Raw genomic sequence first — 57,671 nt, forward strand, 5'->3', positions numbered from 1 at the left:
TGGATGAAGAAGCGCTGTCATGGTTCGTAGACTATGATATCGCCCGCGCGATGTTACAGGTTAAAGGCGTTGGTGCGGTTGCTCGTGTTGGTGGTGTCACGCGTCAAGTTGAAGTCGAGCTCGATCCTGAAAAACTGTTGGCGCTGAATGCAACTGCAACCGACATTACCCGTCAACTACGTTTGATTCAGCAAGATGCTTCTGGCGGTCAAACCAAAATCGGGGGTAGTGAACAATCCATCCGCACCATTGCGACAGTAAAAACAGCTGATGAAATTGGTGCAATGGATATTGCTCTCAGTGATGGTCGACATATTCGTCTGGATCAGGTTGCAACTGTTCGTGATGGTATGGCTGAACGGCGTTCCGCTGCACTGTTAAATGGACAACCTGTGATTGGCTTCGAAATCACACGAAGTAAGGGCGCTAGTGAAGTCGATGTAGAAAAAGGGGTCGTCGTCGCATTAGATAAACTCAAAGCGGCACATCCCGATATTAAAATCAACGAAGCCTTTAACTTTGTAAAGCCAGTCGAAGATAACTATAAAGGCTCGATGTCACTGTTATATGAAGGTGCAATATTAGCGATCTTGGTGGTGTGGTTGTTCTTACGTGACTGGCGTGCCACCATTATTGCTGCAACTGCTCTGCCATTATCGATTTTACCCGCCTTAATTGGTATGTATTTCTTTGGCTTTACCCTCAATACCGTTACGCTTTTAGCCATGTCATTGGTGGTGGGTATTCTGGTCGATGATGCCATTGTTGAGATTGAAAATATCATACGGCATTTACGCATGGGGAAAACGCCCTATGAGGCGGCCATGGAAGCAGCCGATGAAATTGGTCTGGCCGTAATTGCCACCACCTTCACATTGATTGCCGTATTCCTACCCACTGCGTTTATGAGTGGTATCGCAGGTAAGTTTTTCGTTCAGTTTGGTTGGACGGCGGCTCTTTCGATCTTTGCCTCACTGCTTGTTGCGCGTTTACTCACCCCAATGATGTCCGCCTATATTCTGAAACCATGGGTCGGTAAAGTTGAACAACAGGATGAATCAGCAACAGTACAAACAGCTACTGATCAAGGCACAAGCAGTCTAGCCAAAGACCGTGCTAAAGATGGCAAAGTTATGCGTGGCTATATGCGTTTGGTGACATGGTGTCTGAATCATCGCTGGATCACTTTAGCTGGTGCAATTGCCTTTTTTATCTGCTCAGTCATGCTGATTCCATTATTACCTACAGGCTTCGTTCCCCCACCCGATACAGGACAAACCCAAGTTCGTTTGGAGCTCACCCCGGGTTCACAGTTTGGAGATACACTTAAGACTGCCGAATATGCACGTACGCTGATTAAAGATCATCCTGAAATTAAAAGTATCTATACCACGATTGGTGGCGGTGCTGCGGGAACAGATCCTTTTGCAGGTGGTGCATCAAGTGAACCGCGTAAAGCAACACTCACGATTCAAACCACGGAACGTTCAGATCGTAGTGCCAGCCTACAAGACATTGAAGATCAACTGCGCCAACGTCTTGCCCCTCTTCCGGGTGCACGCATTCAAGTTGGCTTAGCGGGTAATAACAGTCAATACCAACTGGCTTTATCAGGTGATGATCCAGAAGCCTTAATGGCAACGGCACGTAGCCTAGAACGCGAATTACGCACCATTCCGAATGTAGGCAGTATCACCTCGAGTGCAGCCTTGATCCGTCCTGAGTTAGTGATTCGCCCTGATTTTGCCAAAGCCGCTGATTTAGGTGTGACCACTTACGATATTGCTGAGACTTTACGAATCGCGACCGCGGGTGATTTTGATCAAAACCTTGCGAAATTGAACTTATCTCAACGCCAAGTGCCTGTTGTAATTAAACTGCCACTGGCTGCCCGTCAAGATCAAGAACTCATGAAACGCTTGATGGTGAAAGGTAGTCGAGGTCCTGTGATGCTCGGTACCATTGCAGACGTCAACATCGAAAGTGGTCCATCACAAATTGACCGTTTCAACCGTTTACGTAACATTAACTTCAATATTGAATTGAATAATCAACCGTTGGGAGATATTGCTGCCAAAGTTGATCAACTACCGACGATGAAGAATTTACCACCTACGGTGAAGCGTACCAATATTGGTGATGCTGAAGTGATGCAGGAATTGTTCTCTAGTTTTGGTTTAGCAATGCTCACAGGTGTACTGTGTATCTACGTTGTGTTGGTGTTGTTATTTAAAGACTTTTTACAGCCAATTACCATTCTGGTGGCCTTACCTTTATCCCTCGGTGGTGCATTCGTGATGCTGCTTTTAGCAAAAAGTAGTTTCTCAATGCCAAGTTTGATTGGTCTGATTATGCTGATGGGGATTGCCAGTAAGAACTCGATTCTACTAGTCGATTACGCGATTATCGCAAGGAATGAAAAGCATTATTCACGATTCAATGCCCTACTCGATGCCTGCCATAAACGGGCACGTCCAATTATCATGACCACGCTAGCAATGGGTGCGGGGATGCTTCCAATTGCACTCGGGATTGGTACCGATCCGAGTTTCCGTGCACCAATGGCAATCTCAGTCATTGGTGGCTTGATTACCAGTACCTTCTTATCGTTATTGGTGATTCCTGTGGTATACACCTTTATCGATGATATTAATCGCAAGATCCATAGCTTTAGGAAGACACCACATCAACCTGTTGAGCCGACTCAATAAGCTTGCATAACTTGAATAAAAAGACGGTCAAATGACCGTCTTTTTATTTAATACATGATCAGTACCAGCATAAACAACAAAAAACTGAATCCAGCTAAATAATATAAATGGTGCAGATGCCGATTTAACCACGACAGATAAATGCTTGAACCGATCAATTGAACAATAGCGAGATTCCAGATCAACACCAACACCACCATCCAAAGACACAGCAATGCATTTTGAACAAAATTATATTGCGGATAAATCAAGATTACCAATACGCTATAGAACATCAAATTTTTCGGGTTCAACACACTGGAAAGTAATCCCGACAGAAACGCCTTCAGGTAAGCATGCTTTTGTGGTTGATCAAGGCATTGATCAGCAAGTTCATTGACCCGCTGTGCTGATTGAGCCAAACGAAAACATTGAATCGCCAAATAGGCAAAATAAACAACACCCAACCACTTCATGAAGATGAATAATTCTGTATTCACCTGACCAATGATAAATAGACTCAAATAGATGCTGATCAAGATGATGGCATTCCCCAGTGCGATGCCTGCACAAGTAAATCTCGCAGCCTTTTTCTGGCTCTGTATCAAGGTCTTTAAAATTAAAAAGAAATCTGCGCCTGGTGTCAGTAATCCAATAAAGTGGGTGATGGCGATGGTTAGAAAAAGCTCCATAGATGCTCTCCAAGTGAATCGGAGTCAGCTTAAAAAGCTATAAGGCTTAATTCTTGTATAAAATTGCGTGGGCTAAGATTTTTTATAATATTGCTTAGGTGTTATGCCTGTATGTTGCTTAAAAACACGATGAAAATGACTTTGATCGCTAAAATCGAGTTCATATGCCAATCTTGCTAAATCACGATCAGGTTCTCTTAAACGCTGCCGAGCTTGGTTAACCTTATAGTTCAACTGATAAGCATGTGGGGTTAATCCAAAGTAATGTTTAAATAATCGTATCAAAGCATAACGACTCATGTTCATCTTTTCGGAAAGCTCTTGCAGAGACAGATTCTCAATATTGTCTTCAAGGCATTCCAATAAGTCTGGAAGATACTGCTGAAAATAATGAGAGGAATGTATCTTTTCCCAATGAAAACTCGGTATTAGAATCTCTGTTAAGGTTTGAATTAAATACTGTTCTTTTTCGAGTACTGAAATCTGCTCGTTAAATAGTAGCTGATTCAAAGCTGTAAATGCGTCGTAAGCTTTTACATCATGAACAATAGTTGGTCTTAACTGAGGGAGATATATTGTTTGTCTATCAATCTCTAAAGCAATATCTTGGTGCAGTTCTTCAATCAAGGAGGTTAACCAAGCAGCATCCAAATGCATCATCTGGTAACTCCATGCCTGATCAGGTAAAGGATTACAAGAATGTTCTACGTGCGCAGGAATAACCACCAAAGTCCCTGCCTGAATGACTTGCTCTTGTGCAAAAGTACTTGAAAAGCGGCTCTGTCCAATATCAACAGCACCAATTGAAAAGGTCGGATGGCTGTGGGATTTATAGCAGATTCGACTTTGACATGCCCTACGCGTTTCAACATAAGGCATGTCTGGATCACTCCAGAATTCAACAGTTGAGTCCAAAAGAATTCAAACCTCAACCAAAAACTTTGCTCATTTATTTCTTCGCCAATGCTTTTTCAATATCAGCTTCCAAAGCCTCTGGCTTAGTCGTTGGCGCATAACGCTCTAAAACCTCACCATTACGCCCCACCAAGAACTTAGTAAAGTTCCATTTGATATTTCGGCTCCCCAAAAGACCTTTTGCCTCACGAGTCAAATAACGAAAAATCACATGTGCTTCAGGCCCTTTGACATCAACTTTAGCAAACATAGGAAAACTCACCCCATAATTACGCTGGCAGTATGCGCCAATTTCCTTATTTGTCCCTGGATCCTGTCCTCCAAATTGATTACACGGAAATCCTAAAACCTCTAAGCCTTGAGCATTATATTTTTCATAAAGTTTCTCAAGTCCCGCAAACTGCGGAGTAAAACCACACTTGCTTGCAGTATTTACAATCAGCATGACCTTGCCTTTATAATCAGCGAGCGCTTTTGTTTCTCCCTCTAACAATTCAGCTTCAAACTGATAAATGTTACTCATGGATACGTTTCCTCGTCGTTCTTTTCTTCTGTTTTAAGTTGTAATGATGCCGAATTCACACAATAACGCAGTCCTGTCGGCTGTGGACCATCCTCAAACACATGGCCCAAATGTGCATCGCAATCATGGCAGACAATTTCTGTTCTGACCATACCGTGTGATAAATCTTCATGTTCTTCGATTGCAACACTGTCAATAGGTCTAAAAAAGCTCGGCCAACCACAACCACTATCGTATTTTGTTTCTGAAGAAAACAATTCCGCACCGCAACAACGGCAAACATATGTGCCATGTTGTTTATTGTTCCAATATTGTCCAGTAAATGCGGGTTCTGTGCCCTTTTGACGAGTTATGCGGTATTCTTCAGGTGATAATTCTCTTTGCCATTCCCGGTCTGTTTTATTCACTTTTCCCATAACCTGCACCTTTTATTCTGATGTTAGAACTATCTTAATGATCAGGTTTTATATTTACGCCATTCAAAAAAAAAACTCTAGTCTCAGATCGTATAATTTGGTGAAATTTAAGCAATAAAATCACAAAAAGCAAAAAGAAAGCAAATTAAATCCACATAGTAAGCAATTTTTAACAATATTGTCTTTTGCGTAAGCAAATATGGTGTTATTCTAATTTCGCACGGTTGTATAGGACAAACAATGTCTCAGAAAAAAAGTGTGGTTTTCCAAAACTTATTACCAACCATCAGACAATATCAACAATCAGGTTTCACCCATGAAAAAATTGTTGAATTGCTGAGAGATCAACACGATCTAAATTTGGTAAGTGTTGAAACCTTTAAAAGTTATTTATACCGATATGCAAAAGTGAATCCAGCTATGTCAAAAAATACTGTTGTTCCCCAGTCTAATCAATCAAGCCGAGAAATTAAAAAATCATCTAAGCTTGAGCATGTTTGTTATGACATTCGTGGACCAGTATTACGCGCCGCCAACGAAATGGAGGAGCAAGGACATAAGATCATCAAACTGAATATCGGTAACCCTGCACCTTTTGGTTTTGAAGCACCACAAGAAATTATTAATGACGTTGCTTTAAACCTTCCAAATGCAATTGGTTATACTGATTCGAAAGGGATTTTCCCTGCTCGTAAAGCCATTTGCCAGTACTACCAGCAAAAAGGCATTTTTGATATGCATGTCAATGATGTGTATGTCGGTAATGGTGTTTCTGAACTGATCGTGATGGCGATGCAAGGCCTACTTGATGACGGCGATGAAATGCTGGTGCCTATGCCTGACTATCCATTATGGACAGCAGCAGTGAATCTTTCGGGTGGTACAGCAATTCACTATAAGTGTGATTCTGAAAACTACTGGTATCCTGACATTGCAGATATGGAAAGCAAAATCACACCGAATACACGCGGCATTGTGATTATCAATCCAAACAATCCGACAGGTTCTGTGTATCCTCGTCATGTATTAGAGCAAATTGTGGCTTTGGCGAAAAAACATGACCTGATTTTATTTGCTGATGAAATTTACGACAAAATCGTTTATGATGGCATTGAGCATGTAGCTGTTGCAGCATTAGCTGGCGATCAACTATGTATCTCTTTTAATGGCTTATCAAAAGCCTACCGTATTGCAGGCTATCGCGCGGGTTGGATGGCGATTACAGGCGATAAAGCGCGTGCAGCAGATTATATTGAAGGCTTGGACATGCTGGCTTCAATGCGCTTATGTGCCAACCACCAAGCGCAATATGCAATTCAAACAGCCTTAGGCGGTTATCAGTCGATTAATGACTTGATTCGACCAGGTGGTCGTTTATACGAACAACGTAATATTGCGTGGGAAATGCTGAATGAGATCCCAGGTGTGAGTTGTGTTAAACCTGATGGCGCAATGTATTGCTTCCCAAAACTCGACCCAACAATTTATCCAATTGAAGATGATGAAAAATTAATGTTGGATTTATTAAGAGCAGAGAAAGTTCTTTTGGTACAAGGCACAGGGTTTAATTGGCAAACACCAGATCACTTCCGTGTAGTGTTCTTACCTGCTGAAAATGAACTACGTGAAGCGATCAATCGCTTGAGTCGCTTCTTAGCCAAGATGCGTTAATAAAAAAAGCCCCCTTTAAATTTTGGGGGCTTTTTTTATTTAAGAATCAGAATCCTGTAACTCATCCCACTGCGCTTCATATTCTTTCGATTTTTTTAGGTTTTTAGTCAAACCATAACCACCTTTTTCATATAATCGAGCCAAATCCAGTAAGGCTTCGTCCTCACCCTGTGCCACTGCGAGCTCATAAAACTCTGCTGCTTTTTTATAATTCTTTGCAACACCTTTGGCCTCTTCATGGATATACGCAATATTAGAAGAACCCAAACCATTTCCTGCACCAGAAGCCAAACTAAATAAACGTAAAGCTTCTTTATAGTCTTGTTTTAATCCAGCCTTGCCTTCTAAATAAAAAATACCTAAGTTATTAATGGCAGAAGACTCTTCTTGTTTCGCAGCTAACTGATAATAATGCAGTGCTTTTTTGAGATCTTGTGGCACACCTCCCTCACCATCATTGTATAAATGACCGAGTTCAGCTTGTGCCATATCCAAACCAGCATCAGCTGACTTGGTCATCCACTCCACTCCTTTTTTGGTATTTACACTCACACCATCATCACCATAGAGATACAAATAACCTAAATAGTATTGTGCATAGAGCTGACCCTTTTGTGCCGCTTGGGTGTACCATTTCAAAGCAGTTGGATTATCTTCTTCTGTACCTTCGCCATAATCATACATATAGCCAACTGAAAAAATCGCATCTGCATTGCCTTTTGCTGCCGCTTTTTTAAACCATTCCAGTGCTTTACCAAAATCTTGATCAATCTCGTTTCCATAATAATAAGCATCACCTAAATTGTTCTGTGCCGTCGCATCCCCCGCTTTCGCTTGTTGTACGAGTTCTTGGCTAAAGGACACATCATCCGCATGACTGAAGGTAAATAAACTACTAGTCAATAATATTGAAAATACGATGTTTTTTAATTTCATTATTTCGCTCACATTGCTACATTTTTATTCGATTACATTCTAGCGGTAAAACACTTTGTGTAAATAGATATTTATATCTACTGAAAAATCAAAAACTAATTTTTAATATTTTATAAAAATAACAAAGCAAACACACGGTTTGCCAAAATATTAAGCATGTCATTTTCGGTTTGCATGCTAAACTATGCGTTGCTTTAAAAAAGGATAGTCCTTCTATGCGGTTTGTTCATCTCGGTATCCACACAGAATTTTCGATCACGGAATCGATTGTTCGCATACCTGATTTGGTCAAGGCTGCCGTAACAAACGAAATGCCCGCACTGGCATTGACTGACTTATCCAATCTACATGCTGCAGTCAAGTTTTATGAATCCTGTTTAAAAAAAGGGATTAAGCCTATTCTAGGCAGTGTCATTCGCTTAAATGATGCTGAACATCGTGCAACCTTATTGGCCATGAGCAGTACAGGTTGGCGCAATCTGACTGAAATCGTGTCGCGAGGTTTTATTGAAGGCCAGCAACTCAGTCTCCCTTGTGTACAAAAAGAATGGGTACTTGAGCAAGCTGAAGATTTGATTGTTTTACTGGGCCAACATAGTGATGTTGGTAAAATGCTCTGCTCTTCCAATCCACAAAAAGCAGAACCTTTATTAGAAGCATGGATTGAAAAGTTTGGAAATCGTGTCTATTTAGCTTTAACACGGACTGAACGTGTTGGGGAAGAGGATTTCATTCAGCAAGCAGTAAAACTTGCCGCTAAATATCAAATTGGTGTAGTCGCGCATAATGATGTGCACTTTGTTAAACAAGACGATTTTGAAGCGCATGAAGCTCGTGTTTGTATCGCCGACGGCTATGTTTTAGGTGATGATAAACGTCCTAAAAACTATAGTACTGAGCAGTATTTCAAAACTGGCGAGCAAATGTCTGAGCTATTCTCAGATATTCCAAGTGCGATTGAAAATACCTACCATATTGCAAGACGTTGTAATGTTGCATTGCAACTCGGCACTTATTTCTTACCTGACTTCCCGATTCCAGATGGCTATACCATCGACACCTATTTTGAACATTTGTCTCGTGAAGGTTTAGAGGAACGTTTAAATCATCTTTATCCAATTGCTGAACGTGATGAAGATTGGGCTGAGATTCGGAAGCCTTATGATGAACGAATCAAATACGAAGTTGATATCATTCTCAAGATGGGATTTCCTGGCTACTTCCTGATCGTCATGGACTTTATTCAATGGGCCAAAAATAATGGCGTACCTGTAGGTCCTGGTCGTGGTTCAGGTGCTGGTTCATTGGTTGCCTATAGTTTAAAAATTACCGACCTTGATCCATTACGATATGATTTGCTGTTTGAACGTTTCTTAAACCCAGAACGTGTTTCGATGCCCGATTTCGACGTCGATTTCTGTATTGCTGGCCGTGACCGTGTGATTGAATATGTGGCCCAAAACTATGGTCGCCAAGCAGTATCACAGATTGCGACCTTCGGTACCATGGCAGCAAAAGGTGCGATTCGAGATGTAGCACGTGTCCTTGGTAAGTCTTATGGTCTTGCTGACCGTATTTCAAAAATGATTCCAACAAAACCGCTGGGTGTCGATTTGGCCACAGCGATTGACATGGAGCCGCAGCTTAAAGATATCGTCACCAATCCATCCAACCCTGACAATGATGATGCTGCTGAAATCTGGGAAATGGCACTCAAACTTGAAGGTATTACCCGTAATACAGGTAAACATGCGGGTGGTGTCGTTATTGCGCCAGGTAAAATTACCGATTACTCCGCGGTACTGTGTGATGCAGATGGTACTAACCGTGTCGCACAATACGACAAAGATGACGTAGAAGCTGCAGGTCTGGTTAAGTTTGACTTCTTGGGCTTACGTAACCTGACCGTGATTGAAGATGCGGTTCAAAATATTAATAAAAGAATCAAGGCTGAAATACCACTTAATATTGCCGATGTCCCACTGGATGACAAAGATGCGTATCTGGTCTTTGCCAATGCAAATACCACAGCGGTATTCCAGTTTGAATCCGTCGGTATGAAAAAAATGCTCAAGGAAGCAAGACCAAGCAAATTTGAAGAAATTATTGCTTTCGTATCCTTATATCGACCAGGTCCTATGGATCTTATTCCTGACTTTATCCACCGTATGCATGGTGGTGAGTTTGAATATCTACATCCTTTATTGGAAGGTGTGTTAGAACCGACCTACGGGATTATGGTTTACCAAGAACAGGTAATGCAGGCTGCACAGTTCTGTGCAGGTTATACCCTTGGCGGTGCGGATTTACTCCGCCGTGCCATGGGTAAAAAGAAACCTGAAGAAATGGTCAAACAACGCCAGATCTTTATTGAAGGCGCGTCGAAAAAAGATATTGATGAAGCAACTGCCAACCATATTTTCGACTATATGGAAAAATTCGCAGGTTATGGTTTTAACAAATCACATGCCGCTGCATATGCCCTAGTTGCCTATCATACGGCTTGGTTAAAAGCACATTACCCTGCTGAGTTTATGGCGGCGGTTTTATCATCGGAAATGCAGAATACGGACAGTATCGTCTTCTTGATTGACGACTGCCGTAATAACAAGTTAGAAGTACTTCCACCTTCTGTGAACATGTCTTTATATCACTTCCATGCTAGCGATGAGCAAACCATTGTGTATGGTTTAGGCGCGATCAAAGGTGTAGGTGAACAGGCGATGCAATCGGTCATCGATTCACGAATTAATGAAGGCCCATATAAGGATCTATTTGATTTCTGTCATCGTATTGATCTGAAAAAAATCAATAAGCGTACCTTAGAAGCTTTGATTCGTGCAGGTGCGCTGGATTGTCTTGGTATTGAACGCTCAAGTTTAATGGCTCAATTACCTGAAGCAGTCCAAGCAGCTGATCAAGCTCGAAGTAATCGTGAAACGGGTATCATGGACTTGTTTGGTGAAGTTGAAGAAGTTCAGCGTAAACCAGCCAAGCCTGTAAAACCATGGGCTGATGAAGTTCGCCTTAAAGGTGAAAAAGACACACTTGGTTTGTATCTCACAGGTCACCCAATTGATGTTTATCGCCCTGAATTAAAATCATTCATTTCTGCCAAACTGAATGAACTCACCCCAACACGTCGTGGCGTAACTACGGTTTTTGCGGGTCTGGTGGTTGATATTGCCAACTTCCCGAACCGTATCATGATCACACTCGATGATGGTACAGCACGTGTTGAAATTAGCTGTAACCATGAGCGTTTTCAACGCTATAAAGATATTGTTCGTTTAGAACAGGTTGTAGTGATTGAGGGTGAAATTTACGAGCGTGAAGGCTTTGATCGCCCGATGGCACGATTAAGTAAAGCTTTTAATTTGAATGAAATTCGCCAAAAACGCGCGCAAAGCATTCAAATTCGCCTCCCTCAAGATTTGATAACCAAATCTTTGGCCAAGGATCTACAAGCGATCCTGTTACCTTATTGTAATATCGATATGTGTCAGCATATTGGTCTGCAAATCCTGCTTGAACAAAGCTTCGCAACTGCTGAATTACATTTAGGTGCACAATGGAAAGTTGTGCCATTAGATGAATTACTTGGAAAGTTACGCGATTATTTTGGCAAAGAAACCATTTTCATCGAATACCAAGTGAAATCGAAGGCTGCAAAAGCAGCTGAGGCACCTAAAGTTGCAACGGTAGCTCCTCCACCAGACAATATGTCAATGGATGAAGCACTGGATCTTTATCAAGCTGAAGTCTCTCAATACTCTTAATTTTGGATAATATATGAACCTGTTTGACTCAAACAACGTGTCCAAACATTTGGATCATGTGCGTATTGTTATGGTCAATACCACCCTACCAGCCAATATTGGTAGTGCATTACGCGCAATGAAAACCATGGGTTTATCAAAACTTGTACTCGTCGCACCAAAGACCTATCCACATCCGGATATTGATGCACTGGCAGCAGGTGCGCAAGATTTAATTGAACAAATTGAAATTGTTGAAACTTTGGAACAAGCCATTCAAGATTGTCATATGGTGTTTGGGACCAGTGCACGTAGTCGCACGATTCCATGGCCATTGCTAGATGTTCGACCTGCTGCAAAAGAAGCATTAGATGCTGCAACCAAACAACAAAATATTGCAATTGTGTTTGGGCGTGAAGATCGTGGACTCACCAATGAAGAATTAGCCCTAGCCAATTATCACTTAACCATTCCAGTAAACCCTGAATATGGCGTGCTCAATGTCGCGCAAGCGATTCAAGTGGTTTGCTATGAGTTAAGAATGGCTGCGCTTGAACAAAATACTCAAGTTCAAGACAAGCCAGATGACCACATGCAACTGAAGCAACAACAAAGCATGGAATGGGATGAACCATTGGTTACACAACAACAAATGGAACAGTTTTATCCTCATTTAGAAAAAATGTTGACTGAAATCGAGTTTTTAGATCCAAATAATCCCCGTTTACTCCCATTACGCTTGCGTCGTCTATTCGGAAGGATACAATTAGATCGTATGGAGTATCATTTATTACGTGGAATCTTTAGCCGCGTACAGGCTTTAGCCCAAGGTTCATGGAAAAAGACCAATACGGAGGATCATAATCATGATTAAACAGCTAAAAGAAGATATCAAAGCTGTATTTGCGCGTGATCCTGCGGCTCGCAATACATTAGAAGTCCTGACCACCTATCCAGGTATCCATGCACTGATTATGCATCGCATGGCACATGAGCTTTGGAAAAAAGAATACAAAGGTACCGCCCGCCTACTTTCTTCTTTTAGCCGCTTTGCCACTGGTATTGAGATTCATCCTGGTGCAAAAATCGGTAAGCGATTTTTTATCGATCACGGCATGGGTGTGGTGATTGGTGAAACAGCTGAGATTGGTGATGATGTAACGCTTTATCATAGCGTCACCTTAGGTGGAACCACATGGAATAAAGGCAAACGTCATCCAACACTTGAAGATGGTGTGGTTGTTGGTGCTGGTGCAAAAATCTTGGGCCCATTTACAGTACATAAAGGTGCCAAAGTCGGCTCAAATGCAGTTGTAACCAAAGAAGTACCTGCTGGTGTAACTGCTGTTGGTAACCCTGCCCGCTATATTTTCAAAGACAAAACTCAAATCGAACAAGACGAAGTTAGTCGTCGCGACTATGCTGAAAGTATTGGTTTCCAACCTTATGCAACGACGCAAGATCAGTCCGACCCAATCTTAGAAGGCATTCGTGTCTTATTGGATCGTATGCAGAAAAATGAAAAACAGATGAATGTACTCTGCAAGCGATTGTCTGAACTTGATCCAAGTTTCAAACCACAAAACTCAAAAACTCAACCATTAAGTAAAGAAGAACTCAAAATTATTGAAGAAGTTAGACGTGAGTGCGAAGCACAGAACAAAACTTCGGCAACCTAGTCAAATATATAAAAAATGTAACAAGCTTCTCATTGCAAGTTGGTTTTGCTTTTCCTAGACTGGTGAAACCAACGATCTACTTCTCATTTAACTAAAATTAATGGATGTAAAGCATGAATTTTAAGCCTTTGGCATTACTTGTACTTTCAACTTCTTTTTTGACGGCCTGTGGCGTTGCCCCTGTTAAAAAAGAGAAGGTTGCTGAACCCTTTGTGTTCAAGGAACCAGACCCAACTCCTCCATTCTATGCTTTAAATCCAACCAAGTATGATGCCCCACCAAGCTTTGAAGTTGCGATCAAAGATGCTGCGGCTCAGCCTGTCACGAAAATGGTCGTGTCATTACAAAATGATCCATCAAAATCAACAACCTTGGATATCAACAAGCTCATTATCCCAACCATTGACAACAAACAACGCAACATGAAATATGCGGTTCTTGCTGGTGAGAATGAAATTGATGTCACTGAAATCGATGACTTTTTACAATTAGTTGAAGGTAAAGCACGTCACTATCCACCTCGTTTCCCAGAACGTCAAGAACGTAAGGGCTATGAAGTCAAGTTAAAAGAAACCACGCAGAAACTAGATGCTTTAGCCGAAAAGCCAAATGCTTCTTTAGATATCTTGACTCGTGCGTTTAAAGCAAGCGTGATGGCACGTAACTTAGACTTAGGTACATCTTATACTTCAAAGTCATTAACTTATGCGCAACGTATTCTCGCGATGAGCCCGAATGACCCTGAAACCAACTTCTGGTTCGGTTTTGGCTTATCAGAAGGTGGTGGTCAACGTGAGGCTATTCCATATTTAGACAAAGCAATGAAAGGTGGCGTCCAAGAAGCTTATCTTTCTGCTGCCAACAACTATTTATGGTTAGAGCAAAAGAAAAATGCGCTTCAAACCTTGAAAAACTATAAAATCAACTATCCTGACGAAGCAGAAGTGACTGATCGTTTGATCAAAGAAGTTGAAGCCGGAAAACGCTGGAATGTGTGGCAAGTTCTGAACTAATTGAGCTTGTAGAATCGCATTACAAAAATAGACTGCTGTGTGCAGTCTATTTTTTTATCTATGATTGAAAAAACATTCGATTTTCGTATTATAGCTACAATCTTCCAGCGAAATTGCTGACATACCATGCTAGCATTTACACCGAATAAGCGTCTATTTTTTATCTCTCTCCTAAGCACCGTCGTGATGAGTGGCTGCCAAGTTGTCAGTATCAAACAACAAGCTCTCAATGTGACGATTGCCAACGAACGTAACAGCATTCTTACGCAAAAAAAACTCAGTGAAGCCAGCCTCAATGTCTTGTCGATGTCGGGCAAAGAAGCCAAAGTGTGTATGCAAACACCAAATGAGTGCATTGCAGATCTACACAAAATTCCGCAAATCCAGGATGAGCAACTTTTATCTACAGCGAGCGAACTCTATCTCTCAAAAGCGCTGAGTCTGTCCGACGCGTCCGAATGTAAAATCAGTAAACTGACAAAACACAAACCTGAGGAAGAACAGAAAGCCATACAAAAGACCTATGAGCAATGCTTAGATCAAGAGCTTGAAGCTTTAGATAAAAGCATCCGTTATAGCTATGCATATTTGTTCAAAACGACACGACAACCGCAAGAACGCATTTTTGATAACCGTCAGGTCCAGATTCGAGACTTTTACAACCAAGCTTTAACCAAATTGGTGAATGTGCATAGTTTAAGAAATCCTTCTAAAACCATTAGCCCTACCATTCAAATTGGCAAAAGCACCTATACGATAGACATTCAATCCTATCAACGCTTACAAAATATGAAGCTGGAGAAATTTATTTCCAGCTATAACATGAACTTTTCGGGCTTACGAGCCATTAACCGCCGTGATGGTTTCGGTTCAGATTTCGTGGCCGTGTTTCCTTCAACGGATGCAGCCCATGGCGAAAATAAATATATTCTTGATCCATTAAGTTATAGCTATCCAAATGGAATTAACCCTAATATTCATAAAGCACGTTATTTAGCCGCAACCATTATTGCGCAACCCAAGAATGCAGCCGCAACCATTAATGATGTTTTAAATAATCCAAACTTTGAAGTAAAGGTTTATGACCCTTATAGCGTAGAGAAAGTCAGTATTGCAGGTAAAGAATATTCGCTTGCAGCCAATTTCTCTGCACCTTATGGACTCTGGTTAGCTGAGAATAATTTAGGTGCAGCGGCTTATTTAACTTTAATTGATCGTGATCAGCATCTGACCATGCCACATCTCTATATGCTGGAACCCTATAATCCAAACAAGAAAGTGATTGTATTGGTGCATGGTCTTGCCAGCAGCCCTGAGGCATGGATTGCGGTCACCAATGATATTATGGGTGATGCGGTACTACGTGAACACTATCAAGTTTGGCAAGTGTTTTATTCAACCAACATGCCGATTCTGGAAAGCCGTTTTCAAATTTATGCCTTATTAAAACAAGCCTTTGGCTCACTCAACAATAAAGATGCTGCAGCACAAGATGCAGTTTTAATTGGGCATAGTATGGGAGGCATTATCAGTCGACTCTTGGTCAGTAATGCTGATATTTCTAAACAGGCACTCACCATGATGAGTAGCCGTCAACAAACGCGTTTACGCAAGCATCCTGTGATTGGTGAACGGCTTAAAATGGAACCGATTACTAATTTTGATCGTGCCATTTTCTTGGCTGCTCCACATAAAGGAACTGACTTTGCTGATCGCTGGTTTACACTAGCAGCACGTAAAATCATCAAACTCCCTGCAACCTTCTTGACCACTTTGGCAGATACACTCACCAGTGATGATATGGATTTAAAAGAATTCGTTAAAACCCTGACCAATGATGTAATTCAAAATGGGCCAAGTGATCTCAGTAAAAAATCCAAATTTATGGAATTAACCGCCTCTATTCCGCCTGAAAATGGACTGGTTTTTCACTCGATTATGGGCAACATTACCAAGAGTGATGATCCAAATGTCATTACAGACGGGATTGTTCCTTATAAGAGTGCACATTTAGATGGTGCTGTTTCCGAGAAGATTTTCACGGGCGGCCATTCAATTCAAGAGACCCCAGAAGCAGTTCTAGAATTACGTCGTATCTTGCGTGAACACCTTGTCGATCACGGTTTATATAAACCGAAGAACTAAACACAATAAAAAAGCCCCAAATAATTGGGGCTTTTTTTAAGCGATTACTTACACACCAGAACGAATCATATAATCAAAGGCAGACAGTGATGCTTTCGCGCCTTCACCTGTGGCAATGATGATTTGCTTGTACGGTACTGTCGTACAGTCACCTGCGGCAAAGACACCTTTGACATTGGTTTCGTTGCGATCATTAATCACAATCTCGCCACGGTTGCTGAGTTCAACTGCGCTGTTCTTTAAGAAATCCGTGTTTGGCAATAAACCAATTTGTACGAAGATCCCTGCAAGTTCAACTGTGTGTTCAACATCAGTAGCGCGATCTTTGTATTTCAATGCCGTTACCTGAGCACCATCACCAACCACTTCAGTACTTAAGGCATTCATGATCACAGTGGTATTTGGTAAGCTGTTTAATTTGTCTTGCAGTACTTGGTCTGCACGAAGTTTGGTATCAAACTCAACCAAAGTCACATGCTCAACAATCCCTGCAAGGTCAATCGCTGCTTCAACACCTGAGTTACCTCCACCAATCACCGCAACACGTTTGCCTTTGAATAATGGACCATCACAGTGTGGGCAGTACGCTACACCACGAGTACGGTATTCAGCTTCGCCCGGTACATTCATTTCTCTCCAACGTGCACCTGTAGACAGGATGATGGTTTTCGATTCAAGTTTGGCACCATTCTCCAGTTCAACCTCAACCAGACCATTGGCCGTTTGATCTGCACCAGTGATCTTGCTGACACGTTGCAAGTTCATGATGTCGACACCGTATTCACGGACATGGGCTTCCATGTCTTGAGCGAACTGAGGACCTACGGTTTTTTGAACAGTGGTAAAGTTCTCAATGTCCATGGTATCCATCACCTGACCACCAAAGCGTTCAGCCACGATACCCGTTTTGATGCCTTTACGTGCCGCATAGATCGCCGCTGTACTTCCAGCAGGACCGCCACCAATCACCAACACATCAAATGCATCTTTGGCATTGATTGCGGCTGCATCTTTCTCAGCTGAATTGCTATCCAATTTCGCTAAGATTTCTTCCAAAGTCATACGACCTTGACCAATATGCTGATTGTCTTGGAACACCATTGGCACCGCCAAGATTTTGCGTTCTTCAACTTCGTCTTGGAAGAAAGCACCATCAATCATGGTTGCTGTAGTATTTGGATTGTTAATCGCAATCAAGTTTAAAGCTTGAACCACATCTGGACAGTTATGGCAGCTAAGCGATACAAACACATCAAAGTTGGCAGTCAAGTTTAAGCCTTTGATCTGAGTGAGTACTTCATCAGACACTTTAGGCGCATAACCTGATACTTGTAATAATGCCAAGATCAAAGAAGTAAACTCATGTCCCATCGGTAAGCCAGCAAAGAACACACGTGGTTGTTCACCAGCTTTGGCCACACCGAAACTAGGACGGCGAGCGTTTGAACCGTCAAAACGCGCCGTAACTTGATCAGAAAGTTCCGCAATTTCAGTCACGAGTTCTTTAATTTTTTCTGCTTTGTCGGAGTCATCTAAAGCAGCAACCAACTCAATTGGACTTTCTAAACGTTCTAAGTAAGCTTTTAATTGAGTTTTAATATTTTGATCTAACATGTATTTCTCCAAACGCTAAGACTTTTAAATCAGCTAAATTCATTCAATGAGGCTATAGTACGCAAAAGTACTGAATAGGTAAAACAGTATGTTTTTATGAATTTGATCGGATAAACCGAACTTGAAATTAAGAGACATCCAATTTTTGACCAATCCGCACACGACGATTTTTCAAATGTTTGGCGAGCACATATAAAATTGTGCTTAAAGCAACAGCCAATACAATCAAGCCCCATAAAATGACATTCACAATCTGAGAAATACGTTCGGCTTGCTGTGCGCGCAGGTCTAAGGGCTGCGTGATTGAGGTAATACTCTTACCATATAGTTGCTGCTGCATCACCCACAGCTGTTCAGGTTTAAAGTCATATGCTTTAAATTGAGTTGGATTGGTTTTCTCTGCACTAATTAATTGATTCACATAGACATTAGCGGTCTTTCGATCGACAGGTTGATGCAATAAGGCCACTTGCGCCAAGACATAAGCTTTTTCAGTCGAAGAAATATTGGCCTGCTGTAAATCTTGAGCAATCTGACTTTCAACAATATTGTTTTGATAGCTCATCCATTGTTGATAAGCCTGCTTAGTTTCATCTTTCCAGTCATACTGGATGTAGGTCAGACCTGACCAAAGCAAAATAAAAGAAATCACCCACGCCAGAATACGCTGTGTCCATGCTTGAAAACGTTGCTGAAAAAATTTAAATTTCTTGGCCCAACTAAGCAGTAAAAAAGCGCCAATAAATGAGACAAAAAGTTTGAGAAACAGCCAGCCGAACCATGATAATAAATTAAAAAGATAATCGACGGGTTGCTTAAAAGGAACAAGATCCTGTACATGATAAGGCAAATCTAAAGCCTGTACATGTACAGAAAGATCAAAGAAACGATAGATAAATTCTTTTTGCAAAAACAGACCAGCGATTGTAACAACAACGAATGTACTGGTCAGAAAAAACCAGATCATTAAATTGCGTTGACGTTTTTTTAACACATCTAAACGCTGGTCAATCGGTTGTACACTAAAATCTTCTATGGGTGACAATGATCTTTCCTTCAAAAATTAGCAATATCAAGATTTAGGTGGTTGGCTATTTTCAAGCACCAGATGATTCAAATTTTCTTGCAAAGCACGCAAACGGGTTGTCGCTTCGGCACGCTTTTGCATCCCTTCTTTCTGAATCTGAATCACATCATTTACTGTTTTAATGAGGGTGTTTTGTACATGTTCAAGGGTTTCAACATCGATCACGGAACGCTGATTGGCTTTAGCCGTATCAACTGAGTTTTGATGCAATAACTCAGCATTACGACGTAATAATTCATTGGTAGTATCATCAATGGCCTTGGCAAGTTGGACGCTATTCTTTTGCTCTTGCAACGAAATTGCCAAACTAATTTGATTTTTCCAAGCTGGTAATGTGATGTTTTTAATCGCGTAAAATTTGTCTACCAACATCAAGTTATTCGACTGGATAATCCGAATCATCGGCAAAGTCTGCATTGCAGACTGCTGTAAAACATGAAGATCACTGACTCGTTTTTCAAGATTATTTGCCACATGATTGAGATCATAAATCTGCTGAGTGGTCTGTTGATCTTGTTCCTGACTTGTCAGAATCGTGATTTGCTGTTGAATATCCTGCTGCTTCAACTGACCCGCTGCAATATAAACACCTAGTTGCTTATATTCATCTTGAACCGCATCAAACATTTTATCCAATGTCCCAACACGTGCTTTCAAACCTGATTGTGAGCTTTCAATTTCTTTGACCAATACATCAATCTGCTCTTTGGTGGTATTAAAATGCTGATCAAAATTTTGTTTAGCATTCTTGAACTTACTCAATAAGCCACCAAAAAAACCTGAACTTTTAGATTTATTTAAAATACTTGAAGTATTTAACTGCTGAGCGACTTGCACCACTTCATTGAGTTTTTGTCCAGTTGCATCAAGGTCTTTGTTCTGTACCAGATTCAACAACTCATCGGTATAGGTTGAGGTTTTATTGGCAATATTTTTGCCATATTCTGCAACAGCAGTCGTACTGATATCGGCCAGTTCTTTATGCGCATCCATCACTTCAGCAAAATCTTGAGATTGTAGACCTAAGTCTTTTAAGTTCAACTGCTCAAAACGCTGCTCGGGCTTAATTTCAAGCTCATGAGATACCTTACTCAGTTCTGAATCTGACATCATATTTCCCTCTTATTTCTGTAATGATTTTTTCAAATTTTGGATTAAATCTTCGCGGCTTTTATCCAACTGCTCAATCGTCGCAGTCGAATTGGATTCCCGACTTTGCTTTAAATGATATTGCCATGCTGGAATTAAAATCTGTTGTGCCTCTTTAAAACGATCAAGCAAGCTAAAAGATAAATGCTGTGAAAGCTGCATCTGTTTGATTGCAATATCATTGCTGCTCTGTAAGGTTTGTAAAGTATTTACCTTTTTAGATAAGCGCTCCACAAAATGATCCAGCACTTGCTGCTTACTAAACTGAGGATACTCAATCAAGAATTGATCGGCTGCCTGAATATAAGCAGCCATCTGCTCTCTTAAACCCAATGCCTGCTGTAGACGCGATTGTGATTTTTGGATTTCGATTTGCAAACGTTGACTCAAATAATTCGCTTCATTAATCAAACGATCTAAATCTTTAACATATTTCACTTGCCCAGCATCATATTCAATATCAATGCCCAACCATTTTTGCAGTGCATTAAAACGGCGTGTGCCTAAAAACTTTTTGGATAAAGACAGCTGCTGAATAATCTGAGTGATCACTTCGCCGAGCTGCTGATTTAACTTAGGATCGACACCATTCAGCAAGACGCTTTGAGCTTGAACCAAATGATCTGCGTAATGACTTAAACGATGCGGATCGTTCAATAAAGGTAATAAATCATTACGCTTGATCGCTAAAATATGTTCTTGATTTGATTCAATTTGCGATAAAGGTGTTAAGTCGAGCGGTAGCGTCATATCAATAGAAAATCGTGAGCACAAATAAATTTGAACAGCTTAGTTGTAGCATGTTCTTTGACTTTCTCATATCTAAATGTTGTTATGTTTTTTAAAATATAGTGTCGCCTTACTGACTAAAAACCCTCTAAATTACAATCAATAAAGAAGGTTCATCAATCAAATCATGCGTTACTCATCATTGAGCGCACATTCAAAGTTATTTGGATTTTGTTTGCAGCGAACTTTTTTCAAGAAGTTCATCATTTTTGGATCATAAATTCCTGCTTTAGTAAGTGAGATACGTGCTTCACGCATCATCTTCATATAGTTGACTTGTTCTTCAGGTGGGATAATCATCCAGTACTTGGTTGGAATTTCTTTTTCGTATTTTGAAATAATATTAAACGTTCGACCGAGTTGCCCCGCCACCCATTCACGCGATTTCTGCCCAAACCCGTCAGGAAATTTATCCTTTCGAATAATGAAATTTGCCGAAATTTGCGTCAGTGGAAATTTGACAATTCCGCCTTTATCACCGAGTCCTTTATAAAGCTCAAAAGGCTTATAAGCAACAATTGGCGCGGGAACAATATCAATTTGATGATTATTAAATTTTGCCCCTGCATTGGTCACATCGACTGAAACAGCTTGTGCACCTATTTGTGCAACCAATTTCGGTTGAGCTTCATCATAAGCAAATACACCAACTTTCTTACCTGCGGCCTTAGCCAAAGTATTTATATTACGATCAGCAACAAACAAATACGCAGGACCAATCGTTCCAAGACCCGCAATTTCATAAGGGCCATTGATCATACTTTTTGCCGCTTGAGGCTTAGAGAGCAATTGATAAGCAAGAATTGCCGTTTTCAAATCAGTTAAAGCACCAACAGCATCAAGTGAACCGACATATTTATTGAATTGTCGACCACGCAATCCACTGATAATTGCACCATCACATTGCCCTACTTTTAAATCTTCAGCTGCAACACGCTCATCGACATAGGCACGCAAATCAATCTCTGCGCCCCACTTTTTTGCTTCTAATGCATAATCTTTTGCCAGTGCAAATGCATCACCCGATTTACCAACTGGATCAAATACACAAACTGTTTGCTTCGCCTGCGTTGTTACAGCGAATCCGAATAATGCCAAAGCAATAAAACCGTTTTTAATTATCATCTCGTTCTTCCCAGATAAGATTTCTTTTATTTCTTTATCTCAACCTATTTGTGGATACTATCCTATGACGAGATTTTTATTTTTAACGGATTTACAGCCAATCATTCAGTTGTCACGAGTATTTTGAAGGTTTCATCCGCCTAAGATCGATGGTGCACTTTGTGGTAGTGCATAAGTTCCAATGACATGCGCAACCGGCTCTTCATCATCCAGAGAATATAGCCAAACTTCTCCTGTAACCAAGGTTTTACCAACCTTAATCAATTTACACACAGCCCGAATATCTCGATTTCCATTGGGTTTGCGAAAGAAATTAATGGTCATATTGGTAGTGACTGCCATTGCAACCAGTCCCAGATGCCCCAAGATGGCAATATAGAGTACATAGTCTGCAATCAACATCAGCGTTGGGCCAGAAACGGTTTGTCCTGGACGGAGGTCTCCTGCATCGACTCGATAAAGTAGCTGTGCCCCCTTAGGAGGAATCTCCTCAATGGTACTTTTTTGTAACGCCTGCGGAAATTCTTGTGCTAAAAATCCAATAATTTCTTGTTTATCCATTGCCATACTCTTTTCCACCATTCCTGTTGTGTGAGCCCCGATTTAAAACAGAGCCCTAAAAAATCTAATATTTAATCCGCTTTAGCTGAAAGCTCATTCAGCACTTGCCAATAGCTTGGTGGTTCGGCAACATGACCGCGTTGTCTTAACATCTGGTGCATTTTTGGCAATTTAGAATAAGGTACAGCTGCCATCAAATGATGTTCTTTATGATAGTTGACATTGATTGGTGCAACCAAAGCACGAGCAATATAGCCTGCCTTAGTTGTACGCGTATTGGTTAAAGCACTATGACTGGTTTCCATTCCTGCATGCTCTGCCATTGAACGGACTCTGAGGAATAAAGGAAATGGGGTCAAATACGCCACAACCCATAATGCATAAAGTTTAGGATGCCCCGCTGCCCACAACGCTGAAAATAGAGCAGCGTTAGTTGCAATTGCACCACCACTATTTTTTAGGAATGCTTTAGGATAATCGCTCCAGTGTTTGCCTTCCTGAGAAATCCAGCGGCGGTCGTTTGATACCGTCCACTCCATTTTTTCAATATCCATCAACATTCGGCCAACCGCAAACTTAAACCCCGTCACGCCAGACAAATCACGCATAAATTTGCGCATTAAGGATTTTTTCGTGGTTGGAAAACCTGTAACTAAGGATAAATCAGGATCATCGACCGTAGAGGTTTTACTATGATGACGCATATGATGGGCACGATATTTATGTAGATCATTCCAAATCGGACGCGCGCATAACCAATCCGTCAAGGTATCATTCAACCATTTGGTTTTAAATAAACTTTGATGGGAAGCGTCATGCATGATGATCGCGAGTGCCAACTGACGGCCAGCCAAAACGACCAAGGCTGCAACACACATGAGTAATTTACCCCAAGCAGGTAAATACTCCCAAGAGCTAGCTACAGCCGCAAAAGTTCCACCAATCACAGCCCATGTCGAAAACACAGCCCAACTGCCTTGCGCATCAGACTTGGCTGTTAACTCAGTAATTTCCTCTCGCGAGAATAAATCACTAATCGCTACACGTGTATTCATATCCCTCTCCTGCATTTGTTTTATTTTTAAAACTACACAATTTATATTTTTATTCTAAATTAAGTAATATTTCTGTCAATAAATTAAAATTAGATTTTATGTAATATTTGTAATGAATATTTACTCAAGACTACTTTCATAAAACTTCTGCCATGCATCCAAACCTGTCTGATCCAACTGTTGTACGCTCTGCGCAAATTGCTCGCGAAGTTGAACATCAACAAAACCTTCTGGCAATAATGGATCATTCATCAGCAAGGAAATGGTTTGTCGTCCCAATAATAAAGATTCTCGAGCTGCATCTTCCAAACTGAGCTGATCAACAGTAGACAACCACTGTTGAATCATTTGGCTGTATTTTTGGTAGTTTTGATTCAGCGTTTGTGTAGACCAAAGCTCAATAATCGTAGTCAACGTTTCGGTATCAAAATGGTTAATCTGGCAAAACTTTGCACTACTTTCTAAACCAGAAGTTTTTAATTTCGTAATCAGTTGATCAAAACCAATCACCAAATTATCAGGACGGATATAAATACCTTGCTCTAATTCTTTAAAACCAAAATGCTTGAGTGCTCTTTCACGACGATTTAATGCAGTACGATCAACCCGCCCAAGCTGACCCGTAAAAACCGCTAGATACTGCTGATTCCATACTTTGGTTTGTTTAATTCCATGCTTACGATTCAGCATGACATTTGCCCATTCATGCGATTGAACTGTAAATTGATAGACGCCACGTTCAATGGCTTCAATCACGCCATCACTGGATAACCGTGTCACAGCAACCCGAATGCTATTTTCACTGATTTCAAAAAGCCGCGCTGCAATAATGATTTGTTTAATTGAAATCGCTCGACCTTGAAGTCCTAACAGCAAATCAATAATTAAGTCTCGAGCATTCATTTTCACTATTGTCATTGTGCTATCGAACCAGATCTGAAGGATTTAAAATAAAGAATGGGGATTTTAACTGAGAATCTCCCTTTTCGCAGTTGCCAAAAGGGAGATGTTTTTATTTTTATAAAAAGACAAATAACAAAATAATACCTAGCACAATACGGTACCAAGCAAATACTCGTAAAGTATGGCGTTCCACAAATTTCACTAAGGCACTGACCACCAATAATGCAGAAATAAAGGCTGCGACAAAGCCAACAGCAATATTCAGCATATTGTCTTGCGTTAAGACATCCGCATTACGGGCCAAATCAAATACCGCCGCACCCAACATGGTTGGCATCGCCAAGAAGAACGAAAACTCGGTTGCTGCCTTACGAGACAATCCAGAGAACATCCCACCAACGATGGTCGCACCTGAACGTGAAGTCCCTGGAATCATCGCAACACACTGCGCACAACCCACCAAGAATGCTTGTTTATAAGTAATCTTGGTCGCATCTGTCGTTTTATGATCAAAATTCTTTGATTCAACCCAGAAGATAATCAGACCACCCACAATCAAAGCAACAGCAACCACCAGCGGGCTAAACAAAACACTCTTAATGAAATCGACCGCAAAAATACCAATCACGACTGCTGGAATGAAAGCGAGTAAGACACTAAAGGCAAAGTGACGTGCTTCAGCATCTCCACTAAAGAAACCTTTGACCAAGTCAAAAATCTTTTGACGATACAACCAGCACACAGCCAAAATCGCACCAAGCTGAATCACAACTTCAAAAACACGACCATCATCTGAATGAAAGTCGATCATATGACCAAATAAAATCAAATGACCTGTGCTTGAAATGGGCAAGAATTCGGTAAGACCCTCAATAAAACCTAAAAACAAGGCTTTTAAAATTTCAATATGTTCCATAACTTACTCAAAAGAACGTAATAGCAGAATAAAAATAAACGGCAAGCTTAACCTGAAATGTCATCATTTTATGTGATTGTCACGTAACCTTTTAGCAAAAAATATTCAGACAAATGCCTGAATTTCTGTTAAATAATCATCAAACTATTTTTCTTCTGCATCTGTTCGACCACTTCATGTGTATCAAAGCCTAAACGCCAATACAAAAGCCCCAAAACATCTAATTCATCTTGGGTAATAATCCGATCATTCCAGAGACATCTTTCAGCGATTGACAAGATATTCAGGCGATCTCTTAATAACAAACCAGAGACATCATTTAAAATTTCTGCCAAGTCCAATGGTTCATCTGAAATATCGGCATAAATTTGCATTTCATCTTCAGTTAAAAGCATCTGCAAGATACGTTCACGAACTTCGAGCTGGTTCGGACTATTAATTTGCTGTACATGCAGTAAGGCATCGATCAAATGTACAATCTGAGATTTGACATCTTCAAAAGCCGCAGGCAAATGTGCAGGCATTAAATTGAGTTCATGTTTCACCCGTTCCAACAACAATGCATCAAGCAAACCGACTTCACCATCTTCTTGAATGATACACGCCAACTTGGTTAAGAATTGACGTGCAATACTGGTCGGCATATGCCCAATATTTTTACAGGCGTCATGGAAAATCTGCACATGAATACGACCATCCAAATTCAATAAAGCATCGACAATCGCATGGCTGACCGGTGCTTCTTGCGGAATAAATTCGCGATACTGACGAATCATCAAAATCGCAACCATCACCTCACGAGAACCTGTCGCTGTTTGCATTGCCCGTTGAATTAATTCAGGGCGTTTCTTATTCTTTCGAACTTCTGGATTAAGTGGTTTGATTGCATCATTCAGTGCAAAACTAATCGGTGATAAACGCAATAAAGGTAATGGCTGTGGCGAACTCCATGGCATGGTGAGCTCGGCACTTTCCTCTTCTAACGAGCGAAAGAGGCTGAATAACGGGCGATTACGAAGCTTGCGTAGATTTTCTAATTGCAGATCTTGCAACAAAGTTGGATTTAATTCGTAGATTCGTTCTTTAATACTGGGATGAATATTCATCCAGCTCTGCGGACTCAACGAGTTAGCAAAGCACATATGCGAAATCGACTCAGAATAAGCACTATGGATCTGCGATCCCGAGTGATGCACATAAATCCGTAACAAGGTTTGCACATTGGCATTATTGTTCATCAAGCGCATGGTCTTGAGATCATTACGGAAGGTACGGCCACTTAAGGTCCAATATTTAATACAACGTGTAATTAAAATACCCAAACTACCGATTAACCAAATCACCCCACCAATCGCAACAAAGATGGTCTCAAATTTATTTCGATAAGTCGTTGCATAGGGATTATAACCCGCCTGAGCAAGCTTACTGCCCCACTGGCTAAAAGTAGTTAAACCACTATATAAAATTTTTAGCTTAGTATTTTCAACAGCTTCACCCGATAAAATCTGATTAAATTCATAACTGAGTAAGCCATAAAGTTCAAGTTCATCCAGGTTTTGTAATGCACCCCAAGTCAAAATAATCACAATATCCTGTGATCTAAACCCTGCAGTTAAAGCATTCACCCCAACTTCATCAGGGAGTACATAAACCGCGGGCGTATCAATATCAAAACTTTTAGCGACCTGTTCTACAACTTTTAAGGCAGTACTTTCTTCTGGCGTACTTTCATCGAAAACTAAACGTCTTGCTTTCAACTGTTTTGCCAGTGAGTGACCGCCCTCACGTAATACATATAGCTCTGCACCTACAGACCAAAACAAGACGAAAATAAGGACGACAATGAAATAAGGACTAAGAACATGCCACCAAATCGGCTGTGTATAATCAAAGAAATGAACGACTAAACCCAAAATTAAATTGAGAATAAAGACGGTTAATAACATTGCGATAAGGCAGAAACTGACTGACCATGCAATATTCTTATTTTCAATTAAATAATGGCTCATTTCTCTCAATGTAAGTTTTCCCGATTACATTGTTTCAGTTAAGTTTCCCGTACTCACTATCATAAAATAAAAAAGCGGGAAATTCCCGCTTTTCTACAGATTAAGATGATTACTCTTCTTTAATCCCTGTTAAATCAACTGATGCTGCATCAATATTGACATCGATATAGCCATCAGATTTACTTTTTGCAGCGTCGCTACGTTTTTGCTCTAGTGCGTCAAGATATGCCTTATCAATACCACCAGCGACATAGACACCATCAAACACTGAGCAATCAAACTCAGTTAAATCAGGTACCTTGCTGGTACGAACCGCATTTTTCAAATCTTCCAAATCTTGGAAAATTAAACGGTCTGCACCGATGTTTTCACGGATTTCTTCGACTGTACGACCTGATGCAATCAACTCAGCCTTCGCAGGCATATCAATACCGTACACATTTGGATATTTCACCATTGGCGCAGCCGAAGCGAAGAATACTTTCTTCGCACCAGAATCACGTGCCATCTGGATAATTTCATTACATGTGGTACCACGAACAATTGAGTCATCGACCAACAGCACATTCTTGTCTTTAAACTCAAGTTCTACAGGGTTCAATTTTTGACGAACCGATTTTTTACGTTGCTGCTGACCCGGCATAATGAAGGTACGTCCGATATAACGGTTTTTCATAAAACCTTCACGGAATTTCACACCTAAAATATTTGCCAGCTCTAATGCAGAGGTACGACTGGTATCTGGAATTGGAATCACAACATCAATATCATGCTGTTCGCCCCATTCTTTCAAAATTTTGTAAGCCAGCTTTTCACCCATTTTTAAACGGGCTTTATAAACTGAAATTCCATCAATAATGGCATCAGGACGAGCAAAATACACATATTCAAAAATACATGGACGGTATTCAGGATTCACAGCGCATTGCTTGGTAAACAACTGACCTTCTGAATCGATAAAAATCGCTTCGCCTGGTGCGATATCACGTTCAACTTTGAAACCGAGTGCTGTAATCGCAACAGATTCAGATGCGATAATATATTCAACACCTTGTTCAGTTTCACGAGAACCATAGACCAAAGGACGAATCCCGTTCGGATCACGAAAACCAACCAAACCATGACCTGTAATCATCGCTACAACACCATAAGCCCCTTTACAACGCTCATGTACGCGAGACACGGTGTGGAAAATATCATCCGGGCTTGGGTTTAAAGTTCTGATCTTCTGTAGCTCATGTGCGAAAACATTGAGTAAAACTTCAGAATCTGAATCAGTATTCATATGACGTAAATCTGTTTTGAACAGATCATCATGAATTTCTGCAGCGTTGGTCAAGTTCCCATTATGAGCAAGCGTAATGCCATAAGGTGAGTTCACATAAAATGGTTGTGCTTCAGCACTGCTTGATGAACCAGCAGTTGGGTAACGAACATGTCCGATCCCGTAGTTACCAAGCAATGCACGCATATGACGCGTATGGAATACATCACGTACCATACCGTTATCTTTGCGGAGGAATAAACGCCCTTGATGGCAGGTTACGATCCCTGCAGCATCTTGTCCTCGATGTTGCAGCATCGTTAAGGCATCAAATAACATTTGGTTCACTGGTGATTTACCGGCTATCCCAACAACTCCACACATAGCAACCTCGCGACAAGCTAGCGATTAATAAAAAGGATTTTTCGTCGAATGATCAGAACGCTCATCAACAGAAGCACGTTCTGACTGGTCCATTTCAGTCGAAGGGCGATGTAACAACGCGCCTTCCGATGTCATTTGATTTAAAGCTTGATTTGCTGCATCTTTGGACAATTCAGTTGCCAAAGGTGCATAAGGTAATAGAATTTGTACAAATTTAGACTGTTTCCAGTGCGGTGAACTCTCAACCCAAGGTCCTAAACCCTGCATTGCGATCAATACAATCAGTAACCCTTTGAGAGAACCAAATGCTCCACCTGCTAAACGATTTAATGGGCCCAATTTCAGACTTTTCAAGAGCCCATTCAGTAATGCGGACACAATCCATGTACACACCACAATGATCAACACAATAAAGGCAAATGCTGCGATTTTTTGCACAACAGGGTCTTGGCTTAGACTGCTCATCGCAGGTGCCAAAACCACAGCGTATTTTGCCCCAATGATCAATGCGAATATCCATCCGATCAAGTTCGCAAAGGCTTTGATAAATCCTTGACGCAAACCGTTCAGCCCTCCAATGAGCAAAATGACCAGAATGATGATATCAAGTGTGTTCATTTCACACAGTCATCGCATTAACACAATCTTTTACAAGTGTTGGGCCAGTATAGATCAAACCGCTATAAACCTGTACCAAGCTCGCTCCAGCTTGCTGTTTGGCAACCGCTTGTTCACCAGACAAAATACCACCGACACCAATCAATGGAATTTGACCCGCCAATACTTTGGCAAATTGAGCTAAACATTCGGTACTCTTTTCAAATACGGGTGCACCTGACAAACCACCTGCCTCGTTTCCATTTGGCAAGTTTTCAACACCTTCACGCCCTAGCGTGGTATTGGTTACGATTAGTCCATCAATTTTAAATTGCAATAATTGTGCTGCAATGAATTGGATATCTTCTGAAGTTAAATCAGGTGCGACTTTAAGCACGAGAGGAACATAATGATTATATTGGTTTGCCAGTTCGAGTTGGCGATCTTTTAAAGTTTGTAACAACTCAGTGAGCGCATCACCACTTTGCAAACTACGTAAATTTTTTGTATTTGGGGATGAAATGTTAACCGTAATATAAGAAGCGTAATTATAAACTTTTTCTAGGCAAATCAAATAGTCAGATACTGCATCTTCAACAGGTGTGTCCGCATTTTTACCGATATTGATCCCTAAAACACCTTTAAATTTTGACGCTTTTACATTTTCAATCAGTTTATCCACGCCATCATTATTAAAACCCATGCGGTTAATAATGGCTTTTGCTTGAGGGATACGAAATAAACGTGGTTGAGGATTACCTGCTTGTGGACGTGGAGTAATGGTTCCAATCTCGATAAAACCAAAACCGAGTGCAGCTAAAGCATCAATATGTGCACCATTTTTATCTAAACCGGCCGCAAGACCAACAGGATTTGGAAATTCAATTCCCATACAGGTCACAGGTTTTGCCGCAACTTTCTGATGCATAAAGCCAATTTTATGGGCTTTATCGAGCATAGAGAGAGTCAGTTCATGTGCACGCTCTGGTGCTAAAGTAAACAACAAAGGGCGAGCCAATGAATATAACATACCAATCACAGTCTACTGATTTTCAAGTAGGCACATTATAGGCATAGGCGTATCAAAACGCCATGCCTGACATAGGGTTTTTAATTGCTTACTGTACTGTTGCAGTTAATTTAATCTGATTATTGTTAGAGACCATATCCATTTTTTGAATACTGATGCCCATTTGAGACAACTGCATCAAAAAGTTGGCCAACACAGCATAATTCTGATGTTCTGCAACAAGCTGAATCTGCTCACCATTTTGCTGTGATGAAACAGCTAAACCTTGTTGTTGGGCCGTTCGTTGTATTTTATCTGCTGCAGTCAATCCCACATCATTTGCAGGCTTCATTGTCGCCGCATTACTCTGCATCCACACGGTTAGATCTTTTAATTCATTTAACCGTTTTTGTTGTTGGTCTGCCAATGCATGCGTTTTCCACAAAGCAAAACCGATCACGGTCACAATGACAAAAATGGTGGTAAAAATCACCATTACCCGTTCACGGACAGATAAGCCTTGTAGATATTCATTTAACGCTTCAATTTTCTGATCAAAGCTATTTTGTAATCGTGTTAATGCTTTCATTATTTTACTTTTACCACCCCAATTGCGCCAACTGTATCCGCCTGAATATTGCCTAATTCAGCTTGGAAACCTTGCTGGTTTAATTGTTGAGTTAATCCTTGTAAATCATCCGCAGATTTTGCTTTGAGTGACATAGCCAAAGTTGAGGCATCATAACTCACCTGCTGAGCAACGATTTGTTTTTGCATCAAAATTGGTCCAACGCGGCTTAACAGCGAAAGTGCTTGCGTATCACCAAGTTGACTCATACGTAATTGGCTTTCAAACTGGCTTTTAATATTTTGTTCGGTGACACGACTATTCTCACCAAACCAATATTTATATTGCTCAATCGCTTGGCTTGCGGTTTGATCCGCAACTTTTTTCAGCTTCGACCAACGCAAAGCATCATAACCAAGCTGTACAACAATGACAGCTAACAATACGGCAGCCGCAGCTTTCCAATATCCTGACCATTGTGTTTCAGCATTTTTAGCTTTAGGTAACACATTGAAAGGATGCTGTTTTGGTCTTAATAATTGTTCAAATTGATAACTAAATTCGGTCCGCTGATCTTTACTAGATGCGGTAGCTAAACTTTCCAGTTGGCTGACATTCAGATTGGCAAATTTATATTGTGTTTCTGCAGTTTGAAATTCAAGGTATAACGCGAGGTCATCCACTGAGTTTCCAGACCACGCATTTTCTCTCACCAGTAAATGATCATAAAGATTGAGTAGTACCACTTGATCCTGTTCTGGTTCAGGTGCAATCAAAAAGTCAGGCAAGAATGCTGTAATTTGGATCGGCAAAAGACTCAGTGCATGTTGCCATGTTTCAATCGAATATTGCGCCACCCCCAAGATATTAAGCTGATCATTTTGAAAATGATGAACTACTTTCATTTGATCAATTGGCAAGGTGACAAACTCTTCCAAGAGGTATTTAACGCCCTCCTGTCCCAATTGTTTGTAATGTGCCTTGGTCATTGGTTGCTGTAATAATTGCGCATTTCGGCTTGGAAAATAAACCACAGCCTCTTTTCCATGATGCTCTTGCAAGTCCTGAATCAACTGTTCAAGACTTTGTGCCTGCAACCAATTTTCCCCTGCCGACCAATACCATGTTCCATTGGTTTCGGGCATCCATATATACAGCATCGGTGTTCAGTACCCTTATCCTATTGCGGATATATAAAAATTATAATGTTGGTGTAAAACGATTCTTTTGTGTCGACAAACCATTCGCGATCACAGCTTGATCATAAATACGTGCTTCTGCCAATGCAAATGGATTAAAGCCTTCATGCGTCAATTGTTCTTCAATATGTGCCACAACATTCATATGACACACCACTGCAATCGACTCATACGGTAATTTTGACAACCATTCAATCGCATCCTTGGCATCATCATCTGGCTTAATCTTATCGCAAATTAACACAGGAATGCCGTGAAAATGTGCCTTGATATGCGCCAAAGTTTCTTGAGCACGTAACAGTGGACTCACCACAAAAATCTCAGGTTGAATCACATCTTTTAAGAAATGTCCTGTTTGCTCAGCTTGTTGATGTCCACGTGGTGTAAGTGGACGCTGTATATCATTTCCATTGATGGCTGGAGATGCTTCACCGTGACGAACTAAAGTTAACTGCATAAAACGACCTTATTTGTTATAGCTGCATCATAACGCGAATAGATGACAGTTTTAATTAGGTCTGTTGACATTTCAAGCATGCATGAAATATCAACAGCCGCCTAGACTTCATGATGAGGTAAAACAAATTCCACATCACTGCGATGACCATTTTTCATCAAAGACAACGCAATGGTCATTGGTGGCGCACCTTCAAAAATCACATCATACAGCGCATTGGTAATTGGCATATATACATCCAGCTCTTCTGCTTTGGTTCGCACTTGTACGATGGTATTAATCCCTTCCGCAGTTTGACCGAGCTCCTTAGTCGCTTGATCCAGTGTTTTCCCAGAACCTAATGCGAAACCAATTTGATAGTTACGACTTAATGGACTGTTACAGGTGGCGAATAAATCTCCCACACCTGACAATCCCAAAAAGGTTAATGGGTTTGCTCCCTGCTTTACTGCAAAACGGCTCATCTCTGCCAAAGCACGAGTGAGAATCATACTTTTGGTATTTTCACCAATCTTATAAGCCCCACCCATACCCATGGCAACTGCATAAATATTTTTTAACGCACCACCCAGTTCAACACCATGTACATCGTCGCTACCAAACACGCGGAATAAAGCACTATGCAAAGCGTGTTGCACCGCATAACGAACCAATTCTGACTCACTAGCGATGACCGTTCCTGAAGGCATACCTGCCATGATTTCTTTGGCAAGATTTGGACCAGATAAAACACCGTACGGCACTTCTGGTAATTCTGTGCGAATAATATCGCTCATAAAACTAAAGGTTTTTGCTTCAATGCCTTTGGTCAATGAAACCACAGCCTGAGAAGTAATAAACGGTGCAATCTGTTTGAGTACATCACGGAATGAATGACTTGGAATGGCAACCAAAATAATATCACGATCGCGTACAGCAAGCTCTAAGTCAGCCACTGCACGCAAAGCAGGTTCCAATGGATAATCAGGTAAATAGCGTTTATTGATATGTGTTTGATTAATTTCTTCCGCAACAGCAGCATCACGAATCCAAATCATGGTATCGCAACCATTTCTGGTCGCTAAATTTGCCATTGCCGTGCCAAAACTACCACCGCCCAAGACCGTAATTCTTAATGCTGTTTTCTGATCTACGGCAACTGGCTCAACTAAATCACTAAAATTTAACTCTGTCATTTTTTATCCTGAAACGAATTTCTTTCTTTAATCATACAAAACAAAGCTTAGGTTACTTGCCATACTTTTACAAAATCTTGACTGTCTATTTCTGCTCTTGGCGCAATCGCTTTCGCTGCTGTTCCGATATAAATAATTCCAGAAATAAGATCCTGTTGTTTTAATCCCAATTGCTGTTTCAACCAATTCGATTCAACCACAGCCCCAGAACGCCACATGGTTGCAAAGCCTTGTGCTTGTAATGACAACAAGAAGTTTTGAATCGCAGCACCTGTACTTAAAATCTGTTCAAAGTGTGGAACTTTAGGATGATCTTTAATCGTGGTTAAGGCTAAAACCAACAGAGGCGCACGAAACGGATGCTGTTTCACTCGATCAAGTTGTGCAGGATCTGTCTCACCTAAATCTGCTAAAGCACTCGCCAATTGCTCACCAAAAGCCGCGCGTAACTCTGGGGTGACAACCACAAAACGAGTTGGTTTTAAACGATGATGATCAGGCGCAGTCAATGCAGCTTGCACTGCTTTTTCGAGTTGTTCTGTATTTGGTGCAGGCTCAATCAGTTGCCCAATAGATTGACGTTGATGAATATTTTGATGAATTGTCTCTATATTTGAGTCCGTCATTGAAATGAATCTAACTAACACAAGGATGGCGCTAGATTAGCATAATCTGAATGATTTCCACTATGCTTAATTCATGCTTGTCACAGACGTCTATATTGAATTTCGTGAGTAAATAACAAATATCATCATCGCTAAACTCATCATTCATTTGAGAAAATTTACAGAGTGTCTGCACAAACTGTACATAACCTGCAAAAGCGCTCAGAAATTCTATGTTCCAATAATACAATTATGTAACGACTTGAGAACAAGTAATGAAAAAAACCTTAATCATGAGTTTAGTTGGTGGCTTGGCACTCGGATTGACAGCGTGTGCATCTACACCAACCAACACGTTGGCAATTCAAAAAGAAAATAATCAGTACGAAGTCACAGGTATTGGTAAAACCAACCTGATTGCAAAAAACAATGCTGTAACTGCTGCTCAAAAGACCTGTACCCGTAACACAGCCCCAGTTGTTGTTGACGAAAAAACCGCGTACCAAGGTGTATTAAAAGGTGTGGTCAATGAACAAACAGGTAAAATGGTTGAAGCTGCAGCAGGTGTACTCGGCACACTTACGGGCAAGAATGCCTCTTTAGCTCGAGATGATGATTATCAAACCACGCTTACCTTCTACTGCAAAGCTAATTCATAAATACAAAAAAAGCCGATGTTTGAAACATCGGCTTTTTTCTGCGTTGTCACTTAGTGCGCTTCGCTCGTAGCGACTTCAGATGCTGCACCTTGTTCAGCAACATCAGTATTATTTTCATCTAAATTCGGTTTATCAATCGCATCAATTGCAGCTTGTTGCTCTGGGGATGTCTGTGTTGATACAGCAGCAGCTGTTTGGTCTTGCTGTTCAGCATTTTTCGCTTCTTCTTTCTTTGCACATGCAGTCAGCATGATTGGAGCAATAATTAGAGCGGCAAGGGTTAATTTAAATTTCATCACGGCTTTCCACAGTTACTTGGTTAAGTTATGACAATCATATTTCAGATATATGACATTTTAATGACGATAACGTTGTACAAAAGTAAAAAGAGCCGATAAATATCGACTCTTTTTAAATTATCTTATTATTAATCAATAAATTAAAACTTGATTAAGCACGCTCAAGTAAAACAGCAACAGCAGGTAAAGTTTTGCCTTCTACGAACTCTAAGAATGCACCGCCACCTGTTGAGATATAGCCAATTTGATCAGCAACTTGATATTTATCAATCGCAGCAAGCGTATCACCACCACCTGCAATCGAGAAACCAGCAGATTCAGCAATCGCCAATGAAAGTGTTTTAGTTCCTTCACCGAATTGATCGACTTCGAAAACACCCACTGGGCCATTCCAAAGAATTGTTTTAGAAGATTTTAAGATGTCTGCAAATGCTTTAGCCGTTTCAGGACCCACATCCAAAATCATATCGGTATCCGTGACATCAGCCACGTTTTTCACAACAGCTTGTGCACTTGCCAATGAACCAAGGAAATCTTCAAAGTTGATTTGGCTTGCATCTGCAACCACAACATCTGTAGGTAATGGAACACTCACTTTTGCTGCAATTTGTTTTGCAGTTTCAACCAAATCCGCTTCGTAAAGTGATTTACCCACATTAAAACCAGCTGCAGCCAAGAAGGTATTGGCAATACCACCACCCACGATCAATTGATCACAGATGGTAGACAATGAAGTCAACACATCAAGTTTAGTTGATACTTTAGAGCCTGCAACAATCGCAACCATTGGTTTTTCTGGTGTTTGCATTGCACGGCCAAGCGCATCTAACTCAGCTGCCAATAAAGGACCCGCAGCTGCGATTGGCGCAAAACGTGCAGCACCTTCTGTTGATGCTTCTGCACGGTGCGCTGTACCGAATGCATCCATAACAAATACGTCGCATAATGCAGCGTATTTCTTCGCAAGTTCTTGGTTATTTTTCTTTTCGCCGTGGTTGAAACGAACGTTTTCAAGTAACACAACTTGACCCGCAGCCACTTCAACGCCATCTAAATAATCTGTGAATAATTTAACATCTTGACCCAACGCTTTGCTTAAGTAAGCAGCAACTGGTGCAAGTGATTGTTCTGGTTTTGGCTCACCTTCTACAGGACGACCAAGATGAGAAAATACCATCACTGCCGCGCCTTTTTCTAAAGCCGCTTTAATAGTTGGCAATGCAGCACGTAAACGTGCATCACTGGTAATTTCCCCATTTTTTACAGGAACGTTTAAGTCTTCACGAATAAGAACTCGTTTACCTGCTAAATCAAGATCAGTCATGCGCTGAAAATTCATGGATGGCTCTCTAGTTGATTTTAAAAACGGCGTAATTTTAAATGATTCTCTGAAATAAAGGTGAGTTTTTTTGCAGAAAAGCTGCCGAAAGCTTCAGTTTTGATTATGATAATCACCGTCACCAAATCTTTCTATTATTATGTCAATTCATCCAGATCCAAAAATTAATCGTTTAAACGTGCTTGGCGAACCTTTAGCCAGTTGTTGTTATGACCCAATCACTGGGTATTTTCGTAATGGCTTTTGCCACACGGCGGTCACCGATTTAGGTCAGCATACAATGTGTGCCCAAATGACCTCAGAGTTTTTAAATTTCTCGCAAAAAGTCGGTAATGATTTGATCACCCCTTTACCCGAGGTTGGCTTTCCTGGTCTCAAACCTGGTGACTTCTGGTGTATCTGTGTAACGCGTTGGGTTGAAGCTTATCAAGCAGGACAAGCACCACCAATTAAATTGAATGCTTGCCACAATGCCGTTCTACATTATGTTCCTTTGAATATCCTTGTGGAATACGCGGTGTAATGAACCAACATGAACTGATTTTGGCATCCAGCAGTCAAACCCGCAAAGATCTGATGGATCGTTTAAGGTTGGATTATCGCTGTATTTCCCCTGATATTGATGAATCAGCCGATGGTGAATTACATGCCGATGATTTGGCTAAACGACTTGCTTTTGAGAAGGCACGTGTGATTGCTCAGCAACATCCTGATGCGATTGTGATTGGTTCAGATCAAGTGGCTTGGCGCGAACATGCTCCGTATGACTTTATTGGCAAACCACTGAGTGTTGAAAATGCCATTCAACAATTACAAGCCAATTCTGGTCGAACTGTATTTTTTAGTACAGCACTCAGCGTACAACATTTGCAATCTGGCTTTGAAACCACATTGGTTGAACATTACCAAGCTAAATTTCGTCAGCTGACATTGCCAGAAATTGAACGTTACATCGAAATTGACCAACCCTTGCATTGTGCGGGCAGCTTTAAATGTGAAAGCTTGGGAATTAGCTTATTTGAAAAAATGGTTGGTGATGATCAAACCACCTTGATGGGCTTACCCATGATTCAATTGTGTAAGATCTTACGTCAGTTTGGAATAAGTGCGCCTTAACAAACACCCTGACCTAAACTCAGTTTAGATCAGGGGCAGTGATTACTCTTCGACTACAGTGACTCTTTTTGGCAATGCAAACCAAATAAAAATCGACAGAATCAAGAACAACAGCGCAGCCACGTTCAATACGGAACGATGTGATTGACTAAAGGCCTGTTTTGCAGCTTGAATCAAATGCTCAGCAATTGTTGGCTGTAATTGTTTCGCCACTTGAATCGCTTCTCCAATTGAACTACTCGCCTGCTGCAGCATGTTATTCGGTACATCGCTTGGAATCACAATCGAGTTGGCATAGAACCATGACAACATCAGACCGAAAAAGGCAATGCCTAAACCTGCACCTAATTCGTATGCCATCCCTTCAATTGCCCCTGCTGCGGTCGCCTTACTTGGCGGTACTGAAGACATAATGGCAGAGGTTGACGCCAGTAAAGCAATTTCCACACTTAAACCTAAAACAACCATCCAGCTCCAGACCTGCATCTTCGCCTGCATAAAATCAGTATTTGCCAATCCCCATAAGCTTAAAGCACTCATCAACATACCAAGCGATGCAACTGAGCGCAGACCGAAACGATTGACCAGCATACTGGCAATTGGACCACCTAAACTGATCGCAATCATAAACGGTAAAATAAATGCCCCAGCAGCCAACGGTGAAAGCTGATACACAAATTGCAGTTCCTGAGAAATCAGCAATTCGAATCCGACCAAGGCCATCATTGATACAATTGCCATCACCACACCTGTCGCAATCACAGGATGTTTAAACAATTGGATATCGATCATTGGCGATTTTGAAGTCAGCTGCTGACGAATAAAGCCAACCAACAAACTGAAACCGACGGCAAAAATTAAAATCGACCACACAGTAAAGCCATGCATTACCGATTTCACCGCGTAAATCATACTCAGGATGGCAACCACCAAGACCAAGGCTTGTAACAAATTCAGATTTTGCTTTGGCTGGCCTGTTTGCTTCGGAATCAGCAATGCAGCCAATACCACCACGGCAATCATAATGGGCACATTGATGAGGAACACTGAACCCCAGTGGAAATGCTCAAGCAAAAAACCACCAAGTAATGGGCCAAAGGCTGCACCACCACCGCCGACTGTTGCCCAAATCCCTAAAGCGAAGTTACGCTGCTTTTCATCAAGGAACGTATTACGGACTGCTGACAAAGTTGCAGGCAGAATCATTGCCCCACCCACGGCCAATAAAGCACGTGAAGCAATCAATACCCATGCGGTTGGTGAAAATGCGGCTGCCAATGAGGCAAGACCAAATAACACCGCACCAATGATCATCAGGCGTTTATAACCAATACGATCCCCTAAGGCACCCATCGGTAAAATCAGCCCTGCCATGACCAGTGAATAAATATCAATGATCCATAACAACTCGTTGGCTGAGGAAGAAAGCGACTCGCTCAAAGTGGGTGTCGCCACATGTAAAATGGTTGCATCAATCGCGACAGGAATGTAGATCAATACAACAATTGCAAGAATTAACCACTTGCGTGACATAAATGCCTCTAAATTGGACAACTGTTCAAATTGGCGTTATTATAACCAAAATTGAACACTTGTCCAACTTTTGGATTTAAGTGAGTTTGTTTCTGATTTGTATATGTATAGAGGTGCTAGAGAAAGAATGGCTTATTTAAACCGTGAACAACGTCGTGAAATGATTTTGCAAGCCGCCATGCAACTTGCCTTAAACGAAGGTTTTTCCGCTATGACGGTTCGCCGTATCGCTACTGAAGCTCAAACATCAACAGGACAAGTGCATCACCATTTTGTATCTAGCTCACAGCTTAAGGCCGAAGCTTTTATTAAATTGATGCAACAATTGGACGAAATTGAAAATCAGGTGACGACGGTCAATTACCTACAACGTCTTTCTCTATTGCTCGGCTGTGAAAATATCGAACAAATTCAACCCTATTTACGCTTATGGAATGAGGCTGAAGTTTTAATTGATCAAGACCAGGAAATCAAACAGGCTTATAACATTGCCATGCAGGACTGGCATCGTTCAATTATGCGGATGATTGATGAAGGTCAAGCATTAGGTGAATTTCATTTTGAGACCAATAGCGATGACATCGCATGGCGTTTGATTGCTTTTGTCTGTGGCCTAGAAGGGATTTACAAACTGGGGTTGATTGGCTTAAATGAAAACGATTTTAAACGCCACACCGAAGCCATTATTCAGGCAGAATTGTTTAAAAAATCAAAATGAGTAAACAATGAAACGAGCATTATTACAAACAGCAAGACTCGATTTATTTGTATTTCAAATGGATGATCTTGTTGATATCTACCCTTGCGTGACAAAAACGTTAACCCGTTATATGGCTTGGGAGCCTGCTCAAAACCTCGCAGTCCAAGAAAAAATTGGGCAACAATGGCTGATCGCCGAAACAAACCATACCGATCGCCATTTTGTATTACGTCGTAAACAAGATCAGCTGTTTATTGGTCTCATCGGTGTGCATCGAATGCAGACATCAACACCTGAAGTGGGATTATGGATTCGGGAAGATTGCCACAATCAAGGCTTTGCCAAAGAAGCGATTTTAGAAGTATTTCGTTGGGCCTCTACTCACATATCCGCCCAATATTTCCTATACCCTGTTGCAGTGGATAATCAACCAAGTCGTAAACTGGCTGAATTTTTAGGTGGAACTATTGCTGCATACAAGACTGAAAGCAAATATGAAGCCGTGATTTACCACATTCCACCCTTTCAAATTAAGGCAAATTAAAACCAGCCTTTTCGACCTGTTAATATTTCATCTGCACAGCGGAGCGTTTCTTGGCTCAAGCCCCATAGACGATAGTCCCCTGTTGCCGAGGTAATATTAAAATTATGGGTATAAGCAAAACTGAGTTCACGATCAAAATCACACCATGCTCCTGAGCCATTAAAGCCAACATGTCCAAAACCATGCGGTGCACGTTTACCCATCGTTAAAATACGGTGATAGCCCAAACGCCAATGCATTGGAATCGGCATCACGCGATCACGTGCTTTGCTTTGTACCGTACTGAGTTGTTTAAACACTTCTGGGCGAATCAGTTGTTGCCCCTGCCATTGCCCTTGATTGGCTAGCATTGCATAAACTTTTGCCAAACTATCAGCAGTAAATACACCATTAGCCGCAGGAATTACCGCCTGTAATCCTTCATCACTATAGAAGCTAAAATGACGCATGCCTTTTGGAATCATGGCGTCTTGGAAATCTTGTGGACTTTGCCCAGAGAACTCCAATAAGCGTTCTGACAAGGATGCTTTACGTGGTTGACTGTTTTTATTTTGTTGCGGTTTAGCTTGAGGTGCCGTTTTCGGTTTTTCCAATAAACGTGCAACACGATTTAATTCTAATGTTGGCGTTCCAAAATACGCACCATCCAGTTCCAGCGGTTGTACAAGATAACGCTGCATTAACCAATTTAACGGCTGTTTGGCTGCTTTCTCAATCACACCACCCAAAATCCAACCATAGGTCAAAGGCTGATAGGCAAAACTTTGTCCAGCAGCAAAACGTGGTATCGCTGCGGCAATCACATCCAGCATATGTGACCAATCCAGCATTTCGGTTGCTGTTTCAATGGTATTGCGAATGTCAAATAAACCGCTTTGATGTGATAAAACATGACGTAAAGTAATATTGGCTTTACCATTTTGAGCGAACTCAGGCCAATAATGTGCAATCGGTTGCTCATAATCCAGCACGCCTTCACTCACCAAAATATGTGCAAGTGTCGCTAGAATGCCTTTCCCCGTTGAATAACACATGGCTAAAGTATTGGATTGCCAATCTTCTTCTTGAGATTTTTTCCCCGTATAAATATCAACAACTTTTTGACCTTGGAAAAAAACCACCAATGCAGCGCCACCTTGCTGGGTTCGTGCATCTTGTAGACGGCTAAATTGGCTTGCCAAGTCAATAAATCGCTCATCAACACTGCCATGATAATGATGTGTATCGGCAAATAGAATTTCTTTAATCAAAGCCCAATTCCTTATGATATTTATGTTTTTATAATATCCCTGTTGCGAACAACAGGGAGCATTTACACGACATGATCGTAATTAAAGTGCTTTCACTGTACCCGCAACATGTGGCTTTTTAGATTTCACATTACGAATCAAGAAATCTGTTTGTTTTGGCTCGGCTGCAGTTAAAAACTCCACCGTAGAAGGTAAGAACATTGGTAGTTTGAACCAAACATCTGCCTCATAAGCCGCAGGTAATTCGATACTTGCCAAAGCTTTAGCTTTACTCCACATCCCATGTGCAATCGCTTGTTTAAAGCCAAACGCTTTTGCAGTCACAGCATGGATATGAATCAAGTTAAAGTCACCCGAAATCACGGCATAACGACGGCCGGTATTTTCAGAAATATTCCATTCTGCTTGTAGTTGATAAGCTGGTTCTTGCGTATCTTTAGCCTTCTCACCTGCTTTTTTCTCAGTTTTCTGGCGCGATAAATAAGTGGTTAAACTTTCCATCACCACTTCACCAGCAACTTTCGCAGTGGTAATGAAATCAAATTGTAAACCCTTGTCATGCTGTTTTAGCTCGCCAAACTTGCACGATAAAGTAATTTGCTCATTCACAGCAATTTTGCGCGTTTGCTTGATTTGGTTACGAATATGCACCAAGCCCAAGATCGGGAATGGAAATGCTTCACTGGTCATCATGTGCATTTGCAGACTTTGCGACAAAACTGCCAAATAGATTGCTGGCACGAAACCATCATTTTTAAAACCACAAATCTCGTTATAGCTTTCTAAATGCTTAGCATCAATCTTAAGTGTATCCACCACATACTCAACTTGTGGCAGAACCTTTTCACCTTTTGGCTTTTTGAAAATGAGACCTTGAATGACTTTTGGATAAGCTAAATAAGGTTTTGGCAACTGACTAAAATGACGTGTATTCATAATAAACCTTTCAATATTTTTATAAAAAAGGGATGCACAAGCACCCCTCTTCAAAACCCTAATGCTTAGGCACCTAACAAGCTTTGACCACAGACGCGAACAACGTTACCTGTTACACCTGTTGAACCAGTAGATGCATACCACGCAATTGCTTCCGCCACATCTACAGGTAAACCACCTTGGTTCATTGAGTTCATACGGCGACCTGCTTCACGAATCGCAAATGGAATCGCGGCAGTCATTTGTGTTTCGATAAAACCTGGTGCAACCGCATTGATGGTAATCCCATTCTTTAATGTCGGCGCAGTAAATTTAACCAAACCAATCACACCTGCTTTTGACACAGCATAGTTGGTTTGACCAAGGTTACCTGCGATACCACTGATTGATGATACACAAACGATACGACCATTGGCATTTAAACCATCATGAGAAAGTAAGTAATCGTTAACACGCTCAATTGCAGACAAGTTAATGTTGATCACGAGATCCCAAAGCTCAGGCTTCATATTTGCCAAAGTTTTGTCACGGGTAATCCCTGCATTATGCACGATCACATCTAAACCGCCTTGTTTTGCAGCAGCAGTTTTGATTTTCTCACCCGCATCAGCAGCAGTGATGTCGATTGCCAATACTGAACCACCAATTGAACCAGCAACACGCTCAAGATCAGCTTGTTGCTGTGGAACATCTAAACAAATGACATGTGCACCATCACGCGCCAATACATGCGCAATCGCTTCACCAATACCACGGCTCGCACCAGTTACTAATGCTGTTTTACCCGCAAGTGGTTTCGCCCAATCCAAATCAACCACATCTGCTTTAGAAACACGGATCACTTGACCAGATACATAAGCAGAACGTGGTGAAATCAAGAAACGTAAAGTTGATTCAAGATTTGCTTCTGCACCTTGGTCCACATAAACCACTTGGGCAGTAATACCCTTTTTGAATTCTTTACCAACAGATTTGATAAAACCTTCAAGCGCACGTTGTGCAATCGCTTGTTTGACTGTTTTCGCAGTTTCAGGTGTAGTACCAATCACGATCACACGACCTGAACTTGAGATTTGACGCGCGATTGGATTGAAGAAGTCATATAACGCTTTTAATTGTTCTGAATCTTGAATGCCAGACGCATCAAATACAACCGCTTTAAACTTAGATTCTTTATCATCTGCGTTAAGAGGACGAAGATTTAAACCGACCTTTGCAGCCGTTTGTTGTAATTCAACATTATTACCGACATAGCTATCTGCATGAATATTGCTAAGAACTTGAGCAATCGCAGCAGAAATCGTGCTTGATGGTGCTGCGCCAAGCAATACTGCACCATTTACAACTGGTTGAGCACTTTCAAAACGATCTAGTGCTACTGGTGATGGTAAACCTAGATTTTTTACGACAAACTTACCTAAAGGTGATTGTGTAAATGCTTGGTACTGATCAGTCATGGTTATTATCTCTCATACAAATGAATTTGTTACAAACACATGAATCATGTTGGGATATGGCATGAAATCAATGTCTGATTGACTCATAGCAAATCATACTTGAGTTCATGTCTAGATGTCTTGACCTGAATGTGGTCTCAAGCGTCATTCTAGTCAATACAGCACTATTGGAAATATGGTATGTTTGTAGCAAGAATTTCGCAATTATGCTTGGAAAAGCCTTATGAGCAAAACAACTCAAGAAAATCCAGCAGTCGAGACTTCCGCTCAAGAGACTGTGTCAAATACATCAAAAGCAGCTTCAACTTCACGTAAAACTGCAAGCACAACATCGAAAGCGGCAACGACGACACCTAAAACAACGCGTGCTCGCTCTACAACACGTAGTGCGGGTACGACAAAAAGTACTGCTGCGTCTACAACGACGAAAGCAGCTACAGCTAAAACAACCAAACCTTCTGTTCAACAGGATAAAACCATGAGCCAAAACACTGTGCGCCGTGTTGCCATTATCGGCGGTAACCGTATTCCTTTCGCTCGCTCTAACGGCGCTTATTTCACAGCTTCTAACATCGACATGTTTACAGCTGCGTTAAACGGTTTGGTTGAGCGCTTCAACCTACAAGGTCAACGCCTAGGTGAAGTGGTTGCTGGTGCAGTATTAAAGCACAGCCGTGATTTCAACATGACTCGTGAGTGTGTTTTAAATACTCAACTTGCGCCAGAAACCCCTGCATATGACATTCAACAAGCATGTGGTACTGGCTTACAAGCAGCCTTCCTGGTAGCAAACAAAATTGCTTTAGGTCAAATCGAAGTAGGTATCGCAGGCGGTGTTGATACCACTTCTGATGCACCAATCGCTTTCGGTGACGGCTTACGTAAAGCCCTGCTTGAGCTTAACATTGCTAAAACAGGTAAAGACCGTTTAAAAGCTTTAGCAAAAATTAATGTTAAAGATCTTATGGATGCACCTAAAAATGGTGAGCCACGTACAGGTTTATCTATGGGCGACCATCAAGCAATCACTGCGCTTGAGTGGGGTATTCCACGTGAAGAGCAAGATATTCTTGCTGCTTCTTCTCACCAAAAAATGGCAAAAGCATATGAAGAAGGTTTCTTCGATGACTTAATTACACCATTCTTGGGTTTAAATCGTGACAACAACTTACGTGCTGACTCGACTGCTGAGAAATTAGCAAAATTAAAACCAGTCTTTGGTAAAGGCGAAGCTGCAACCATGACAGCGGGTAACTCGACTCCACTGACTGATGGTGCTTCATGTGTACTTTTAGCGTCTGAAGAATGGGCGAAAGCAAATGGTCACGAAGTACTTGCTTACTTAACTTTCTCTGAAACTGCCGCAGTTGATTTCGTTGGTAAGAAAGAAGGTTTATTGATGGCGCCTGCTTATGCAGTTCCGCGTATGCTTGAGCGTGCTGGCCTTAAACTTCAAGATTTCGACTACTATGAAATCCACGAAGCATTTGCATCACAAGTTCTTTCTACCTTGAAAGCTTGGGAAGATGAAAAATTCTGTAAAGAGCGTTTAGGTTTAGATGCACCTTTAGGTTCAATTGATCGTAGCAAGCTCAACATCAAAGGTTCTTCTTTAGCTGCGGGTCACCCATTCGCTGCTACAGGTGGTCGTATCATCGCGACTGCTGCGAAAATCTTAAATGAAAAAGGTTCAGGTCGTATTCTTGTTTCGATCTGTGCTGCTGGTGGTCAAGGTGTAACGGCGATTATTGAAAAATAATCTCCGACCTGATCAAAAAAAGGGATTAAGTCTTTAGATTTATTCCCTTTTTTACATTTAAAACCACAAAAAAACCACCCATCTGAATTTAAACTTTCATTACTATCTCGCCCGCTTAAACTTCACATAATAGTCGTTTAACACTTTAATCGCTTGCTTCAACTCTTTTAAATTTTCTTCTGTATTTCCTAATCGCTCAACAAAGCGTTGTGAATGAATTTCCAAATCGATCTTTTCATTAATTTGCGGTGCAATCCGAAATAGCTTTTCTAAATCATCAAATCGATCTAATTTTCGATTAGAAAAATATTCCAAACGAATGCTCAAGCTATTTAACACCACACCATTTAGAATCGTGCCCTGCTCTGCATCAAATGCTAAAGCATGTTCTTTTAAAAATAACTGCTCAGGTGTCTCTTTAGAACTTTTGAATAGGCTGCTCAGCTGGCTTAACATCGATCAATCACTTCACTCTACTTTTCACTGGTATTAAACCGCTAAAACGACCAATCAAGCAACATTCACATCACAACCACCTATAAAAAAAGCATCTTCTACAAGATGCTTTCTCAACATTTATTTTCCATACTGCGTTTTTAAATATTCAACAATCTTGGCAGATTCAAACATTTTTACGCCAGTATTCGGATCAACCAAATACGGAACCTGAATATCTCTCCCCATCACTTCTACAACCTTTTCGCGTTTGCCATTAGGCAATGGAATATATTTTCCAGGTTTTAAACGCAAAGCTGCTGGTCCCATGTCCTGCCAACGTTCTTTTGAGACATTATGCAAAATATAAGGCAGTTCTAATTCAGTCAAAACTTCACGTACCAAACGAGTATAAGGACTGGCCTCGAAGCTCCACAGCTCCAATAATTCAGCTGGTGCTGGACGATCAACAATCTGCTGGTTAATCCATACACCACGCGCTGCATTGGCAACTGTTGCTAAAGTAGAGACATAAGGCAGTTTTGGGTAATGACTAAATTTCTTCGGTGTCTTCCCACTGTTCCCATAATGTTTAAACAAGTGATGAATAATTTGTTGTGACTCATATAATTGGTCACCTGTATTTTCATCAATCAAGAATGGAAATTGGCGTTTCCCACCTTTTGCTTTGACGATTTGGCGGTACTTTTGACCACCTTTAGGACATGGATAAATTTCTACATCCAAATTCAACAAGGTGATGACTTCGCGGACACGACGACAAAATGGAGAACCTTCGAATTCATAGAGCTTAAGTGCTTTTGCAGGTTGATTTGGAAATGGTGTACCAGAGACACCTCTCCCACCTTCAATCACACTTGCCACCACAGATTGTAAAACCTTGAATTGATGGTTCACCATTTTCAACATAACGCTATCCTTTTAGCAATCGACTAGTTTTTCTTTTGCAATCACAATACCGTTATTATCTGCATAGAGATAATCACCAGAATTGATCGTCACACTGCCAAAATACAATGTGATATCAACTTCACCTATGCCTTTACGATTACTTTTTTGCGGGATTGCAGCCAATGCATGTACGCCTAAATCCAATTCTGCAATCGCATCGACATCACGTACGCAACCATAGATCACCACGCCATTCCAGTGATGCTTTACCGCAGACTCCGCAATCAAATCTCCCATCAATGCACAACGCATTGAAGCACCACCATCAACAACCAAGACTTTGCCAGTACCATCAGTTGCCAAAAGTTCTTTCACACGGGAGTTATCTTCAAAACACTTTACAGTAACCACTTGCCCACCAAAGGTCTTACGCGCACCATAACTTTTAAAGAATTTACCATCGAGTGAGGGTATTACCACTTGTAGGTCTTTTTCAGGATTATCATCTAACAAATCACACGTTACGAAAGGGATCGTTGTCACTGAAATTCTCCATTATTTGCTTTGTTGTATGCTTAAATTGTCATAGAGTTTGAATGCAGCTGTCTGCGTTTGTGCCGCAAGCAACATAGTATGCGCCAATTGCTCAGCCGTTACAGGTTTAAGTTTAAACGGTCTGGTCCATGTCTTTTCAACGAGCTTAAAAATCGTTTGAGCCATATCTTCCAAGACCCGCACTTCACTTCGTTTACCAATTAATAGTGACGGCTGGAAGATCGATAGCTTATAAATTGACAGGCTTTTGAGGTAGTTTTCCAGCTCACCTTTTACTTTATTATAGAAAACTGGTGAATTAGCATTCGCTCCCAACGCACTGACCACTAATAAATGAATATTTTTATCCTGAACTAAATCAGCAAAATGGGCATTGATTTCATAATCAATCGCGTAAAATGCCGCTTTCGATCCTGCTTGTTTTATGGTGCTTCCCAAGCAGCTGAATGCATGTGTATAAGCACTCACATCTTCATCATTGAGTAATAAGAAATCTTCTAAAACAAGCTGATTAACTTTACTGTAAGTTTTTAATGTATCTGATTTTTTTCTGACAACAACGGTAATCGCATTGAAGTCATCCGAATGTTGTAACTCATCAATGAGTGCTTGACCAACCAAACCTGTAGCACCAATGACGATTGCCTTTTTATCACCTATTTTCATTTTTATTTATTCCAATCAATATCTAAGGCTAATGTAACGTTTTCTTGCACAGTTTTCACCTGTTAAATGTACTTAAAAGTATCACAAGACTTGACTTCGCGGCTTAGTTTCCTCAAAATATGGCACTTGTTTACGGGCTGGTGAATGTTGCTAATGTTTTATTGGTTTTAACTTCAGCCCGCCCAGACCAACTTATTTTCAAGGAGTGCACGAGTGGCAAACTCTGCTCAAGCTAAAAAACGTGCTCGTCAAAACGTTAAAGCACGTAAACACAACGCAAGCTTACGTTCTATGGTTCGTACTTACATCAAACGTACTGTAAATGCGATCGCTGCTGGTGATTATGCTGTTGCTACAGAAGCTTATAAAACAGCTGTACCTGTAATCGACCGTATGGCTGATAAAGGCATCATCCACAAAAATAAAGCTGCTCGTCATAAGAGCCGCTTGAACGCTCAAGTTAAAGCATTAGCTAACTAATTTGATGCACATAAAAAAGCCCGAATTTTTCGGGCTTTTTTATTGCCATTAATTTTTCACATAAGGCTGTAAGCCCGTTCCCGCCTCTGTCACGATCTTGAGCAGCTTTTGGCATAATATATAACTCTCCTCCAACAAACCCAAATCGCTCGCTCGGGCATTGCTCTGCATCAACAAAGCCTTATGCTGTTGATAGCGTTCTTGCAAATACAACTGATCTTGGCTTAATGCAATCATCATCAACTCAAAGCGAAAATCCAAATCGATTTTAATATCTACTGGCATATCACCGTAAGCCCATGCCTGTAATACTTCTAACCGACCTTGCCCTAGATTTGAAAAAATAAAATTGATATAAGCATCTAAGTTAGTAAAGAAATCCTGAATATCTGTTTGTGTATCCCAGCGCCCCATCAACGCAAAACTCGGTTCTACATTATTTTTTTGCCCCGTATTTTTATGCACATCCATTGAACGTAGACGAAAAATCAGGCGTTCAGGCAACTGCTCTTGCAATTGATCAGGAATAAAACGATCCGTAAAATCCATCGCAAAAGACAGCATTGGACTGACTGTTAATTTCCTAAGCACCATTTTCAACTGATAGAAAATACCAAGCTGCTTTTGGGTCAGTAAAAAGCATCGATATCCTGCATCCAACGCCAATTCAGGCCGTCCAATATTGCCCCAATTTGAAATAAAATCATGTGCAACATTAAATACATCCAACTTTAAATGCTGGGCATAACTTTGCTGCTCAAACCATTGACTAATCAATTGTTCCGCTTCAGGCATGCTTTGTGGTATTTGAAAATGATTTAATTGCTTTTTAGGCTCAGAAATTGGTTCAGTCACTTTGATTTTTAAAGGTTCTAACAAATATGGCTGCAACATATTTGAAACCGCATTTTCAGGGGATTGTAACTCACCCACTCCCCACACATTATAATTTGACTCATAGAAGCCAATTCCTGTTTCATGCGCGGCCTCATAAAAGACCCGATAGACCGCATCATTTTGTGCTTCATTTGCTAGAACATCTACTTGCACACTGGCACATAACCCTTGAGCGAACTTAGTCTTAATCCCTTGCACCCATTGTTGCGTCTGTTCAGAAAAATAAGATTGGTATTGCGGATCACAAATCTTGTTGCTAAATAAGTTCAACCATGCTTGCAAAGTTCTACCATGACTAGAGATATGGCGATATTGTTGATGCAGTTCAAAAGCAACTTGATGTGAATCATCTTCCGAAGGGACTTTACCTGTAAAAACCTCAGGCTCCCATAAGTAAATCGTGTTTAATAACATCTTTTTATCCAATTATGCGTCAAGTTTCTCTTTTTATAAGCCTATCATGACGAAAATTTCTACATTTTAAAAGTGCACTTTTATTATTTTTTTCAACTTTCTAAGAAAATACTCTGCATAAAAAAATATGAAGTCCCGAAGGACTTCATATCATCAACTTATGACGTTGAGATAAAATACCCAAATCATTAAGGACTAGATTGTAAAAGCTTAGTCGCCAATACCAGATTCTTTGCAGACAAACCAGCAAGAACGAGGCTGTTATTTACGACTGGAATCGTCCATTTTTGATTGGCACCACTGGTACAACGATAGCGAATTAGACGTGCACGATTATTGGTTAAGTAGCCACCCTCCAAATCGAAGCACTGATTCGATTGCTTAATCGCCAGCGCAGTTGTATCAAGCTCCCACACTTGACTACTTGCACTGCTACAAGGTGTGAGATTGATAACATTACCAGCTGTAGTCGTTAAACACTGATCTATATATTGCTTATTATGGATTTTACCCAATGCATCATAAATCCATTTCTCAGAGTCATCACCGACACAGCCTGTTGATCCACTAATAAATGCATTTAAATCACCATTCGCCAACTTCTCAGCTTTTAAACAATTGGTTCTGTTTAATAAACTGGTGCTTGATGCAAAATTCAAATCACCTTTGAGTTCTAACTTTTCAACAAAAGCATGGAATGCAGTTAATGCATCGGAATTTAAATTGGTCAAATCCGAACGATATACATTGATCCAGCGATTGAGTCGATAAAGCTTAATTTGCTGCTGGGTATAACGTACCATCTCATTCTGAGCATCAGGTGATAGTTGATCTTTAAAGGTTCTATATGAATCAAATAGTAACTTTGCATCCGTCGAAAGATTTACAACTGGCTTGTTTTTATTCTCGACTAAGGCCTGCTCTAATTGAGGCAACTCAATCGCTCTAAGAGCTGAGTATTCTGCTTCTTTACCAATTTCAACTGCAGGTGCTAGAGCCACTGTACTCACAGGAATAGATGTACTTGAAAGTAGCACAGCTGCTTGATTGGCCTTTTTACAATACAAATTCACTTGCTGCGGTGCTTCACTTTGCGCAAGGTTGACATGGAATTTATTGGCGTTGCTATTCGAGTTCATTCGTTGTGGTGCTAAAGCAATATTTTGACTCGTACTGGCAAACTGCACATTCAGCCAACAACTTGCTGTTACTGAATTTGGATTGGCTTGTGGTAGATCAAATACATTACCCCAATTCCCTTTTGCAGCAGGATAAACCAAGCCAACCTGCGCCTCTGGATCATATCCCCCCAAAATCGTATAGACTGGCACACCAAACATTTTTGGTTTCAAGTAATTACCATCAGCACGGTTATACCAAACATTACTTGAGTTTGGTGTTTTAGGCTGAGCAACCTCCATCATCCGAGTTGTGGCATTCCATTTTTTATAACCCGTTGGAGAAGTTGCATCCCAGACATAACGATCAAATGCAGGCTGAATTTTTAAATAGGTACTATAGCCGGTGTAATGAGTATATTTAGAAATGCTACTTGCCGTCGCACCACCAGACATCGCATCCCAACCATAGGCATATTTATTCAGAAAATTCGGTACACCATTTGCACCATCACCTAAATTAGTGGTAGTCCAATTGAGATTACCGCGCATTTTATTTCTAAACGCAATATAGCCCCAGCCACTATCAGCATGATGCGCTGCCCAGAACATATTATCCCCGACAGAACCAGGATAATGCCCCAATCCATAATGATGACCAATCTCATGACTAAACTCATTACCTACAGAGTCAATCAAGGTCAGCATACCATTCCCGCCACTGAGACCATGAGTTGCCTCACCGTTGCTGTATTTGCCGCGTGCATAATGCGCCACCACACTTTGCGTAATTTGTGGCTGTTCTTGGCTCGCCATTGAAGCACTGGTGATACCCCAATTGGCTAAATTAATCCCCACACCAAAAGTCGATTTAGCCGTGTTTTCACGCATATCACCACTATAAACATCACCCGTGGTTGCACTTGCCGAGTCGTAGATCACACCACTTGCGACCATGACTTTATTCAGCTTTAAATCCTCATATTTGGTCACAATCATACGTGCAGCAGGAATAGTTTGAAAATAATCTGTCCCCGCTTTGGCAGGTTCAAGCAACATATAGTGGCCTGTTGACTTCGGCGGGTCCGTTAATAAGCCTAAACGGATATTTTGCACCACCAATTCACCCGGTGCAGCCAAATCAATATTGTCGGAAGTTAAATCACCGCTACGATTGTTCAGTGGATCAACCACGCGGAGATGTAAACCGGCACGAATTTCATTCCATTTTAAGGCAACCGTCCATGCTCTTTTAGAGTAACTCACAGGCGGACGCCCATCAGTATTGGATTGATCAGAGGCTGCAATTCTTGACGGCTCTTTCAATTTAACCGTTCTGAGTAGTTGATTGCCTTGATAAATTTCGACTTGTAGCTTCTGTAAATCACCCATTTCTGCCAATGGTGTCACCAACAACAAGGCATCTTTTTCTGTGGTTAGACGCGGCATTGAGTCTTTTTCATTATTCTTAGGATTGACCACATGACTTTGTGCAAATTGCAACATCGCAGCAAAACTGCCATTTAGATCATTACGCAGTAGACGTGGCAGTCCAAGCTTATCGTAATCATAAAAACCAAGCACCGATTCATCTATTATATTTTTACGAGGTTCTGGATACTTTTCTACCACAGGTGGAATAGATGGTGTTTCTGTATTTCCGCCTCCACCTTGGCTCGGTGTTTCTGGTGTCGTGTTATCCGAACCATTATTACCATTGTTCGGTGTTTCAGGTTTTGTATTTTCTGAACCATTATTGCCAGTATTAGGCACTTCTGGTGTAACACCACCTGAACCAGTATTACCGCCATTTGGCGTTTCAGGTGTTGTCGTTCCCGAACCATTATTGCCAGTATTCGGAACTTCTGGTGTTACACCACCTGAACCAGTATTACCGCCGCCATTTGGTAGTTCTGGCACAGTAGTTCCTGAGCCATTATTTGGTGTCTCAGGCATCCCATCACCCGGTAACTCATTGGTTCCATCACCTGGCGTAGGATTGGTATTCCCTCCAGTACCATGATCATTTTTTGGCGGCTCGGTATTATTTGTTGCATTTGAATGATCTGCACCACCACCACCGCAAGCGACGAGCATGGCCGATAACAAACAAACCGTTAAATGTTTAAGTTGTAATTGCATCACACTTCCCCAAGAAAAACTTGATAAATTATCGTTAATGACAAATTAAGTTAATTAGTTAAAGTTAATATAAATCATGTATTTATATATACTATCAACTTAAATAGCAGGAAGGGAAATTAATTTATCGTAAAAACAAGAAATACTGAATTTATTACACTTTTAATCTAATTCAATTTTATTTACATTTCCAAATTGAACATAACTCCACCAACAGCACTACACTTCCCTCACTCAAACTACCTACTTCAGGCATATAGAATTCATTTAAATTTAAGTTTTGAGCAACAATCAATCTACAAAAACTGGAGAGCCAAATGAATAAGAATGGGAAGTTTATCATCGCAGTCGCACTTTTTTCATGCAGCAGTCTCAGTTTTGCTGCAAGCTGCACAAATACGATCGAGAACAATACGGTCAGTGCTCTCACTGTTCCCGCAGGTGCAAATTGCACACTCAACAATTCGTCAATTGAAGGCGATGTAAATATCGGGAAAGGTGGCAGTTTGATTTTAAATAGCTCGTCTATCCAAGGCAGCATTCAAGCTAACCAAGCAAAAGCAATCAAATTAATTAACTCAAGTGTCAGTGATGATATACATATTGCACAAGCTGCGACAATATTAAGTTTAGATAAGTCAATAATTTCAGGGAATATTCACTGTTCAGCTTCAACCAAGTTGCAAGCAAACCTCAGCAATATCGAAGGACAAAAAATTGGAAAATGTGGTTAATCAGACTGTAATTCAATCATGTTGATATTTGAATCCAAATGATCGGTTTGGATTCACATCAACAGCAGTCTAATGCTCTTGATTAGTGAGTTATTATCCGATTTGATTTTAATATTTCAAAGCAACATTTTTATTATCAATTAGAACTAGCGATTCAAAAACTGCTTTATTTCTAACGCTTGCCGCTCACCACGCCAAATCCATTTTAATTGACTTTCCGCAAAGTCCTCACCCTCAAACCATACAAACAAACCCTCCATCATGTCTGGCCAATCCGTTTGTTCAATTTGATTTTTACCTGAAATTACCGCAACAATTGCAGCAAGAATCGTGTCATGACTTACAGCCAAGCTTAAACCATTCTGTTGTGTAGGATGGGTATGATAAAGCAATTCCAATACATCAAATACACCCGTAATGGGATGTTTCATCCCAGGTAAAGCATTATTCACAAAGCTATTAATAAAACCTAATGCACCTTGTTTACGAAAATAAGGGGCTGCCTGCTGAATATCTAAAACAAAGCTGCCAGGCTCAACCAATAACCGCTGTTCAACAATTTCAATCTGATGGGTATTCACGGCTTTGCGCGTTTCATCGGCGCCTTCAATCATCAAAGCAGCAGTATCCACACAGCGCTGAATCGGGCTGGAAATACAATGTTGAATTGCCCGATCCGTATTTTGAATTAAATATTGCCCCCAAGCATAAGCCAAATCCCGACCTTGTTCAGTCAACTGTAGATCATAGCCTGCCAAACCTTGCCCATTCACCAACTCACGTAAAGAGTGGCGTGTAAACAAAGTCACAGGCGTTGAAGCATCTGGCAGTAAATCAATTGCTTCAAACATACTTTTAGGCAATAAATGCAGAGTCATATTCACATACAGGCTTTAATTTAACTCACTATAGCATGAGCCAGATAACACTCAATCTAAAATGCCAGAACGACTGAGCGCATCGTATGCAATATTTTTGCATTGCTGATCACGATAAGCGATAAAGCCACCATTCAATACGGTCTCGCGCTGATTATAGAGGAAGGGTTTTTGATCCAAGGTCATCAAGCCACCACCAATACTTTCTAACAAGGCTTGGCCTGAGCTGGTATCCCATTCTGATGTTGGATGGAACCGAGGATAAATGTCAATTTCACCTTCAAGCATCATACAAAACTTATAAGCACTGCCTGCTTCACGACGCTCTACCTTACGATTTTGTAAGATTGGCTCGATAAAGTTTTTATATTTTGGATTTTTACTGTTATGGCTCAAACCGATTTGTAAAGGAGCCACCATATCATGCTCTTCAAGCTGATATTGGAACCACTCTTGTCGACTAAAACTATATTTATACGGTAATTGCGAGGTATGTCCGATGTACATCACCTGCTCGCATGGCACAGCAATAATCGCAAATATGGTCTGGTGACCGTCAATCAAACTCAGATTAATCGTGAACTCGTCACGCTCATGAATAAACTCTTTAGTCCCATCCAGTGGATCTAGCATCCAACAACGCTGCCATGCCGTTCGAGCAGAGTAATCACTTTCTTCAGACAATACGGGTAATTCAGGCGTCACTGTCGCTAAGTGCTTTAATAAGAAGTGATTTACCTTTAAATCCGCTTGCGTTACAGGCGAATCATCGCTTTTTTCCTGAATATTAAACTCGCAACCAGCACAATAACTTTGGTATTCTTCCAACAATATTTGACTTGCCTGCGCCATGATCGGAACAAGTTGTGAAATTAACTGATCTTGTGGAGCAAGCGTTTTAATAAACATAGACCAACCTTATGTCATATTCAGATTTACAGCAGCAACCAATCGCCATGTTTGACATGGATGGCACCTTACTCGATTTAGCCTTTGATGATTTTATTTGGAATCATTGTTTGCCTGAACGACACGCTCAAGTACATCAATGTACGCTGGAGCAAAGCCAACAAACACTGTTTCAATTCTACCAACAACACAAGCATACACTATCTTGGTATTCTTCGGCGTACTGGACGGCTAAAGTTGGAGTTGATGTATTACAACTACAATACGAGCATCGTGAAAAAATTCGTGCTCGCGTCGGCTGCCATCAACTCCTGCAGCAACTCAATGCCCAAGGTTATCGCTGTTGGTTACTGACCAATGCAGATCGTGCAGGCTTACAACTCAAACTTGAAAATGTAGAACTAAGCCCCTACTTTGAACTTATGATCAGTAGCGAAGAACTCGGGCATGCCAAAGAAGAAGTTGCTTTTTGGCAAAAGCTACAACAATTTCACCCATTTGATCCCGCACAAGCAGTATTTATTGACGATACAGTTGCCGTGCTCAAAGGTGCAGAAGACTTTGGTATCTGCCAGTTATTCAGTATTCTACAGCCGTCTAGTAGCAAAGCTGCGAAAGCCGCAACTGAGCTGCCATACCCTGCACTTGATCATTTAACCGAACTTTTTGATTATCTTGAAACCAACCAACAGGTAACAGATGCCAAAACAGCATGAAGCAGAAAGCATGGATGCCATGCGCATTGATAAATGGCTTTGGGCGGCTCGTTTTTTTAAAACACGCTCAATTGCCAAAGCTGCGATTGAAGGTGGCAAAGTCCATCACAACAATGATCGCGTTAAAGTTTCTAGAGATGTGCGTGTTGGAATGGAACTCACCATTCAACAGGGTCTCGATAAAAAAACTGTGGTTGTGAAAGCACTTTCCGCCATCCGCGGTGGTGCACCAATGGCGCAACTGCTTTATGAAGAAACAGCAGAAAGTATTACCCGCAGAGAGTTGCATGCCTCACAACGAAAATTGCATAATCTAGCC

Annotated in this window: 54 protein-coding genes (2 of these 54 running past the window's edge); 17 read left to right on the forward strand and 37 right to left on the reverse strand. The window is 40.9% G+C overall.

Annotated features, from left to right (window positions below):
* A protein-coding gene (locus F885_RS10625; RefSeq protein ID WP_005316219.1) for an efflux RND transporter permease subunit crosses the window boundary here: on the forward strand, nt 1–2,711 show its 3' portion. Its footprint begins 442 nt before the window's first position; 2,711 of the gene's 3,153 nt are visible here — the last part of the coding sequence; its start codon lies beyond the left edge, outside the window; it ends in the stop codon at nt 2,709–2,711.
* A gap of 47 nt (nt 2,712–2,758) precedes the next feature.
* On the opposite strand, the gene F885_RS10620 is transcribed toward F885_RS10625, so the two are convergent.
* The 4 genes from F885_RS10620 to msrB all read right to left on the reverse strand — a co-directional run bounded on the left by F885_RS10620 (nt 2,759) and on the right by msrB (nt 5,236).
* Entirely contained in the window at nt 2,759–3,382 is a 624-nt protein-coding gene (locus F885_RS10620) for a LysE family translocator (RefSeq protein WP_005316222.1), read from the reverse strand.
* A gap of 72 nt (nt 3,383–3,454) precedes the next feature.
* A complete protein-coding gene (locus tag F885_RS10615; protein WP_212749836.1) occupies nt 3,455–4,303 on the reverse strand; it encodes an AraC family transcriptional regulator in 849 nt (282 codons plus the stop codon).
* Nucleotides 4,304–4,331: 28 nt separating this feature from the next.
* Nucleotides 4,332–4,820 (reverse strand): glutathione peroxidase, encoded by a 489-nt coding sequence (locus F885_RS10610; RefSeq protein ID WP_004653049.1) that lies wholly within the window; start codon nt 4,818–4,820, stop codon nt 4,332–4,334.
* Nucleotides 4,817–5,236: a peptide-methionine (R)-S-oxide reductase MsrB gene (msrB, locus tag F885_RS10605; RefSeq protein WP_004653048.1), complete on the reverse strand. Its 420-nt coding sequence runs from the start codon at nt 5,234–5,236 to the stop codon at nt 4,817–4,819. Before msrB ends, F885_RS10610 begins: the two co-directional genes overlap by 4 nt.
* Nucleotides 5,237–5,476: 240 nt before the next feature.
* Between msrB and F885_RS10600 the strand changes: the two genes are divergently transcribed.
* Nucleotides 5,477–6,907 carry a pyridoxal phosphate-dependent aminotransferase gene (locus F885_RS10600; protein ID WP_005316229.1) on the forward strand — a complete coding sequence of 477 codons (1,431 nt, stop codon included), beginning with the start codon at nt 5,477–5,479 and terminating at the stop codon, nt 6,905–6,907.
* 39 nt (nt 6,908–6,946) lie between these two features.
* Here the strand turns inward: F885_RS10600 and F885_RS10595 are convergent, their stop codons facing one another.
* Nucleotides 6,947–7,843, reverse strand: a complete 897-nt coding sequence (locus tag F885_RS10595) for a tetratricopeptide repeat protein (RefSeq protein WP_005202958.1) — start codon at nt 7,841–7,843, stop codon at nt 6,947–6,949.
* 215 nt (nt 7,844–8,058) lie between these two features.
* Here F885_RS10595 and dnaE point away from each other — a divergent pair, with 215 nt between their 5' ends.
* The 5 genes from dnaE to F885_RS10570 all read left to right on the forward strand — a co-directional run bounded on the left by dnaE (nt 8,059) and on the right by F885_RS10570 (nt 16,438).
* Nucleotides 8,059–11,622, forward strand: coding sequence for a DNA polymerase III subunit alpha (gene dnaE / locus F885_RS10590; RefSeq protein WP_005316232.1), 3,564 nt, complete (start codon nt 8,059–8,061; stop codon nt 11,620–11,622).
* A 13-nt stretch (nt 11,623–11,635) separates the two neighbouring features.
* Entirely contained in the window at nt 11,636–12,475 is an 840-nt protein-coding gene (locus tag F885_RS10585) for an RNA methyltransferase (RefSeq protein ID WP_004807869.1), read from the forward strand.
* Complete coding sequence (gene cysE, locus F885_RS10580; RefSeq protein ID WP_005316235.1) at nt 12,468–13,280, forward strand: serine O-acetyltransferase; 813 nt, start codon at nt 12,468–12,470, stop codon at nt 13,278–13,280. Before F885_RS10585 ends, cysE begins: the two co-directional genes overlap by 8 nt.
* Nucleotides 13,281–13,393: 113 nt before the next feature.
* Nucleotides 13,394–14,293 (forward strand): ABUW_2363 family tetratricopeptide repeat lipoprotein, encoded by a 900-nt coding sequence (locus F885_RS10575; RefSeq protein ID WP_005316242.1) that lies wholly within the window; start codon nt 13,394–13,396, stop codon nt 14,291–14,293.
* A gap of 126 nt (nt 14,294–14,419) precedes the next feature.
* Nucleotides 14,420–16,438, forward strand: a complete 2,019-nt coding sequence (locus tag F885_RS10570) for an esterase/lipase family protein (RefSeq protein ID WP_005202951.1) — start codon at nt 14,420–14,422, stop codon at nt 16,436–16,438.
* A 48-nt stretch (nt 16,439–16,486) separates the two neighbouring features.
* On the opposite strand, the gene ahpF is transcribed toward F885_RS10570, so the two are convergent.
* From ahpF to F885_RS10480, 18 genes are all read right to left on the reverse strand, one after another.
* The gene (gene ahpF / locus F885_RS10565) at nt 16,487–18,052 is read right to left on the reverse strand and encodes an alkyl hydroperoxide reductase subunit F (RefSeq protein ID WP_005316245.1); all 1,566 of its coding nucleotides are present in this window, start codon (nt 18,050–18,052) and stop codon (nt 16,487–16,489) included.
* Between the two features lie 127 nt (nt 18,053–18,179).
* Nucleotides 18,180–19,097 carry a hypothetical protein gene (locus F885_RS10560; RefSeq protein ID WP_005316248.1) on the reverse strand — a complete coding sequence of 306 codons (918 nt, stop codon included), beginning with the start codon at nt 19,095–19,097 and terminating at the stop codon, nt 18,180–18,182.
* Nucleotides 19,098–19,124: 27 nt separating this feature from the next.
* Nucleotides 19,125–20,249, reverse strand: coding sequence for a toxic anion resistance protein (locus tag F885_RS10555; RefSeq protein WP_032859357.1), 1,125 nt, complete (start codon nt 20,247–20,249; stop codon nt 19,125–19,127).
* A gap of 12 nt (nt 20,250–20,261) precedes the next feature.
* On the reverse strand, nt 20,262–21,038 hold the full coding sequence (locus F885_RS10550) for a hypothetical protein (RefSeq protein ID WP_005316258.1): 777 nt from the start codon (nt 21,036–21,038) through the stop codon (nt 20,262–20,264).
* A 171-nt stretch (nt 21,039–21,209) separates the two neighbouring features.
* Nucleotides 21,210–22,202 carry a putative solute-binding protein gene (locus F885_RS10545; protein WP_004807883.1) on the reverse strand — a complete coding sequence of 331 codons (993 nt, stop codon included), beginning with the start codon at nt 22,200–22,202 and terminating at the stop codon, nt 21,210–21,212.
* Between the two features lie 132 nt (nt 22,203–22,334).
* On the reverse strand, nt 22,335–22,769 hold the full coding sequence (locus tag F885_RS10540; protein WP_005202939.1) for a PaaI family thioesterase: 435 nt from the start codon (nt 22,767–22,769) through the stop codon (nt 22,335–22,337).
* Between the two features lie 65 nt (nt 22,770–22,834).
* Nucleotides 22,835–23,818 (reverse strand): fatty acid desaturase family protein, encoded by a 984-nt coding sequence (locus F885_RS10535; protein WP_005316262.1) that lies wholly within the window; start codon nt 23,816–23,818, stop codon nt 22,835–22,837.
* 120 nt (nt 23,819–23,938) lie between these two features.
* Nucleotides 23,939–24,736 carry a PaaX family transcriptional regulator C-terminal domain-containing protein gene (locus F885_RS10530; protein WP_005202934.1) on the reverse strand — a complete coding sequence of 266 codons (798 nt, stop codon included), beginning with the start codon at nt 24,734–24,736 and terminating at the stop codon, nt 23,939–23,941.
* Nucleotides 24,737–24,836: 100 nt separating this feature from the next.
* Complete coding sequence (locus F885_RS10525; RefSeq protein ID WP_004807892.1) at nt 24,837–25,637, reverse strand: undecaprenyl-diphosphate phosphatase; 801 nt, start codon at nt 25,635–25,637, stop codon at nt 24,837–24,839.
* Between the two features lie 128 nt (nt 25,638–25,765).
* On the reverse strand, nt 25,766–27,655 hold the full coding sequence (locus tag F885_RS10520) for a M48 family metalloprotease (protein WP_171068199.1): 1,890 nt from the start codon (nt 27,653–27,655) through the stop codon (nt 25,766–25,768).
* Between the two features lie 100 nt (nt 27,656–27,755).
* Nucleotides 27,756–29,294 carry an amidophosphoribosyltransferase gene (purF, locus tag F885_RS10515; RefSeq protein ID WP_005316269.1) on the reverse strand — a complete coding sequence of 513 codons (1,539 nt, stop codon included), beginning with the start codon at nt 29,292–29,294 and terminating at the stop codon, nt 27,756–27,758.
* 24 nt (nt 29,295–29,318) lie between these two features.
* Nucleotides 29,319–29,912, reverse strand: coding sequence for a CvpA family protein (locus F885_RS10510; RefSeq protein WP_004807899.1), 594 nt, complete (start codon nt 29,910–29,912; stop codon nt 29,319–29,321).
* Between the two features lies 1 nt (nt 29,913).
* Complete coding sequence (locus F885_RS10505) at nt 29,914–30,921, reverse strand: quinone-dependent dihydroorotate dehydrogenase (RefSeq protein WP_005316274.1); 1,008 nt, start codon at nt 30,919–30,921, stop codon at nt 29,914–29,916.
* An 88-nt stretch (nt 30,922–31,009) separates the two neighbouring features.
* The gene (gene gspM, locus F885_RS10500) at nt 31,010–31,489 is read right to left on the reverse strand and encodes a type II secretion system protein GspM (protein WP_005189530.1); all 480 of its coding nucleotides are present in this window, start codon (nt 31,487–31,489) and stop codon (nt 31,010–31,012) included.
* Nucleotides 31,489–32,628 (reverse strand): type II secretion system protein GspL, encoded by a 1,140-nt coding sequence (gene gspL, locus F885_RS10495; RefSeq protein WP_005316278.1) that lies wholly within the window; start codon nt 32,626–32,628, stop codon nt 31,489–31,491. The genes gspM and gspL overlap by 1 nt, the downstream gene beginning before the upstream one ends.
* 40 nt (nt 32,629–32,668) lie before the next feature.
* Nucleotides 32,669–33,124, reverse strand: coding sequence for a SixA phosphatase family protein (locus F885_RS10490; protein WP_005189535.1), 456 nt, complete (start codon nt 33,122–33,124; stop codon nt 32,669–32,671).
* 101 nt (nt 33,125–33,225) lie between these two features.
* Nucleotides 33,226–34,299, reverse strand: coding sequence for an NAD(P)H-dependent glycerol-3-phosphate dehydrogenase (locus F885_RS10485; protein WP_004807911.1), 1,074 nt, complete (start codon nt 34,297–34,299; stop codon nt 33,226–33,228).
* A gap of 47 nt (nt 34,300–34,346) precedes the next feature.
* Nucleotides 34,347–34,925, reverse strand: coding sequence for a nitroreductase family protein (locus F885_RS10480; protein ID WP_005316283.1), 579 nt, complete (start codon nt 34,923–34,925; stop codon nt 34,347–34,349).
* Nucleotides 34,926–35,179: 254 nt separating this feature from the next.
* Here F885_RS10480 and F885_RS10475 point away from each other — a divergent pair, with 254 nt between their 5' ends.
* Nucleotides 35,180–35,563 carry a hypothetical protein gene (locus F885_RS10475; RefSeq protein ID WP_005202905.1) on the forward strand — a complete coding sequence of 128 codons (384 nt, stop codon included), beginning with the start codon at nt 35,180–35,182 and terminating at the stop codon, nt 35,561–35,563.
* 50 nt (nt 35,564–35,613) lie between these two features.
* On the opposite strand, the gene F885_RS10470 is transcribed toward F885_RS10475, so the two are convergent.
* Entirely contained in the window at nt 35,614–35,859 is a 246-nt protein-coding gene (locus tag F885_RS10470; RefSeq protein ID WP_005202902.1) for a hypothetical protein, read from the reverse strand.
* 154 nt (nt 35,860–36,013) lie between these two features.
* Complete coding sequence (locus F885_RS10465; RefSeq protein ID WP_005202901.1) at nt 36,014–37,201, reverse strand: phosphoglycerate kinase; 1,188 nt, start codon at nt 37,199–37,201, stop codon at nt 36,014–36,016.
* A 139-nt stretch (nt 37,202–37,340) separates the two neighbouring features.
* Here F885_RS10465 and F885_RS10460 point away from each other — a divergent pair, with 139 nt between their 5' ends.
* A complete protein-coding gene (locus F885_RS10460) occupies nt 37,341–37,724 on the forward strand; it encodes a DUF2237 family protein (protein WP_004653014.1) in 384 nt (127 codons plus the stop codon).
* A complete protein-coding gene (locus F885_RS10455; RefSeq protein WP_005316288.1) occupies nt 37,724–38,317 on the forward strand; it encodes a Maf family protein in 594 nt (197 codons plus the stop codon). The genes F885_RS10460 and F885_RS10455 overlap by 1 nt, the downstream gene beginning before the upstream one ends.
* A 42-nt stretch (nt 38,318–38,359) precedes the next feature.
* Here F885_RS10455 and F885_RS10450 read toward each other — a convergent pair whose 3' ends face one another.
* On the reverse strand, nt 38,360–39,850 hold the full coding sequence (locus tag F885_RS10450; protein WP_005316292.1) for an MFS transporter: 1,491 nt from the start codon (nt 39,848–39,850) through the stop codon (nt 38,360–38,362).
* A gap of 127 nt (nt 39,851–39,977) precedes the next feature.
* Here F885_RS10450 and F885_RS10445 point away from each other — a divergent pair, with 127 nt between their 5' ends.
* A complete protein-coding gene (locus F885_RS10445) occupies nt 39,978–40,568 on the forward strand; it encodes a TetR family transcriptional regulator (RefSeq protein ID WP_005316311.1) in 591 nt (196 codons plus the stop codon).
* A 7-nt stretch (nt 40,569–40,575) separates the two neighbouring features.
* Nucleotides 40,576–41,094 (forward strand): GNAT family N-acetyltransferase, encoded by a 519-nt coding sequence (locus F885_RS10440; protein ID WP_005316313.1) that lies wholly within the window; start codon nt 40,576–40,578, stop codon nt 41,092–41,094.
* Here the strand turns inward: F885_RS10440 and F885_RS10435 are convergent.
* From F885_RS10435 to F885_RS10425, 3 genes are all read right to left on the reverse strand, one after another.
* Nucleotides 41,091–42,344 carry a serine hydrolase domain-containing protein gene (locus F885_RS10435; protein WP_005316321.1) on the reverse strand — a complete coding sequence of 418 codons (1,254 nt, stop codon included), beginning with the start codon at nt 42,342–42,344 and terminating at the stop codon, nt 41,091–41,093. The two genes, F885_RS10440 and F885_RS10435, sit on opposite strands and share 4 nt — an antisense overlap.
* A gap of 81 nt (nt 42,345–42,425) precedes the next feature.
* On the reverse strand, nt 42,426–43,280 hold the full coding sequence (locus F885_RS10430; protein WP_005316324.1) for a MaoC family dehydratase: 855 nt from the start codon (nt 43,278–43,280) through the stop codon (nt 42,426–42,428).
* A gap of 65 nt (nt 43,281–43,345) precedes the next feature.
* On the reverse strand, nt 43,346–44,737 hold the full coding sequence (locus F885_RS10425) for a 3-oxoacyl-ACP reductase (protein WP_005316327.1): 1,392 nt from the start codon (nt 44,735–44,737) through the stop codon (nt 43,346–43,348).
* Between the two features lie 223 nt (nt 44,738–44,960).
* On the opposite strand from F885_RS10425, the gene F885_RS10420 reads away from it, so the two are divergent.
* Nucleotides 44,961–46,496 (forward strand): acetyl-CoA C-acetyltransferase, encoded by a 1,536-nt coding sequence (locus F885_RS10420; protein WP_005316330.1) that lies wholly within the window; start codon nt 44,961–44,963, stop codon nt 46,494–46,496.
* Between the two features lie 102 nt (nt 46,497–46,598).
* Here the strand turns inward: F885_RS10420 and F885_RS10415 are convergent, their stop codons facing one another.
* The 4 genes from F885_RS10415 to F885_RS10400 form a co-directional block, all read right to left on the reverse strand.
* The gene (locus F885_RS10415; protein ID WP_005316333.1) at nt 46,599–46,952 is read right to left on the reverse strand and encodes a hypothetical protein; all 354 of its coding nucleotides are present in this window, start codon (nt 46,950–46,952) and stop codon (nt 46,599–46,601) included.
* A 120-nt stretch (nt 46,953–47,072) separates the two neighbouring features.
* Complete coding sequence (locus F885_RS10410; RefSeq protein ID WP_005316336.1) at nt 47,073–47,861, reverse strand: glutathione S-transferase N-terminal domain-containing protein; 789 nt, start codon at nt 47,859–47,861, stop codon at nt 47,073–47,075.
* 12 nt (nt 47,862–47,873) lie between these two features.
* Complete coding sequence (gene rraA / locus F885_RS10405; RefSeq protein ID WP_005189586.1) at nt 47,874–48,386, reverse strand: ribonuclease E activity regulator RraA; 513 nt, start codon at nt 48,384–48,386, stop codon at nt 47,874–47,876.
* Between the two features lie 12 nt (nt 48,387–48,398).
* Nucleotides 48,399–49,064 carry a Rossmann-fold NAD(P)-binding domain-containing protein gene (locus F885_RS10400; RefSeq protein ID WP_005202885.1) on the reverse strand — a complete coding sequence of 222 codons (666 nt, stop codon included), beginning with the start codon at nt 49,062–49,064 and terminating at the stop codon, nt 48,399–48,401.
* Between the two features lie 213 nt (nt 49,065–49,277).
* On the opposite strand from F885_RS10400, the gene rpsT reads away from it, so the two are divergent.
* Nucleotides 49,278–49,544: a 30S ribosomal protein S20 gene (gene rpsT / locus F885_RS10395; RefSeq protein ID WP_004807943.1), complete on the forward strand. Its 267-nt coding sequence runs from the start codon at nt 49,278–49,280 to the stop codon at nt 49,542–49,544.
* A 48-nt stretch (nt 49,545–49,592) separates the two neighbouring features.
* Here the strand turns inward: rpsT and F885_RS10390 are convergent, their stop codons facing one another.
* Together F885_RS10390 and F885_RS10385 are read right to left on the reverse strand one after the other, a co-directional pair.
* Nucleotides 49,593–50,855 (reverse strand): hypothetical protein, encoded by a 1,263-nt coding sequence (locus F885_RS10390; RefSeq protein ID WP_005316340.1) that lies wholly within the window; start codon nt 50,853–50,855, stop codon nt 49,593–49,595.
* 188 nt (nt 50,856–51,043) lie between these two features.
* Nucleotides 51,044–54,115, reverse strand: coding sequence for a M66 family metalloprotease (locus F885_RS10385; protein WP_005316343.1), 3,072 nt, complete (start codon nt 54,113–54,115; stop codon nt 51,044–51,046).
* 317 nt (nt 54,116–54,432) lie between these two features.
* Here F885_RS10385 and F885_RS10380 point away from each other — a divergent pair, with 317 nt between their 5' ends.
* A complete protein-coding gene (locus tag F885_RS10380; protein WP_005316346.1) occupies nt 54,433–54,849 on the forward strand; it encodes a hypothetical protein in 417 nt (138 codons plus the stop codon).
* A 146-nt stretch (nt 54,850–54,995) separates the two neighbouring features.
* On the opposite strand, the gene F885_RS10375 is transcribed toward F885_RS10380, so the two are convergent.
* Both F885_RS10375 and F885_RS10370 read right to left on the reverse strand, forming a co-directional pair.
* Nucleotides 54,996–55,727 (reverse strand): histidine phosphatase family protein, encoded by a 732-nt coding sequence (locus F885_RS10375; RefSeq protein ID WP_004807951.1) that lies wholly within the window; start codon nt 55,725–55,727, stop codon nt 54,996–54,998.
* 51 nt (nt 55,728–55,778) lie between these two features.
* On the reverse strand, nt 55,779–56,636 hold the full coding sequence (locus F885_RS10370; RefSeq protein WP_005316350.1) for a 3'(2'),5'-bisphosphate nucleotidase CysQ family protein: 858 nt from the start codon (nt 56,634–56,636) through the stop codon (nt 55,779–55,781).
* 11 nt (nt 56,637–56,647) lie between these two features.
* Here F885_RS10370 and F885_RS10365 point away from each other — a divergent pair, with 11 nt between their 5' ends.
* Both F885_RS10365 and F885_RS10360 read left to right on the forward strand, forming a co-directional pair.
* On the forward strand, nt 56,648–57,352 hold the full coding sequence (locus tag F885_RS10365) for an HAD-IA family hydrolase (protein ID WP_005202868.1): 705 nt from the start codon (nt 56,648–56,650) through the stop codon (nt 57,350–57,352).
* A protein-coding gene (locus tag F885_RS10360; RefSeq protein ID WP_004807958.1) for an RNA-binding S4 domain-containing protein crosses the window boundary here: on the forward strand, nt 57,336–57,671 show its 5' portion. Its footprint extends 93 nt past the window's final position; the window shows 336 of its 429 coding nt (coding positions 1–336); the start codon lies at nt 57,336–57,338; its stop codon lies beyond the right edge, outside the window. Before F885_RS10365 ends, F885_RS10360 begins: the two co-directional genes overlap by 17 nt.

The organism is Acinetobacter higginsii (assembly GCF_000369845.1).
Lineage (GTDB): Bacteria > Pseudomonadota > Gammaproteobacteria > Pseudomonadales > Moraxellaceae > Acinetobacter > Acinetobacter higginsii.

Bases quoted from the DNA above. Each gene is read 5' to 3' on its own strand.
- F885_RS10620 (WP_005316222.1), bottom strand. From the start codon at position 3,382: ATGGAGCTTTTTCTAACCATCGCCATCACCCACTTTATTGGATTACTG.
- F885_RS10610 (WP_004653049.1), bottom strand. From the start codon at position 4,820: ATGAGTAACATTTATCAGTTTGAAGCTGAATTGTTAGAGGGAGAAACA.
- msrB (WP_004653048.1), bottom strand. From the start codon at position 5,236: ATGGGAAAAGTGAATAAAACAGACCGGGAATGGCAAAGAGAATTATCA.
- F885_RS10600 (WP_005316229.1), top strand. From the start codon at position 5,477: ATGTCTCAGAAAAAAAGTGTGGTTTTCCAAAACTTATTACCAACCATC.
- F885_RS10595 (WP_005202958.1), bottom strand. From the start codon at position 7,843: ATGAAATTAAAAAACATCGTATTTTCAATATTATTGACTAGTAGTTTA.
- dnaE (WP_005316232.1), top strand. From the start codon at position 8,059: ATGCGGTTTGTTCATCTCGGTATCCACACAGAATTTTCGATCACGGAA.
- F885_RS10585 (WP_004807869.1), top strand. From the start codon at position 11,636: ATGAACCTGTTTGACTCAAACAACGTGTCCAAACATTTGGATCATGTG.
- cysE (WP_005316235.1), top strand. From the start codon at position 12,468: ATGATTAAACAGCTAAAAGAAGATATCAAAGCTGTATTTGCGCGTGAT.
- F885_RS10575 (WP_005316242.1), top strand. From the start codon at position 13,394: ATGAATTTTAAGCCTTTGGCATTACTTGTACTTTCAACTTCTTTTTTG.
- F885_RS10570 (WP_005202951.1), top strand. From the start codon at position 14,420: ATGCTAGCATTTACACCGAATAAGCGTCTATTTTTTATCTCTCTCCTA.
- ahpF (WP_005316245.1), bottom strand. From the start codon at position 18,052: ATGTTAGATCAAAATATTAAAACTCAATTAAAAGCTTACTTAGAACGT.
- F885_RS10555 (WP_032859357.1), bottom strand. From the start codon at position 20,249: ATGTCAGATTCAGAACTGAGTAAGGTATCTCATGAGCTTGAAATTAAG.
- F885_RS10550 (WP_005316258.1), bottom strand. From the start codon at position 21,038: ATGACGCTACCGCTCGACTTAACACCTTTATCGCAAATTGAATCAAAT.
- F885_RS10545 (WP_004807883.1), bottom strand. From the start codon at position 22,202: ATGATAATTAAAAACGGTTTTATTGCTTTGGCATTATTCGGATTCGCT.
- F885_RS10540 (WP_005202939.1), bottom strand. From the start codon at position 22,769: ATGGCAATGGATAAACAAGAAATTATTGGATTTTTAGCACAAGAATTT.
- F885_RS10535 (WP_005316262.1), bottom strand. From the start codon at position 23,818: ATGAATACACGTGTAGCGATTAGTGATTTATTCTCGCGAGAGGAAATT.
- F885_RS10530 (WP_005202934.1), bottom strand. From the start codon at position 24,736: ATGACAATAGTGAAAATGAATGCTCGAGACTTAATTATTGATTTGCTG.
- F885_RS10525 (WP_004807892.1), bottom strand. From the start codon at position 25,637: ATGGAACATATTGAAATTTTAAAAGCCTTGTTTTTAGGTTTTATTGAG.
- purF (WP_005316269.1), bottom strand. From the start codon at position 29,294: ATGTGTGGAGTTGTTGGGATAGCCGGTAAATCACCAGTGAACCAAATG.
- F885_RS10510 (WP_004807899.1), bottom strand. From the start codon at position 29,912: ATGAACACACTTGATATCATCATTCTGGTCATTTTGCTCATTGGAGGG.
- F885_RS10505 (WP_005316274.1), bottom strand. From the start codon at position 30,921: ATGTTATATTCATTGGCTCGCCCTTTGTTGTTTACTTTAGCACCAGAG.
- gspM (WP_005189530.1), bottom strand. From the start codon at position 31,489: ATGAAAGCATTAACACGATTACAAAATAGCTTTGATCAGAAAATTGAA.
- gspL (WP_005316278.1), bottom strand. From the start codon at position 32,628: ATGCTGTATATATGGATGCCCGAAACCAATGGAACATGGTATTGGTCG.
- F885_RS10490 (WP_005189535.1), bottom strand. From the start codon at position 33,124: ATGCAGTTAACTTTAGTTCGTCACGGTGAAGCATCTCCAGCCATCAAT.
- F885_RS10485 (WP_004807911.1), bottom strand. From the start codon at position 34,299: ATGACAGAGTTAAATTTTAGTGATTTAGTTGAGCCAGTTGCCGTAGAT.
- F885_RS10480 (WP_005316283.1), bottom strand. From the start codon at position 34,925: ATGACGGACTCAAATATAGAGACAATTCATCAAAATATTCATCAACGT.
- F885_RS10475 (WP_005202905.1), top strand. From the start codon at position 35,180: ATGAAAAAAACCTTAATCATGAGTTTAGTTGGTGGCTTGGCACTCGGA.
- F885_RS10470 (WP_005202902.1), bottom strand. From the start codon at position 35,859: ATGAAATTTAAATTAACCCTTGCCGCTCTAATTATTGCTCCAATCATG.
- F885_RS10465 (WP_005202901.1), bottom strand. From the start codon at position 37,201: ATGAATTTTCAGCGCATGACTGATCTTGATTTAGCAGGTAAACGAGTT.
- F885_RS10460 (WP_004653014.1), top strand. From the start codon at position 37,341: ATGTCAATTCATCCAGATCCAAAAATTAATCGTTTAAACGTGCTTGGC.
- F885_RS10455 (WP_005316288.1), top strand. From the start codon at position 37,724: ATGAACCAACATGAACTGATTTTGGCATCCAGCAGTCAAACCCGCAAA.
- F885_RS10450 (WP_005316292.1), bottom strand. From the start codon at position 39,850: ATGTCACGCAAGTGGTTAATTCTTGCAATTGTTGTATTGATCTACATT.
- F885_RS10445 (WP_005316311.1), top strand. From the start codon at position 39,978: ATGGCTTATTTAAACCGTGAACAACGTCGTGAAATGATTTTGCAAGCC.
- F885_RS10440 (WP_005316313.1), top strand. From the start codon at position 40,576: ATGAAACGAGCATTATTACAAACAGCAAGACTCGATTTATTTGTATTT.
- F885_RS10430 (WP_005316324.1), bottom strand. From the start codon at position 43,280: ATGAATACACGTCATTTTAGTCAGTTGCCAAAACCTTATTTAGCTTAT.
- F885_RS10425 (WP_005316327.1), bottom strand. From the start codon at position 44,737: ATGACTGATCAGTACCAAGCATTTACACAATCACCTTTAGGTAAGTTT.
- F885_RS10420 (WP_005316330.1), top strand. From the start codon at position 44,961: ATGAGCAAAACAACTCAAGAAAATCCAGCAGTCGAGACTTCCGCTCAA.
- F885_RS10415 (WP_005316333.1), bottom strand. From the start codon at position 46,952: ATGTTAAGCCAGCTGAGCAGCCTATTCAAAAGTTCTAAAGAGACACCT.
- F885_RS10410 (WP_005316336.1), bottom strand. From the start codon at position 47,861: ATGTTGAAAATGGTGAACCATCAATTCAAGGTTTTACAATCTGTGGTG.
- F885_RS10400 (WP_005202885.1), bottom strand. From the start codon at position 49,064: ATGAAAATAGGTGATAAAAAGGCAATCGTCATTGGTGCTACAGGTTTG.
- F885_RS10390 (WP_005316340.1), bottom strand. From the start codon at position 50,855: ATGTTATTAAACACGATTTACTTATGGGAGCCTGAGGTTTTTACAGGT.
- F885_RS10385 (WP_005316343.1), bottom strand. From the start codon at position 54,115: ATGCAATTACAACTTAAACATTTAACGGTTTGTTTGTTATCGGCCATG.
- F885_RS10380 (WP_005316346.1), top strand. From the start codon at position 54,433: ATGAATAAGAATGGGAAGTTTATCATCGCAGTCGCACTTTTTTCATGC.
- F885_RS10375 (WP_004807951.1), bottom strand. From the start codon at position 55,727: ATGACTCTGCATTTATTGCCTAAAAGTATGTTTGAAGCAATTGATTTA.
- F885_RS10370 (WP_005316350.1), bottom strand. From the start codon at position 56,636: ATGTTTATTAAAACGCTTGCTCCACAAGATCAGTTAATTTCACAACTT.
- F885_RS10365 (WP_005202868.1), top strand. From the start codon at position 56,648: ATGTCATATTCAGATTTACAGCAGCAACCAATCGCCATGTTTGACATG.